Origin of the sequence: Bradyrhizobium sp. AUGA SZCCT0431, assembly GCF_018131065.1 — a bacterium.
Classification (GTDB): domain Bacteria; phylum Pseudomonadota; class Alphaproteobacteria; order Rhizobiales; family Xanthobacteraceae; genus Bradyrhizobium.
The window spans coordinates 1-53,853 of sequence record NZ_JAFCLR010000002.1 but is presented as its reverse complement, the minus strand read 5'-3'; the positions used below and the strand labels follow the sequence as shown (position 1 = coordinate 53,853).

62 protein-coding genes and 1 tRNA gene (1 of these 63 only partly in view) are annotated in these 53,853 nt (G+C 63.2%); 36 read left to right on the top strand and 27 right to left on the bottom strand.

All coding sequences use genetic code 11. The features are described 5' to 3' along the window. Positions 1-169, bottom strand: partial view of a porphobilinogen synthase gene (gene hemB, locus JQ567_RS01945; protein WP_212437237.1) — the start only. 893 nt of this gene lie to the left of the window's left edge; only the first 169 of its 1,062 coding nucleotides appear in the window; the start codon lies at positions 167-169; its stop codon lies off the left edge, out of view. A 184-nt stretch (positions 170-353) separates the two neighbouring features. Between hemB and JQ567_RS01940 the strand changes: the two genes are divergently transcribed. From JQ567_RS01940 to JQ567_RS01925, 4 genes are all read left to right on the top strand, one after another. After that, positions 354-836, top strand: a complete 483-nt coding sequence (locus JQ567_RS01940; protein WP_192733586.1) for a DUF6163 family protein — start codon at positions 354-356, stop codon at positions 834-836. Between the two features lie 404 nt (positions 837-1,240). Continuing rightward, positions 1,241-1,756: a transcriptional regulator LdtR gene (gene ldtR, locus JQ567_RS01935; protein WP_192733585.1), complete on the top strand. Its 516-nt coding sequence runs from the start codon at positions 1,241-1,243 to the stop codon at positions 1,754-1,756. A 374-nt stretch (positions 1,757-2,130) separates the two neighbouring features. Then, complete coding sequence (locus JQ567_RS01930; protein ID WP_212437236.1) at positions 2,131-2,358, top strand: hypothetical protein; 228 nt, start codon at positions 2,131-2,133, stop codon at positions 2,356-2,358. Positions 2,359-2,376: 18 nt separating this feature from the next. Then, positions 2,377-2,598, top strand: coding sequence for a hypothetical protein (locus JQ567_RS01925; RefSeq protein WP_212037750.1), 222 nt, complete (start codon positions 2,377-2,379; stop codon positions 2,596-2,598). Between the two features lie 6 nt (positions 2,599-2,604). Here the strand turns inward: JQ567_RS01925 and JQ567_RS01920 are convergent, their stop codons facing one another. The 3 genes from JQ567_RS01920 to JQ567_RS01910 form a co-directional block, all read right to left on the bottom strand. Then, the gene (locus JQ567_RS01920) at positions 2,605-3,393 is read right to left on the bottom strand and encodes an HpcH/HpaI aldolase/citrate lyase family protein (protein WP_212437235.1); all 789 of its coding nucleotides are present in this window, start codon (positions 3,391-3,393) and stop codon (positions 2,605-2,607) included. Between the two features lie 99 nt (positions 3,394-3,492). After that, a complete protein-coding gene (locus JQ567_RS01915) occupies positions 3,493-4,419 on the bottom strand; it encodes a ketopantoate reductase family protein (protein ID WP_212437234.1) in 927 nt (308 codons plus the stop codon). 145 nt (positions 4,420-4,564) lie between these two features. Then, positions 4,565-4,774 carry a hypothetical protein gene (locus JQ567_RS01910; RefSeq protein ID WP_192733579.1) on the bottom strand — a complete coding sequence of 70 codons (210 nt, stop codon included), beginning with the start codon at positions 4,772-4,774 and terminating at the stop codon, positions 4,565-4,567. A gap of 162 nt (positions 4,775-4,936) precedes the next feature. On the opposite strand from JQ567_RS01910, the gene JQ567_RS01905 reads away from it, so the two are divergent. The 10 genes from JQ567_RS01905 to JQ567_RS01860 all read left to right on the top strand — a co-directional run bounded on the left by JQ567_RS01905 (position 4,937) and on the right by JQ567_RS01860 (position 14,683). Continuing rightward, positions 4,937-5,563 (top strand): glutathione S-transferase family protein, encoded by a 627-nt coding sequence (locus tag JQ567_RS01905; RefSeq protein WP_212437233.1) that lies wholly within the window; start codon positions 4,937-4,939, stop codon positions 5,561-5,563. A gap of 336 nt (positions 5,564-5,899) precedes the next feature. Next, positions 5,900-7,201 carry a serine hydroxymethyltransferase gene (glyA, locus tag JQ567_RS01900; protein ID WP_212437232.1) on the top strand — a complete coding sequence of 434 codons (1,302 nt, stop codon included), beginning with the start codon at positions 5,900-5,902 and terminating at the stop codon, positions 7,199-7,201. A 25-nt stretch (positions 7,202-7,226) separates the two neighbouring features. Beyond that, entirely contained in the window at positions 7,227-7,709 is a 483-nt protein-coding gene (gene nrdR, locus JQ567_RS01895; protein WP_192733576.1) for a transcriptional regulator NrdR, read from the top strand. Further along, positions 7,706-8,857 (top strand): bifunctional diaminohydroxyphosphoribosylaminopyrimidine deaminase/5-amino-6-(5-phosphoribosylamino)uracil reductase RibD, encoded by a 1,152-nt coding sequence (gene ribD / locus JQ567_RS01890; RefSeq protein WP_212437231.1) that lies wholly within the window; start codon positions 7,706-7,708, stop codon positions 8,855-8,857. The genes nrdR and ribD overlap by 4 nt, the downstream gene beginning before the upstream one ends. Beyond that, on the top strand, positions 8,858-9,466 hold the full coding sequence (locus tag JQ567_RS01885; protein WP_212437230.1) for a riboflavin synthase: 609 nt from the start codon (positions 8,858-8,860) through the stop codon (positions 9,464-9,466). Positions 9,467-9,583: 117 nt separating this feature from the next. Beyond that, positions 9,584-10,075, top strand: a complete 492-nt coding sequence (ribH, locus tag JQ567_RS01880; RefSeq protein WP_212437229.1) for a 6,7-dimethyl-8-ribityllumazine synthase — start codon at positions 9,584-9,586, stop codon at positions 10,073-10,075. Between the two features lie 2 nt (positions 10,076-10,077). Beyond that, the gene (gene nusB, locus JQ567_RS01875) at positions 10,078-10,575 is read left to right on the top strand and encodes a transcription antitermination factor NusB (RefSeq protein ID WP_192733572.1); all 498 of its coding nucleotides are present in this window, start codon (positions 10,078-10,080) and stop codon (positions 10,573-10,575) included. 135 nt (positions 10,576-10,710) lie between these two features. After that, positions 10,711-11,709 carry a thiamine-phosphate kinase gene (gene thiL / locus JQ567_RS01870; protein ID WP_212437228.1) on the top strand — a complete coding sequence of 333 codons (999 nt, stop codon included), beginning with the start codon at positions 10,711-10,713 and terminating at the stop codon, positions 11,707-11,709. 203 nt (positions 11,710-11,912) lie between these two features. Beyond that, positions 11,913-12,122, top strand: a complete 210-nt coding sequence (locus JQ567_RS01865; protein WP_192733570.1) for a cold-shock protein — start codon at positions 11,913-11,915, stop codon at positions 12,120-12,122. A gap of 440 nt (positions 12,123-12,562) precedes the next feature. Next, positions 12,563-14,683 carry a sodium-translocating pyrophosphatase gene (locus tag JQ567_RS01860; RefSeq protein WP_212437227.1) on the top strand — a complete coding sequence of 707 codons (2,121 nt, stop codon included), beginning with the start codon at positions 12,563-12,565 and terminating at the stop codon, positions 14,681-14,683. A 160-nt stretch (positions 14,684-14,843) separates the two neighbouring features. On the opposite strand, the gene JQ567_RS01855 is transcribed toward JQ567_RS01860, so the two are convergent. Further along, a complete protein-coding gene (locus JQ567_RS01855; protein ID WP_212437226.1) occupies positions 14,844-15,848 on the bottom strand; it encodes a tripartite tricarboxylate transporter substrate binding protein in 1,005 nt (334 codons plus the stop codon). 112 nt (positions 15,849-15,960) lie between these two features. Further along, positions 15,961-16,446 (bottom strand): outer membrane protein assembly factor BamE, encoded by a 486-nt coding sequence (locus JQ567_RS01850; RefSeq protein ID WP_212437225.1) that lies wholly within the window; start codon positions 16,444-16,446, stop codon positions 15,961-15,963. A 152-nt stretch (positions 16,447-16,598) separates the two neighbouring features. Between JQ567_RS01850 and JQ567_RS01845 the strand changes: the two genes are divergently transcribed. The 8 genes from JQ567_RS01845 to JQ567_RS01810 all read left to right on the top strand — a co-directional run bounded on the left by JQ567_RS01845 (position 16,599) and on the right by JQ567_RS01810 (position 22,620). Further along, positions 16,599-17,150: a ubiquinol-cytochrome C chaperone family protein gene (locus JQ567_RS01845; RefSeq protein ID WP_212437224.1), complete on the top strand. Its 552-nt coding sequence runs from the start codon at positions 16,599-16,601 to the stop codon at positions 17,148-17,150. Between the two features lie 10 nt (positions 17,151-17,160). Then, complete coding sequence (locus JQ567_RS01840; RefSeq protein WP_212437223.1) at positions 17,161-17,748, top strand: DUF177 domain-containing protein; 588 nt, start codon at positions 17,161-17,163, stop codon at positions 17,746-17,748. 302 nt (positions 17,749-18,050) lie between these two features. After that, entirely contained in the window at positions 18,051-19,112 is a 1,062-nt protein-coding gene (gene plsX, locus JQ567_RS01835) for a phosphate acyltransferase PlsX (protein ID WP_212296221.1), read from the top strand. Next, complete coding sequence (locus tag JQ567_RS01830; protein WP_212437222.1) at positions 19,109-20,086, top strand: beta-ketoacyl-ACP synthase III; 978 nt, start codon at positions 19,109-19,111, stop codon at positions 20,084-20,086. Before plsX ends, JQ567_RS01830 begins: the two co-directional genes overlap by 4 nt. A gap of 130 nt (positions 20,087-20,216) precedes the next feature. After that, complete coding sequence (locus JQ567_RS01825; RefSeq protein WP_192734233.1) at positions 20,217-20,546, top strand: integration host factor subunit alpha; 330 nt, start codon at positions 20,217-20,219, stop codon at positions 20,544-20,546. Positions 20,547-20,657: 111 nt separating this feature from the next. Further along, entirely contained in the window at positions 20,658-21,227 is a 570-nt protein-coding gene (locus tag JQ567_RS01820) for a MerR family transcriptional regulator (RefSeq protein WP_212437221.1), read from the top strand. Between the two features lie 200 nt (positions 21,228-21,427). Further along, positions 21,428-21,505: transfer RNA gene (locus tag JQ567_RS01815), tRNA-Pro, on the top strand. Between the two features lie 152 nt (positions 21,506-21,657). Next, positions 21,658-22,620, top strand: a complete 963-nt coding sequence (locus tag JQ567_RS01810) for an ABC transporter substrate-binding protein (RefSeq protein ID WP_212437220.1) — start codon at positions 21,658-21,660, stop codon at positions 22,618-22,620. Positions 22,621-22,832: 212 nt separating this feature from the next. On the opposite strand, the gene JQ567_RS01805 is transcribed toward JQ567_RS01810, so the two are convergent. From JQ567_RS01805 to JQ567_RS01785, 5 genes are all read right to left on the bottom strand, one after another. After that, entirely contained in the window at positions 22,833-22,985 is a 153-nt protein-coding gene (locus tag JQ567_RS01805) for a hypothetical protein (RefSeq protein WP_212437219.1), read from the bottom strand. 162 nt (positions 22,986-23,147) lie between these two features. Next, positions 23,148-23,303, bottom strand: a complete 156-nt coding sequence (locus JQ567_RS01800; protein WP_192733559.1) for a hypothetical protein — start codon at positions 23,301-23,303, stop codon at positions 23,148-23,150. A 223-nt stretch (positions 23,304-23,526) separates the two neighbouring features. Continuing rightward, the gene (locus JQ567_RS01795) at positions 23,527-23,796 is read right to left on the bottom strand and encodes a hypothetical protein (RefSeq protein WP_212437218.1); all 270 of its coding nucleotides are present in this window, start codon (positions 23,794-23,796) and stop codon (positions 23,527-23,529) included. Positions 23,797-24,116: 320 nt separating this feature from the next. After that, entirely contained in the window at positions 24,117-24,371 is a 255-nt protein-coding gene (locus JQ567_RS01790) for a GlsB/YeaQ/YmgE family stress response membrane protein (RefSeq protein WP_192733557.1), read from the bottom strand. Positions 24,372-24,616: 245 nt separating this feature from the next. After that, positions 24,617-24,823, bottom strand: a complete 207-nt coding sequence (locus tag JQ567_RS01785) for a hypothetical protein (protein ID WP_212437217.1) — start codon at positions 24,821-24,823, stop codon at positions 24,617-24,619. Positions 24,824-24,940: 117 nt separating this feature from the next. Between JQ567_RS01785 and JQ567_RS01780 the strand changes: the two genes are divergently transcribed. After that, the gene (locus JQ567_RS01780; protein WP_212437216.1) at positions 24,941-25,105 is read left to right on the top strand and encodes a bacteriocin; all 165 of its coding nucleotides are present in this window, start codon (positions 24,941-24,943) and stop codon (positions 25,103-25,105) included. A 29-nt stretch (positions 25,106-25,134) separates the two neighbouring features. Here JQ567_RS01780 and JQ567_RS01775 read toward each other — a convergent pair whose 3' ends face one another. From JQ567_RS01775 to JQ567_RS01745, 7 genes are all read right to left on the bottom strand, one after another. Then, on the bottom strand, positions 25,135-26,214 hold the full coding sequence (locus JQ567_RS01775; RefSeq protein WP_212263604.1) for an ABC transporter ATP-binding protein: 1,080 nt from the start codon (positions 26,212-26,214) through the stop codon (positions 25,135-25,137). Next, the gene (locus JQ567_RS01770) at positions 26,211-27,188 is read right to left on the bottom strand and encodes an ABC transporter ATP-binding protein (protein ID WP_212437215.1); all 978 of its coding nucleotides are present in this window, start codon (positions 27,186-27,188) and stop codon (positions 26,211-26,213) included. The genes JQ567_RS01775 and JQ567_RS01770 overlap by 4 nt, the downstream gene beginning before the upstream one ends. Beyond that, complete coding sequence (locus JQ567_RS01765; protein ID WP_212437214.1) at positions 27,188-28,756, bottom strand: ABC transporter substrate-binding protein; 1,569 nt, start codon at positions 28,754-28,756, stop codon at positions 27,188-27,190. The genes JQ567_RS01770 and JQ567_RS01765 overlap by 1 nt, the downstream gene beginning before the upstream one ends. 24 nt (positions 28,757-28,780) lie before the next feature. After that, complete coding sequence (locus tag JQ567_RS01760) at positions 28,781-30,343, bottom strand: ABC transporter substrate-binding protein (protein WP_212437213.1); 1,563 nt, start codon at positions 30,341-30,343, stop codon at positions 28,781-28,783. Next, positions 30,340-31,227, bottom strand: a complete 888-nt coding sequence (locus tag JQ567_RS01755) for an ABC transporter permease (protein ID WP_212437212.1) — start codon at positions 31,225-31,227, stop codon at positions 30,340-30,342. Before JQ567_RS01755 ends, JQ567_RS01760 begins: the two co-directional genes overlap by 4 nt. Next, a complete protein-coding gene (locus JQ567_RS01750; protein WP_212437211.1) occupies positions 31,224-32,162 on the bottom strand; it encodes an ABC transporter permease in 939 nt (312 codons plus the stop codon). Before JQ567_RS01750 ends, JQ567_RS01755 begins: the two co-directional genes overlap by 4 nt. A 279-nt stretch (positions 32,163-32,441) precedes the next feature. After that, complete coding sequence (locus JQ567_RS01745; protein ID WP_212437210.1) at positions 32,442-32,654, bottom strand: hypothetical protein; 213 nt, start codon at positions 32,652-32,654, stop codon at positions 32,442-32,444. A gap of 299 nt (positions 32,655-32,953) precedes the next feature. On the opposite strand from JQ567_RS01745, the gene JQ567_RS01740 reads away from it, so the two are divergent. Beyond that, positions 32,954-33,544 (top strand): cysteine hydrolase family protein, encoded by a 591-nt coding sequence (locus JQ567_RS01740; protein WP_212437209.1) that lies wholly within the window; start codon positions 32,954-32,956, stop codon positions 33,542-33,544. Between the two features lie 47 nt (positions 33,545-33,591). Here JQ567_RS01740 and JQ567_RS01735 read toward each other — a convergent pair whose 3' ends face one another. After that, the gene (locus JQ567_RS01735; protein ID WP_212437208.1) at positions 33,592-33,798 is read right to left on the bottom strand and encodes a hypothetical protein; all 207 of its coding nucleotides are present in this window, start codon (positions 33,796-33,798) and stop codon (positions 33,592-33,594) included. Positions 33,799-34,038: 240 nt separating this feature from the next. Between JQ567_RS01735 and JQ567_RS01730 the strand changes: the two genes are divergently transcribed. From JQ567_RS01730 to JQ567_RS01705, 6 genes are all read left to right on the top strand, one after another. Then, entirely contained in the window at positions 34,039-34,176 is a 138-nt protein-coding gene (locus JQ567_RS01730; RefSeq protein WP_212437207.1) for a hypothetical protein, read from the top strand. Positions 34,177-34,410: 234 nt separating this feature from the next. Beyond that, positions 34,411-35,316: a dihydrodipicolinate synthase family protein gene (locus tag JQ567_RS01725; protein WP_212437206.1), complete on the top strand. Its 906-nt coding sequence runs from the start codon at positions 34,411-34,413 to the stop codon at positions 35,314-35,316. A gap of 170 nt (positions 35,317-35,486) precedes the next feature. Next, the gene (locus JQ567_RS01720; RefSeq protein ID WP_212437205.1) at positions 35,487-35,900 is read left to right on the top strand and encodes a hypothetical protein; all 414 of its coding nucleotides are present in this window, start codon (positions 35,487-35,489) and stop codon (positions 35,898-35,900) included. Between the two features lie 151 nt (positions 35,901-36,051). Continuing rightward, on the top strand, positions 36,052-37,020 hold the full coding sequence (locus JQ567_RS01715) for an SDR family oxidoreductase (RefSeq protein WP_212437204.1): 969 nt from the start codon (positions 36,052-36,054) through the stop codon (positions 37,018-37,020). Positions 37,021-37,238: 218 nt separating this feature from the next. Next, positions 37,239-37,985: an SDR family oxidoreductase gene (locus JQ567_RS01710; protein ID WP_212437203.1), complete on the top strand. Its 747-nt coding sequence runs from the start codon at positions 37,239-37,241 to the stop codon at positions 37,983-37,985. Positions 37,986-38,097: 112 nt separating this feature from the next. Continuing rightward, complete coding sequence (locus tag JQ567_RS01705) at positions 38,098-38,415, top strand: cupin domain-containing protein (RefSeq protein WP_312017330.1); 318 nt, start codon at positions 38,098-38,100, stop codon at positions 38,413-38,415. A gap of 69 nt (positions 38,416-38,484) precedes the next feature. Here JQ567_RS01705 and JQ567_RS01700 read toward each other — a convergent pair whose 3' ends face one another. Beyond that, positions 38,485-38,955 carry a GcrA family cell cycle regulator gene (locus tag JQ567_RS01700; RefSeq protein ID WP_212437201.1) on the bottom strand — a complete coding sequence of 157 codons (471 nt, stop codon included), beginning with the start codon at positions 38,953-38,955 and terminating at the stop codon, positions 38,485-38,487. A gap of 94 nt (positions 38,956-39,049) precedes the next feature. Next, positions 39,050-39,247, bottom strand: coding sequence for a hypothetical protein (locus JQ567_RS01695; protein WP_212037720.1), 198 nt, complete (start codon positions 39,245-39,247; stop codon positions 39,050-39,052). A 294-nt stretch (positions 39,248-39,541) separates the two neighbouring features. On the opposite strand from JQ567_RS01695, the gene JQ567_RS01690 reads away from it, so the two are divergent. Further along, on the top strand, positions 39,542-39,889 hold the full coding sequence (locus JQ567_RS01690; protein WP_249165173.1) for a GrlR family regulatory protein: 348 nt from the start codon (positions 39,542-39,544) through the stop codon (positions 39,887-39,889). Between the two features lie 18 nt (positions 39,890-39,907). Here JQ567_RS01690 and JQ567_RS01685 read toward each other — a convergent pair whose 3' ends face one another. Then, positions 39,908-40,849, bottom strand: a complete 942-nt coding sequence (locus tag JQ567_RS01685) for an acetamidase/formamidase family protein (protein WP_212437199.1) — start codon at positions 40,847-40,849, stop codon at positions 39,908-39,910. A gap of 164 nt (positions 40,850-41,013) precedes the next feature. Between JQ567_RS01685 and JQ567_RS01680 the strand changes: the two genes are divergently transcribed. From JQ567_RS01680 to JQ567_RS01670, 3 genes are all read left to right on the top strand, one after another. After that, on the top strand, positions 41,014-41,820 hold the full coding sequence (locus tag JQ567_RS01680; RefSeq protein ID WP_212437423.1) for a YdcF family protein: 807 nt from the start codon (positions 41,014-41,016) through the stop codon (positions 41,818-41,820). A gap of 119 nt (positions 41,821-41,939) precedes the next feature. Next, positions 41,940-42,725, top strand: a complete 786-nt coding sequence (locus tag JQ567_RS01675) for a DUF169 domain-containing protein (RefSeq protein WP_212437198.1) — start codon at positions 41,940-41,942, stop codon at positions 42,723-42,725. A 120-nt stretch (positions 42,726-42,845) separates the two neighbouring features. Next, a complete protein-coding gene (locus JQ567_RS01670) occupies positions 42,846-44,024 on the top strand; it encodes a trans-acting enoyl reductase family protein (RefSeq protein WP_212437197.1) in 1,179 nt (392 codons plus the stop codon). A gap of 127 nt (positions 44,025-44,151) precedes the next feature. Here the strand turns inward: JQ567_RS01670 and JQ567_RS01665 are convergent, their stop codons facing one another. Next, entirely contained in the window at positions 44,152-45,345 is a 1,194-nt protein-coding gene (locus tag JQ567_RS01665) for an NAD(P)/FAD-dependent oxidoreductase (RefSeq protein WP_212437196.1), read from the bottom strand. An 82-nt stretch (positions 45,346-45,427) separates the two neighbouring features. Here JQ567_RS01665 and JQ567_RS01660 point away from each other — a divergent pair, with 82 nt between their 5' ends. Then, entirely contained in the window at positions 45,428-45,958 is a 531-nt protein-coding gene (locus JQ567_RS01660) for a MarR family winged helix-turn-helix transcriptional regulator (RefSeq protein ID WP_249165172.1), read from the top strand. Here the strand turns inward: JQ567_RS01660 and JQ567_RS01655 are convergent. The 4 genes from JQ567_RS01655 to JQ567_RS01640 form a co-directional block, all read right to left on the bottom strand. Beyond that, positions 45,930-47,204, bottom strand: coding sequence for an O-antigen ligase (locus tag JQ567_RS01655; protein ID WP_212437195.1), 1,275 nt, complete (start codon positions 47,202-47,204; stop codon positions 45,930-45,932). The two genes, JQ567_RS01660 and JQ567_RS01655, sit on opposite strands and share 29 nt — an antisense overlap. Before the next feature lie 145 nt (positions 47,205-47,349). After that, positions 47,350-48,879 carry an undecaprenyl-phosphate glucose phosphotransferase gene (locus JQ567_RS01650; RefSeq protein ID WP_212437194.1) on the bottom strand — a complete coding sequence of 510 codons (1,530 nt, stop codon included), beginning with the start codon at positions 48,877-48,879 and terminating at the stop codon, positions 47,350-47,352. A gap of 151 nt (positions 48,880-49,030) precedes the next feature. Further along, complete coding sequence (locus JQ567_RS01645) at positions 49,031-50,164, bottom strand: glycosyltransferase family 4 protein (RefSeq protein ID WP_212437193.1); 1,134 nt, start codon at positions 50,162-50,164, stop codon at positions 49,031-49,033. A gap of 2 nt (positions 50,165-50,166) precedes the next feature. Continuing rightward, the gene (locus JQ567_RS01640) at positions 50,167-50,778 is read right to left on the bottom strand and encodes a polysaccharide biosynthesis/export family protein (protein ID WP_212437192.1); all 612 of its coding nucleotides are present in this window, start codon (positions 50,776-50,778) and stop codon (positions 50,167-50,169) included. A gap of 217 nt (positions 50,779-50,995) precedes the next feature. Between JQ567_RS01640 and JQ567_RS01635 the strand changes: the two genes are divergently transcribed. Beyond that, the gene (locus tag JQ567_RS01635; protein ID WP_212437191.1) at positions 50,996-53,290 is read left to right on the top strand and encodes an exopolysaccharide transport family protein; all 2,295 of its coding nucleotides are present in this window, start codon (positions 50,996-50,998) and stop codon (positions 53,288-53,290) included. Positions 53,291-53,853 lie beyond the last annotated feature (563 nt).

Genomic DNA, 53,853 nt, shown 5'->3' with positions numbered 1-53,853 from the left:
AGATCAGATCGTCGGTCGTCAGCACGTTTTCCCGCACCATCCGCCGCGCCCATTCGGCCTTGCGGTTGCGCCGGGGGCGGATCGCGAGGTCGAGCGGGGCCGAGGTGAGGGCGGTCCGGTGCCGCGGCGCGTCGCGCATTTCGATCGGACGCCCGAATTTGATCGCCATATGATGGTACTCCCCGGCGGAAGGCTGATTTGGCCCGATTTGGACCTGGTCTAATTCTAGCATTCCGGAACGGCCGCGTCACCGCAGCTTGCTTGATTTGCGCCAGCGGCAATTGATTTTGCCGACCCGGCGGGCCAAGACTCCGCCTATAAGGACCCGTTTTCGCCTGTGAGCACCGATTCTCATGTCTGACACCTCCGCGCGCGACCCGTCGCGGGATAACAGGGACAATGCCCGGGACAATGCGATGTCGGTGGCGGCGATCTCGTCCGAGCGGATCGAGCCTGATGACAACGCGTGGACCCGGCGGCTGGTGCTGTTCCTGCGCATCATGGCGGTCATCTCGATCGCCAAGGGCCTTTACCATTGGGCGCAGGTGACCGGTTTCATCGGCGGCGAGGAAGAGGCGTTCGAAAACCAGTCGATGGCCTGGCAGACCGCAACGATCTATTTCGCCGTGATTGAACTCGTCGCCGCCGTGGGTCTGTGGCTTGCAACGCCCTGGGGCGCAGTGGTGTGGCTCACGACAGTGGTGTCGATGGCGGTGATCGAGCTGATGTTTCCGGGCATCTACGGCGGCAGCCTGACGGTGGTCGGTGTCGAAGCCGTGATGCTGGCGGCCTACCTCGCACTCGCCTGGATGGCCGCGCGCGAACGGCCGCCATAGCAAGCCGCGCGCTTGTCTTAACGACCGCATCCAGATTTGATGCAGCGCGTGCCAGAACGCGCCATGTATTTCCGTAAGATTTTCGGAGATTTTCGCGGTAACTTTTCAGTCACCGTAAAGGGTTCCCTCACACCCCTTACCCAGGCGTTTCGAATTCGAACGAACCTGTTTTGGAATGCGACAGGGCCTGCAGACGAAGCGTGAACAGGGGCCTGCCACCGTCAATGAAATCTTGCGAAAAGCCCTTTATCCATGGGCTTAATCCGCGATTCACTGTCTTAAATTCATGATCTCTTTATTGTCTTATTTAAGCGGATCTTCAAACGGCCCCCTTAAGTTGAAGCTATCAGGCGGGACAAAAGTTTCGTCGAATAAGTCGATAAAAACGACAACAGGGGAATGTCATGATGAAAGCCGTTGCAACGGCGGTGGAAACCGCTGAACGCTCTGCCGGTCAAGCTCCGGTGCAGCCGCTCTATCTTGAAGCATTGACTTTGGTGGAGCGGCTGCATCGCCGGCTGCTTGACGTGATCAAGGATGAATTCGATCGCCGCGGCCGCGCCGATATCAACTCGGTGCAGGCGCTGCTGCTCTACAACATCGGCGACAAGGAACTGACCGCAGGCGAGCTGCGCACGCGCGGCTACTACCTCGGCTCCAACGTCTCCTACAATCTGAAGAAGCTCGTCGAGCTCGGCTTCCTCGATCATCAGCGTTCGCGCGTTGATCGCCGCTCGGTCCGCATCCGTCTGACCTCGCAGGGCCAGGAAATCCGCAAGATCGTCGACGCGCTCTACCAGAAGCACGTCAAGACCGTGGAGCAGGTCGGCGGCATCTCGAACGAGGAGTTCGCGACGCTGAACAAGTCGCTGCACCGGCTCGAGCGGTTCTGGACCGACCAGATCCTGTATCGGCTTTGAGATTTTCGAATCCGCGGCCAAGCCGGCCACTCAAAAGACCGGCAGCCAACAGCGGATCATGAACTGGCAAGGCAGTAAGCCCTGCCCAAGGCGCATCGGCTCCGGTTTACCGGGTCCGGTGCGTTTTGTTTTTGGGCCTGAGTATTGAGTGCAGCGGCTTCATCCTTCGACGCGCGCAAGAGCCGCCTCGGGCATAGCCGCTTCGAGTGATAGCGGTCACAGTTTCACCTGATAAAGCGCATCAAAACAACAAGCTGCACCTCGATTCTAAGGTCACGCGGGCATTGGCGCGCGCCCAGCAAACAGCCGGTTTCCCGGAGTGGAACTTTTGCCGGGCTCGCGCATTATCGCTCCTGACACGGGGACCGAAGAACATGCTCGTCGAGCGCGGATTGCGGGTGATGAATGTCGAGGTGGTGGGCGACGCTTACGCCATTGCTTCGAACTATCTCCGCAGGACCGGCCCCATCCCGGATACCTTCGCCACCGACGACCGGCTGCTCGAAATCATCGTGCAGATGTTTCAGCGCGGCGAATTGAACAAGATCCGCCTCGCCAACAAGGCGATCGCCAGATTCGAAGCCGAAACCTACATCGCCTGACCCCTACCGGAGAACTTCATGGAAGCCGCCATCGACCGCATCATGCACACCTACGACCTGCTGGTGAACCGCAGCTCTGCCGCGAACGATGAAGCGCGCGAGAAGGTGACGGACTATGTGAAGACGCTGTTCGAGGCCGGCGAAAAGGACACCCACCGCCTGACCGTGTGCGGCCTGACCTATCTGCGCCAGCTCGACGGCTCCACCGACCCGGTGAAGGCAGGCTATACGGGGATGTGAGTTCGCTCAGCCCGCTTCGAGCGTCCGCAACGAGGCCGACTTGAGACTGGCGCCGGCCAGCATGTAAGCGTGATCCGATCCCGTCAGGATGAACTGCGCGCCGAGGTCGGCGTAATGCTTCATGGCGTCCGGTTCGTAGACGCCGCCCATGCCGAGGAATTTGCCTGCCTTGCGGCACGCCGCGCCAACGCTGCGGTAGGCTTCCTCGACGCGCGGATGCAGGATTTGACCGGAAATACCCATCTCCGCGGTCAGGTCGGAGGTTCCGATCAGCAATCCGTCGATCCCATCGACCCCGGCAATCCCGGCGGCATTGGCCACGCCTTCAGGGCTCTCGACCATCGCGACGACAAGAGTTTCCTGGTTGATGGCGGCCTGGGCCTCGGCGGCGCCGGGCGGCTTGTAACCGAACAGGGCGGATGGTCCGCCCCAGCTCCGCGACCCCAAAGGCGGATAGCGAAAGGCTGAGGCGATGCGCCGGGCCTGATCGAGCGTATCGACATGCGGTACGATGACGCCGGCGGCGCCGTTGTCGAGCGCCCGCGTGCCTTCATCAATCGCGCCTGCGCAAATTCGGACGATCGGGGTGATGCCGGTCGGCAATGCGGCGATACAGATCTGCGCGACGTCATCCTGCGAAAATGCACCGTGCTCGAGGTCGATGAAGAGCCAGTCGTGCCCGGTCGCCGCGGCGATCATGCCCGCGGCCGCGGTGCGCAAATGGTGCACGCCGAAGCCGAGGGCGAGCCGGCCCGCCCGCAATTTCCTGATCGTGGCGTTCTCGACAAGCGGCATATGCTTCTCCGTGATGTCGCGCAGCGGCGCGTCGCAAAGTGGTGGCTACACTGCCGACCTGTCCGGCGATGTAAAGGACATGGCGCCTCGCGCGCTCCGTCAACCCGCTGGCTTCCCCATGACATACGGCTTCAGCATCGCGTACATCAGGCTGTGCGTCGGCGTCGGCACGCCGAGCTTCTTGCCGAGTTCGACCACCTTGCCGCCGAGCCAGGGCAGCTCCAGCCGGTTGCCACGATCGAGGTCGAGCGCCATCGACGGCTTTTGATGTGCGGGCAGGCTGTCGGAATATCCTGATATTGTCTCCACCGCGTTGTCCGGCAGCGCCACGCCGCGGGCGCGGCCGACATCCATCACTTCGCGGTAGGCCGACAGCAGCAGGGGGCGAATATCAGAATCGTCGCGCAACGCACCGATCGGCTGGCGCGCCAGCGCCACCGCGCTGGCGTTGGCGGCGAGCAGGATGAACTTCATCCATAGTTCGGTGAGGATCGCGTCGCTCAGCTTGGCATCGAAGCCGGCCTTCTGGCACAGCGCGAGAAATGCTTCGCCGCGCCGGCTGCTCCTGCCGTCGAGTTCGCCGAACACCATGCGCATGAAGGTGCCGACCTGCTGGATCACGCCGGGCGCAACGATGTTCGCGCTGATTTGCGCCACGCCGCCCATCACGGCGTTTTCGCCCAGGATCGGGATCAGCCTTTCTGCGGCATCGACGCCGTTCTGCAGCGGGATGACAGCCGTATCGGGGCCGATCAGCGGCTTGATGCTGATCCCGGCGCTTTCGACGTCCCACAGCTTGACGCAGAACAGCACGAAATCGACCTTGCCGATCTCGGCGGGATTGTCGGTCGCCTGTGTCGGCACCAGATGGATGTCGCCGCGCGGGCTTTGAACCTTCAATCCGTCGCGCTTCATGGCCGCCAGATGCGCGCCGCGCGCGATGAAGGTGACATCCGCCCCGGCCTTCGCCAGCGCCGCCCCATAACCGGCGCCTACGCCGCCGGTGCCGACAATCGCAATTCGCATCGTTCTCTCCTCGCTCGCCGAAAGCCTAGCATCGCAGGCGGACGGTGGGCGAGGATAAAACTTTGGGCATGCATCAACAAACAGCAGGAAGAACCGGACTCACGAAATCCGGCTATTCCTCAAAGCTTTTGGCGACGGCGAATGCTTATTTGGGGCAGTAAGCGATGGCTGTGCCGCCAAGCCAGCCACCGATGCAGCCCGCGCCGACAAAGATGCCGCCGACACCTTTGATTCCGATCGCGAGAATGCCGTCTTCATAGGTGATCGGGCCGATCGTGAGGCCGCCTGCGGCGGCATCGAGTTGATCGAGCGACAACTCGCCGTTGATTTCGTGCGCAGTATTGCCTTCGCTCATAGCCGTTCTCCACTGTTTGCGATTGGCTCGAACAGGCCAATCGGGATGGAGCGTAGTTGCGGTGAGGCGAGAGCTCAGTGATTGCGATCACGCAATCATGACGATGCTCGAAACCTCTGCTAACGTGCGCCTCCAAACAAGAAACCCCTTGAGGAAACTGCCATGCTCACGGTTCATCATCTCAACGACTCCCGCTCGCAGCGGATCCTGTGGCTGCTCGAAGAGCTCGGCACGCCCTATGAGATGAAGCGCTATCAGCGCGATGCCACGACGCGGCTGGCGCCGCCGGAACTGACGGCGATCCATCCGCTCGGCAAGTCGCCCGTCATCACCGATGGCGGCACCACGATCGCGGAGTCCGGTGCGATCGTCGACTACATCATCCGCAAATACGGAAAGGGCGCGATGATGCCGGCGCCCGGCAGCGCCGACTATGAGGCGTACAATGAGTGGCTGCATTATTCGGAAGGGTCCGCGATGCTGCCGCTGATGCTGAACCTCTATGTCAGCAGGCTGAAAGAGGCGGGCGCGCCGCTGCATCCGCGCATCGACAGCGAGTTGGCCAACCATCTCGGCTATGTCGATCGCGCGCTGAAGGATCGCGAGTTCTTCGTCGGCCCGTCATTGTCGGGTGCCGATATCCAGATGAGCTTTGTCGGCGAAATGGCAAAGGTGTTCGAAAAGCTCGCCCCGTATCCGAACCTGGCGGCCTGGCTTACGCGGATGCACGCCCGCCCGGCGTTCCAGCGCTCGATCGAGAAGGGCGGGGCGTACCGGTTCGCGAAATAGGCTTTGTCGCCCCCGGCCTTGAGCTCAGATGCGCAATTGCGCATCGGGGGGCCCATACCCGCGGCGCTCGTGAGAGGCTCTCTGGCAGACGCCTTCCTTCGCCAATTGGCTTCGGTGGCTATGGGCCCCGGCTCAAGGCCGGGGCGACAGCGGGGGGAGTGGCGAGGGACTGGCATCCCCGCCATCCCCACCATATCTTGCATTAATATCAAACGGATACCGCAAGTGCTTGGCCGGCGCGGGCCGATGTGGTATCTCGCAAGCGCTTCTTTCGACCGCCACACGTAACCGACCGTTTTGCCCCTAAGGGCTTGCGGCGGTGGAGATATTCGGCCCATGACCTCCAGCAGCAAGACCGCCTCCGCGCCCGACTCGTTCTTCACGGCAACCCTCGCGGAGGCCGATCCGGAAATCGCCGCCGCCATCAAGGGTGAACTCGGCCGGCAGCGCCACGAGATCGAGCTGATCGCCTCGGAAAACATCGTCAGCCGCGCGGTGCTGGAAGCGCAGGGCTCGGTGATGACCAACAAATACGCCGAAGGTTATCCGGGCGCGCGCTATTATGGCGGTTGCGAATGGGTCGACGTCGCCGAGACATTGGCGATCGAGCGCGCCAAGAAACTGTTCGGCGCTGCCTTTGCGAACGTCCAGCCCAACTCCGGCAGCCAGATGAACCAGGCGGTGTTCCTGGCGCTGCTGCAGCCCGGCGACACCTTCATGGGCCTTGATCTTGCCGCCGGCGGCCATCTCACCCACGGCGCGCCCGTCAATATGTCCGGCAAATGGTTCAAGGTGCAGCACTACACCGTGCGCCGCGACGACCAGATCATCGACATGGACGAGGTGGCGCGCCGCGCCGAGGAAGTGAAGCCGAAGCTGATCATCGCCGGCGGCTCGGCCTATTCGCGCGCCTGGGACTTCAAGCGTTTCCGCGAAATCGCCGACAGCGTCGGCGCCTATCTGATGGTGGACATGGCGCATTTCGCCGGCCTCGTCGCCGGTGGCGTCCATGCCTCGCCGGTGCCGCATGCCCATGTCACCACCACGACCACGCACAAATCGCTGCGCGGCCCGCGCGGCGGGTTGATGCTGTGGAACGACGAGACGCTGACCAAGAAATTGAACTCGGCGATCTTCCCGGGCCTGCAGGGCGGTCCCTTGATGCACATCATCGCCGCGAAGGCGGTGGCATTTTCCGAAGCGCTGCGTCCGGACTTCAAGATCTACGCGAAGAACGTCGTCGAGAACGCCAAGGCGCTGGCGGAGGCGCTGCGCGCGCAGGGCCTCGACATCGTCTCAGGGGGTACCGACAACCATCTGATGCTGGTCGATCTTCGCCCCAAGGGCCTGAAAGGCAACGTCTCGGAAAAGGCGCTGGTTCGCGCCGCGATCACCTGCAACAAGAACGGCATTCCGTTCGATCCCGAAACGCCGTTCGTCACCTCCGGCCTGCGTCTGGGCACGCCGGCGGCGACCACGCGCGGTTTTGGCGTCGCCGAATTCCAGCAGGTGGCCTCCATGATCGCCGAAGTGCTCAACGCGCTGGCGCAATCGCCCGACGGCAAGGCGCCGCTGGTGGAAGCCGCGATCAAGGAACGCGTCAAGGCACTCACCGACCGCTTCCCGATCTATCAGTAAAGGCCACTAGCAAGGGATTCTTGGGATGCGCTGCCCCAGCTGCAACAGTCTCGATACGCAGGTGAAGGATTCGCGCCCCACCGAGGATTCCGCCGTGATCCGGCGGCGGCGGGTCTGTATCGCCTGCAATTTCCGCTTCACCACCTTCGAGCGGGTGCAGCTCCGCGAACTGACCGTGATCAAGCGCAACGGCCGGCGTGTGCCGTTCGACCGCGACAAGCTGGTGCGCTCGCTGCAGATCTCCTTGCGCAAGCGCCCGGTCGATCCGGAGCGCGTCGAGAAGATGGTCTCCGCCATCGTGCGCGAGCTCGAAAGCGGCGGCGAGGCGGAGGTTTCCTCGGAAGCGATCGGCGAGATCGTGATGGAGCATCTGCGCCAGCTCGATGACGTCGCCTATGTGCGTTTTGCCTCGGTCTATCGCAACTTTCGCGAGGCCAAGGACTTTGAAGCCGTGCTCGGCGAGCTCTCCGGCGAGGAAGACGCACGGGTCACCGCGTTGCGCAAATGATCTTCCGCATTCTGGAAGACCAGTACGCGCAGAAATCCAGAGAGTCCAAAGCCGCAGACGCGCGCTTCATGCAGCTCGCGCTTGCGCTCGGCCGGCGCGGGCAGGGGCGCACCTGGCCGAACCCCGCCGTCGGTGCCGTCATCGTCAAGGACGGCGTCATTGTCGGGCGTGGCTGGACCCAGCCCGGTGGCCGGCCGCATGCCGAGCCGGACGCGCTCAAGCGCGCCGGTGAAGCCGCGCGCGGCGCCACGCTCTATGTGACGCTGGAGCCGTGCTCGCATTTCGGCAAATCGCCGCCTTGCGTCGACGCCGTGATCGCGTCGGGCATTGCCCGCGTGGTGTCGGCGATCGAGGATCCCAATCCGGAAGTCGCCGGGCAGGGCCACGCCAGATTGCGCGCCGCCGGGATTATCGTCGATGTCGGCCTGAATGCCGCGGAAGCAGCATACGACCATGCCGGGCATTTCCGCCGCATCCGCGACAAACGCCCGCATGTGATCCTCAAGCTGGCGGTCTCCGCCGACGACAAGATCGGCGCCGCCGGCCACAAGCCGGTCGCCATCACGGGCGAGGCCGCAAGGACGCGCGTGCATCTGCTGCGCGCGCAATGCGACGCCATTCTGGTCGGAATCGGCACCGTGCTGGCCGATGATCCGGTGCTGACCTGCCGGCTGCCGGGAATGGAGCATTTATCGCCGGTACGGGTGGTGCTGGACCGGAGCTTGCGGATTCCCGGCACCGGCCGTCTGGTGCAGACCGCGCGCGAGACGCCGCTCTGGGTCATGACGTCGGATCTCGCCGAAGCGCCGGCCGCCATGAAGCTCGGCGCTGCCGGAGCGCAGGTGATCCGCGTTGCCGCCGCCAGCACGCCGCCGGGGCTGGATCTGCGGGCGGTGCTGCGGGCGCTGTCCGACAAGGGCATTTCGCGGCTGATGGTCGAGGGTGGGGCGCGCGTCGCGTCGTCTTTTGTATCGGCGGGGCTGGTCGACGAGGTCTGGCTGCTGCGCGGACCCGAGGCGGTAGGCGCGGGCGGCGTTCCCGCGCTGGACGCATTGCCGCTGTCGGCTCTCACCGGGTCGCCCGCGCTGAAAGTCCGTGCTAGCGAAAGCCTCGGCCAAGATACTCTCACGATCTACGAGCGCGCTTAAATGTTCACCGGAATAGTCACCGATATCGGCGAAATCGTCAGCCTGACGCCGACGGCGCAGGGGCAGTTGCATCGCTTGCGCATCGCCTGCCGCTACGATCGCGCCACCATCGCCGATGGCGCCTCGATCGCCTGCAACGGCGTCTGCCTCACCGTGGTCGCCTCCGGCGTCGAGGGCGGCAAGACCTGGTTTGACGTCGATGCCGCGGCCGAGACGCTCGGCATGACCACGGCCAAGCATTGGCTCAAAGGCACAAAACTCAATCTCGAGCGCGCGCTGAAGATCGGCGACGAACTCGGCGGTCACATCGTGGCCGGCCATGCCGACGGCATCGCCAGCATCGTCAAGCGCGACGATCTGCCCGATATGATCAGGTTCGAACTGCGCACGACGCGGGAACTGGCGCGCTTCATCGCCGTCAAGGGCTCGATCACGCTGGATGGCGTGTCGCTGACGGTGAATACGGTCGAAGACGTGGTGTTTTCGGTGCTGATCATTCCCCATACGCTCGGCGTCACGACACTGGGCGGCTGGAATGCGGGCAGCGAGGTCAATATCGAGGTCGATCTGATGGCCCGCTATGCGGCGCGGCTGTCGGAAATGAAATAGCAACAGCAACAATTGTGTCATACGCGGGCTTGACCCGCGTATCCATCCTCTTAACAGGATGGATTCCTGATAGGATGGATTGCCGGGTCGAGCCCGGCAATGACAAGAAGGTAGATAATGGCAGACGCACGACGCGCCCCCCTGAAGGATCAGACCGATATTGCCGGCGCGCGCGCGCTGATCGTCGAGGCACGCTTCTACGACGACATCCAGGATGCGCTGCTGGAAGGCGCCGTCACCGAACTGAAGGCTGCCGGTGTCACGCATGACGTCGTCACCGTGCCCGGCGCGCTGGAAATCCCCGCCGCGATCGCGATCGCGATCGACGCCGCCGAGAACAACGGAAAGCCCTACGACGCCGCGATCGCGCTCGGCTGCGTGGTGCGGGGCGACACCATTCATTTCGAGATCGTCTCGATGGAATCCTCGCGCGCGCTGATGGACCTTGCGGTGGCCAGAAAGTTCCCGCTTGGCAACGGCATCATTACCGTCAACACCGAGGCGCAGGCCTGGGCGAGGGCGCGCGCCAGCGAACTCAACAAGGGCGGCGACGCCGCACGCGCGGCGCTCGCGATGCTGCGGATCAAACGCCGGCTGGCAAAGGCCTGACGATGGCAGACAGCAAGAAGCCCGCTCCGAAAAGTCCGGACAAGAAAGCCAACCGGCGCGGTGCGGCGCGGCTCGCCGCCGTGCAGGCGCTGTACCAGATGGACATTGGCGGCGCCGGGATCAACGACATCTTCGCCGAGTTCGAGAGCCACTGGCTCGGCAACGAGGTCGAGGGCGACAAATATCTGCCGGCCGAAGCCGCGTTTTTCCGCGACGTCGTCTCGGGCGTGGTGCGGGATCAAGCCAAACTCGATCCCCTGATCGATGATGCGCTGTCGAAGGGCTGGCCCTTGAAGCGGATCGACGCGATTTTGCGCGCGGTGCTGCGGGCAGGGTCTTATGAACTGGAGCATCGCAAGGACGTGCCCGGCCGCGTGGTCGTGTCCGAATATGTCGATGTCGCGCACGCCTTTGTCGAAAAGGACGAGACCGGCATGGTGAATGCGGTGCTCGACCAGATCGCGCGGCAATTCCGCGCCGACGAGTTCGCGCGTGGGTAGCCACACCCTCCGCTGTCATCACCCGCGAAGGCGGGTGATCCAGTACGCCGGGAAAGTAGTGGTTCATCACAGCCGCCGCGGAGTACTGGATCGCCCGGTCAAGCCGGGCGACGACAGCTGTGGGGATGGCGCCTCATGACTAACCGTCACGAGAATGCGTCCGGAGAAGACTCCCTCATCGCGCGCTATTTCAGGCCGATCGCGACCGACCCTGGCGCCTTCAATCTCGACGACGACGCCGCGGCCCTGAAGCCGACCGGCGACGACATCGTGGTGACGACGGACGCCATCGTCGAAGGCGTGCATTTCCTCCCCGACGATCCGCCCGACACGGTTGCGCGCAAGGCGTTGCGGGTGAACCTCTCGGATCTCGCCGCCAAGGGCGCGGTGCCGGCCGGTTTTGTGCTGACGCTGGCGCTCCGCGATACCGACGAAGCCTGGCTCAAACCGTTCGCGGCCGCGCTCGGCGAGGACGCCAAGCATTACGGCTGTCCGCTGCTGGGCGGCGATACGGTGTCGACACCCGGGCCGCTGATGGTCTCGGTCACCGCGTTCGGGCGCGTGCCATCAGGCAAAATGGTTCATCGCAGCGGCGCCAGGCCGGGCGACCGGGTGCTGGTGACCGGCACGATCGGTGATGCCGCGCTCGGGCTTGCCGTGCTCGGCGGCGGAAAGGTCCATGCAGCGGTGAGCGATGCAGCGGCGCGCGATCTGCTGATTGGACGTTATCGCGTACCGCAGCCGCGCGTGGTGCTCGCGGAAATCGTTCGCGACCATGCCGGAGCGGCGATGGACGTGTCCGATGGGCTCGCCGGCGATCTCACCAAGCTGTGCGGCGTGTCCGGTGTTTCCGCTGCGATCGATCTGGAATCGATTCCGCGGTCGGATACCGCGCGCGATTTGCTGTCGCGTGGCATCGTCGGAATCGAAACATTGATCGCCGGTGGCGACGATTACGAAATCCTGTGCACCGTGGCGGAAGACCGCGTCGATGCGTTCGTGCAAGCCGCGCAGGGCGCCGGCGTGGCGGTAAGTTCCATCGGAACCGTGATCGCTGGAAATGGTGCGCCAAAATTCCTCGACGGGCAGGGCGGCGAAATCGTGCTCAAACGGCGCTCTTACAGCCATTTTTGAGCGTCGCAGCGCCGCCTGCGGGCCTTTATTTGCTGCCGGCCATTGCAATTTCCCGGAAAATCTATAGTTGTGCGCGCATTCGATTGCCGCCGTGCCTTTTTGAACGCGCCTGTTAGGGCATCTTCCAGAGACATCGTCGATTGGATTTGAATCCGTGCGATCGCCGTGCGGAATGAAAGCCTACGTGCTTTGGAGAATAGAAAATGGCTACGGGAACTGTGAAGTGGTTCAACGGTCAAAAGGGTTTTGGTTTCATTCAGCCGACCGACGGCAGCAAGGATGTGTTCGTTCACATCAGCGCCGTTGAGCGCGCCGGCCTGACCGGTCTGGCCGAAGGCCAGAAGGTCGAGTTCGAACTCAAGACCGACAAGATGCGGGGCAAGGTAAGCGCAGAGAACCTGTCGCTGGCCTAAGGCCTCGAAACGGTCGTTTCACGGATGTACTGAAATGGATCTCGGGCCCGCTCAATCCCTTTAGAGGATTGGGCGGGCCCATGTGTTTTTAGGTCATGTGTTTTTAGGTCCAGTATTTTTAGTCGCTGTTTTGGGGTTGTTGCACCCCACAGGATCGCTGTCGGCCGACGATTCGAAGGTCCGCCCCGCGGGCGCCTGACAGGCCTCGGATTTTCCGCCGGACGGTCCAGCCGCCAGCCAGGCCTCGGCGCCGGCCGTCGTTCCCGGGGATTCCTTTCAAAAATAGACGGTTTCTGCTCTCCGCGGCGTTGCGCCGGGGAAACGATTTTGGCAAGGTCCCGGCGATTTGAGGCCACCCTTTTGGGCAGGGAAGGCCTCCTTTTTATGCGCCTGCCGCGCTCGCGGTGGGGCGGGGGAAATCAAGGTCTGAGGCAAATTCAATGACAGCATTATGGGTGATTGTGCTCTGCGGAGCGCTCTCGATTGTTTACGCGATCTGGGCGACGGCTTCCGTGATGAAGGCGGACGCCGGCAATCCGCGCATGCAGGAGATCGCAGCCGCGGTGGCCGAAGGTGCGCAGGCCTATCTGAAGCGCCAGTACATGACGATCGGCATGGTCGGCGTCGTGATCTTCGGGTCGCTGGCTTATCTCCTCGGCATGCTGGTTGCGATCGGCTTCCTGATCGGCGCAGTGCTGTCGGGCGCTGCCGGCTTCATCGGCATGAACGTTTCGGTTCGCGCCAACGTGCGCACCGCGCAGGCGGCGACCACCTCGCTGGCCGGCGGACTTGAACTCGCCTTCAAGGCCGGTGCGATCACCGGCATGCTGGTGGCCGGTCTGGCGCTGCTCGGCGTCACCATCTACTTCGCCTATCTGACCCAGATGCTGGGCCTGAAGGCCAACGACCGCGTCGTGGTCGACGCGCTGGTCGCGCTCGGCTTCGGCGCTTCGCTGATCTCGATCTTCGCCCGTCTCGGCGGCGGCATCTTCACCAAGGGTGCAGACGTCGGCGGCGATCTCGTCGGCAAGGTGGAAGCCGGCATTCCCGAGGATGATCCGCGCAACCCGGCCACGATCGCCGACAACGTCGGCGACAACGTCGGTGACTGCGCCGGCATGGCCGCCGACCTGTTCGAGACCTATGCGGTGACCGCGGTCGCCACCATGGTGCTCGCAGCGATCTTCTTCGCGACCTCGCCGCTGCTGGTGAACATGATGACGCTGCCGCTCGCGATCGGCGGCATCTGCATCCTCACCTCGATCGCCGGTACCTTCTTCGTCAAGCTCGGCGCCAGCCAGTCGATCATGGGTGCGCTCTACAAGGGCCTGATTGCGACCGGTGTCCTGTCGCTCGTCGGTGTTGCCGGCGTCATCTACTGGCTGATCGGCTTCGGTCCGCTGGCAGGCGTGAAGTATACCGGCATGGCGCTGTTCCAGTGCGGCGTCGTCGGCCTGGTCGTTACCGGGCTGATCATCGTGATCACCGAATACTACACCGGCACCGACTATCGCCCGGTCAAGTCGATCGCTGCGTCGTCGGTCACCGGTCACGGCACCAACGTGATCCAGGGCCTCGCGATCTCGATGGAGTCCACCGCCGGTCCGGCGCTGGTCATCATTGCCGGCATTCTCGTCACCTACAGCCTTGCCGGCCTGTTCGGCATCGCGATTGCGACCACCACCATGCTGGCGCTGGCCGGCATGATCGTGGCGCTCGACGCCTTCGGCCCGGTCACCGACAACGCCGGCGGCATCGCCGAGATGGCGGGTCTGCCGAAGGAAGTCCGCAAGTCGACCGACGCGCTCGACGCGGTCGGCAACACCACCAAGGCGGTCACCAAGGGCTACGCGATCGGCTCGGCCGGTCTGGGCGCGCTGGTGCTGTTCGCGGCCTACAATGAAGACCTCAAATTCTTCATCGCCAACGCCGCGAAGTATCCGTACTTCCAGGGCGTGCTGCCCGACTTCTCGCTCAACAATCCCTACGTCGTGGTCGGCCTGCTGTTCGGCGGCCTGCTGCCGTATCTGTTCGGCGCGATGGGCATGACCGCGGTGGGCCGTGCGGCCAGCGCGATCGTCGAAGAAGTGCGGCGTCAGTTCCGCGAAAAGCCGGGCATCATGCAGGGCACCGACAAGCCGGATTACGGCCGCGCGGTCGACCTTCTGACCAAGGCGGCGATCAAGGAAATGATCGTTCCGTCGCTGCTGCCGGTGCTGTCGCCGATCTTCGTCTACTTCGTGATCTTCGCAATCGCGGGCGGCGGTGCGGCCGGCAAGTCGGCGGCGTTCTCGGCGGTGGGCGCGATGCTGCTCGGCGTGATCGTGACCGGTCTGTTCGTCGCGATCTCGATGACCTCGGGCGGCGGCGCCTGGGACAACGCCAAGAAGTACATCGAGGACGGCCATTACGGCGGCAAGGGCTCCGACGCGCACAAGGCGGCGGTGACCGGCGACACCGTCGGCGATCCCTACAAGGATACGGCCGGCCCCGCCGTCAACCCGATGATCAAGATCACCAACATCGTGGCGCTGCTGCTGCTGGCGATCCTGGCGCACTGAGCGGCGAGAAGCCCGATCAAACAAAAAAACCCCGCGGTGCGAGCCGCGGGGTTTTTCTTTAGGTGTTCGTAGCCCGGATGAGCGCAAGCGAAATCCGGGACCCCTGACGCGATACCCCGGATGTCGCTTGCGCTCATCCGGGCTACGGGAGTTACCTCCCTCAGCCCGCGTCCATCTGCAGGCCTTCCTGCTTGATGATGGCGCCGAACTTGTCCGTCTCCGCCTGGATGAAGTCGGAAAACTGCTGCGGTGTGCCGTAATCGGTGCGCGCTCCGATCTTGGCCATGTTTTCCTTGATGTCCTCGCGCTCCAGGAACACCTTGATTTCCTTGTTGAGGGCATCGAGGACGGGGGCGGGAGCGGCCTTCGGCAGGAAAATGCCGAACCAGGACGAGACGTCGAACTTGGCGAGCTCCGGTGCGCTCTCGCGCATGGTCGGTATGCTGGGCGCCAGCGCGCTGCGCTCCGTCGTGGTCACCGCCAGCGCGTTGAGCTTGCCATCCTGCACCTGCGGCAGCGTCGGATAGAGATTGTCGAACAAGACCTGGATGTCGCCGGCAAGCGCGGCCTGCAGCGCCGGCCCGGCGCCGCGGAACGGCACATGCACCATCTTCAATTTCGTCAATTGCAGGAACCAGGCGCCGGTGAGGTGAGGGCTCTGCCCGATGCCCGAGGAGCCGTAGGTCAGCTTGTCCGGATTGGCCTTGATGTAGGCAATCAGGTCGCCGATCGACTTGATCGGCACCGAGGGGTGCGCCGAGACGATGTTGGGAATCCGGATCAGGTTGGAGACCGGCTGCAACTGGTCGGCCTTGTAGGTCATATTCCGGAAGATGCTGTAGGCGATGGCGTTGGGGCCGGGATTGCCGACCAGGATGGTGTGCCCGTCGCCCTTGCTGCGTACGGCTTCGGCGGTGCCGATGGTGCCGCCGCCGCCGGAGCGGTTTTCCACCACCGCGGACTGGCCCCACGCCTTCTGCAAATGAGCCGCCAGCAAGCGTCCCATCACGTCCGTGGTGCCGCCCGGCGCGGCCGGCACGATCAGGCGGACGGTTTCGCTGGGCCGCCAGTCGGCGCCCAGGCTGCTGCGCGGCAGAATGGCCGCAGTGGAGAGCGCGGCGGCTCCGGTCAGAATATGGCGGCGGGAAAAAAATCGGCTGGTCACTAGGTCACTCCCTGCGGGGCTGTTATTTTGCAGGCGACCGTAGGCAGCGCGCACGCTCAGGGCAAGCGGGCGACTTGGCGCAGGGCGCTGGAAAGGCCCGCGTTCTCGGGGCTTAGTTAAAGCTGAGCAGCTTGAACAGCGGCGTCAGGTAGCTGAGCTCCTGGCCTGAGGTCGGCGTGGTGCGGCTGATGAAGTCGAAGATCTTGCCGTCCTGCAGCCCGTAATTGGCGAGCCGCTGCACCTGGCGATTCTTGTCGAAATAGATCGCGATCACCCGCTGGTCGACGACCTGCTGGTTCATGAAGGCGACCTTGCGCTCGGAGCGCTGCGAAATGTAGTAGAACACCTCGCCGTTCAGGGTCGCGACCGTGGAGGGCGTGCCCATCACGATCAGCACCTGGTCCTGGCTGGCGCCGATCGGGATTTGTTCGAGCGCGCCGGGGGGCAGGATATAGCCCTTCTGGAATTGCTCGCCGGTGCAGCCGCCGAGCGCGGCGCAGAGCAATGCCACGGCCGCAAAGCCGCGAAAACCGCGCCAGCGCGCGGTCAGGCGGCGCGGCGAGGGCGCGCATGAGCTTGAGTGGCCCGTCTCGGTCATTCCGGAATCGATCCCGTCCCCTTGCATCGCGCGAGGCGTTGACGTACCGGGCAGCACGCAGGATTGCAACATGCGCGGGCGCCCGAAGCTGAAACCCTGAAGGCTGAAACCTTCATGGCGGAAACCTTTGGGGCTCGCATGCGGAACCCACAATGCTTTGGCCGTTCAATCACTTCAGGAAACCCCGGTCCGCCCCGCGCGGCACCATTGAAGCCATCTATGGCATGATCGTGACGCAGGCGCGAGAACCGTTGTTTTATCGGGACTTGGGGGTCCCGGACACGGTTAACGGCCGTTTTGACCTGCTTCTGATGCATTTGTGGCTGGTATTGCGGCGGCTCAAATCGGTCCAGGCGGGCAACGGCCTGTCGCAGGCGCTGTTCGACCATTTTTGCAATGATATGGACGATAATCTGCGCGAACTGGGCGTCAGCGACCTCAAAGTGCCGAAAAAGATGCAGGCCTTCGGCGAGGCCTTCTATGGCCGCACCGCGGCCTATGATCTGGCGCTGACCGAGGGCCGCGAGGCCCTGGCGCAGGCGCTGTGCAAGAACGTCCTCAACGGTGAGAACATCGAAAAGGCGCGCCAGCTCGCAGCCTATGCCGAGGCTGTCATGGCGGCGCTCGACCGGCAGGACGAGGCGGCGCTGGCCGGCGGCACTTTCAAGTTTCCTTCGCCGGAGCAAGCCGGCGCACAAGCATGAGCAAACGGCGATGACCAAGAGTGCCATGATCGAGAAGCCGGACCCGTGGCGCGTTCCCGTCGCGGTGGAGAAAATCCCGGACACGGGTCTGCATCGCGACCTCGAGGCCGATCAGGCCACGCGTGTTGCGGTGGCGGATATGGGAAGCCTGCGCGAGGTGCTTATGCTGCAGGCCTCGTTCGATGTGACGCCCAAAAGCGGCGGCCGCTTTCAAGTCGAGGGGCGCGTGCGGGCCCGGATCGGGCAGACCTGCGTGGTGACGCTGGAGGAGATGGAGAGCGATATCGACGAGCCGATCGATCTGATCTTCGCGCCGCCGGACCAGATTCCGCAGATGGCCGCGCTGGTCGACGAGGCAGAAGAGAGCGACGAGGACACGCCCGATCCGCCGGAGCCGATCGACAACGGCGTCATCGATCTCGGCCGGCTTGCGACGGACGCGCTGTATCTCGCGGTCGATCCTTATCCGCGCAAACCGGACGCGGTTTTTGAACCGTTGGTCGAAGCCCCTGATCCCGAGGATCACCCATTTGCGGCGCTCAAGGCCCTAAAGGTCACGCCAAAAAAGTCGGGCGCGAAGAAGCCCAAAGACAAGTAACCGACACTTAAAGTGGCCGGTGAAGCAGGATTTCACTTGATGTGGCTGTGATGCCTCATCAGAAATCTTGCATAAGATGCTGAATTTGCTAATATTACGCTGTATTCCCGATTGCGGGCGGTGCTGGGTCCCATTCCCCAAAGACCGTGGTCAAGAGGTTGTGTCAGAACGGGGACACGCTATTGTCGCGGCCCGGCGGGGGCGATAGCGATGCGCTCCGCCGAGCACCGCTATCGGCGGATGCTTTCAGCGCGCGGCCGGGCTCTAACAGGGCTGCAAGAGATCAGGTTTCCGGGACGTTCATGCCTCAAAAGGTTCGAATCGCGCTTGACGCCATGGGTGGCGATGTCGGCGCATCGGTCGTCATTCCCGGCGCTGCAAGGGCATTGGCCCGGCATCCCGATATCGAGTTTCTGCTGTACGGCGACAGCGCGCTGATCGAGGCGGAGCTCGCCAAACATCCGGCCATGAAGAAGGCGTCGCGTGTGACTCATACCGACGTTACCGTCAGCATGCACGATAAGCCGAGCCAGGCCCTGCGCCGCGGCCGCAAGAAGTCGTCGATGTGGTTTGCGATCGACGCTGTGAAGGAAGGCAAGGCCGACGTCGCGGTGTCTGCCGGCAATACCGGCGCGCTGATGGCGATGGCGCGCTTTCATTTGCACACCATGCCGGGGATCGATCGGCCGGCCATTGCCGGCGTGTGGCCGACGATGCGCGGCGATTCCGTCGTGCTCGACCTTGGCGCCAGCATCGGCGGCGACCATCATCATCTGGTGGCGCTGGCGGTGATGGGCGGCGCGATGGCGAGCGTGCTGTTCGGCAAGCCGCGCCCGACCGTCGGCCTGCTCAATATCGGGACCGAGGAAGTGAAGGGCGGCGAGGAAATCCGCGCCGCCTCCGAACAGCTGCGTGCGATGAACTTGCCGGAGCTGGACTATATCGGCTTCGTCGAGGGCGACGGGATCGGCAAGGGCGCCGCCGACGTGATCGTGACCGAAGGCTTTTCCGGCAACATCGCGCTGAAGGCCGCCGAGGGAACCGCGCGCCAGATGTCGGAGTTCCTGCGCAGCGCCATGGCGTCGAGCTGGCGGTCCCGTATCGGCTATTTGTTCGCCCGCAACGCCTTCACGGCCCTGCGGCACAAGCTCGACCCCAACAAATCCAACGGCGGCGTGCTGCTCGGCCTCAAGGGCGTGGTGGTCAAAAGCCATGGTGGAACCAACGCCGAAGGCTTTGCTTACGCGGTCGATGTTGGCTATGAGATGGTCCGCTGCGATCTCCTCACCAAGATCAATCAGATGCTTAATCGCGACGGCAGTGCGCTGGCTCAAGCGCAAACCGCGCAGGAGGCTGTCTCGTGACTGCTAAACGTTCGGTCGTGCTAGGCTGCGGCTCCTATCTGCCGCGGAAGGTCCTGACCAATGCCGAACTGGCGGGCCGGATCGATACTTCGGACGAGTGGATCGTGCAGCGCACCGGTATCCGGCAGCGCCACATCGCCGCAGACGGCGAATTCACCTCGCACCTGGCGATCAACGCCGCGCGCGCCGCCCTTGATCATGCCGGCATCGACGCGCAGCAAATCGATCTGATCGTGCTGGCGACCTCGACGCCGGACAACACCTTTCCGGCGACCGCGGTCGCGGTCCAGCACGCGTTGGGCATCAATCATGGCGTCGCCTTCGACCTGCAGGCGGTCTGCTCCGGCTTCGTCTTTGCGCTGGCGACCGCCGACAATTTCCTGCGCTCCGGCTCGCACAAGCGGGCGCTGGTGATCGGTGCGGAGACGTTCTCGCGCATTCTCGACTGGAGCGACCGCGGTACCTGCGTGCTGTTCGGCGACGGCGCCGGCGCCGTCGTGCTCGAGGCCCAGGACCAGCCCGGCAAGCCGACCGACCGTGGTATACTGACGACGCATCTGCGTTCCGACGGACGGCATAAGTCAAAGCTATTTGTCGATGGCGGGCCGTCCTCGACCCAGACCGTCGGCTACCTCCGCATGGAGGGCCGCGAAGTCTTCAAGCACGCGGTCGGCATGATCACCGATGTGATCGTCGATGCGTTCAACGCCACCGGGGCTTCCGCCGAGGAGATCGACTGGTTCGTCCCGCATCAGGCCAACAAGCGAATCATCGATGCTTCAGCGCATAAGCTGCATATTGCGCCGCAGAAGGTGGTTCTGACCGTCGATCTGCACGGCAATACGTCGGCGGCGTCGATCCCGCTGGCGCTCAACGTCGCGGTCAAGGACGGACGCGTCAAGAAGGGCGATCTGGTGCTGCTGGAAGCGATGGGTGGCGGCTTCACCTGGGGTTCCGCGCTCGTCCGCTGGTGAGGTATAAGTAAAATACCGGGCAAATTGGTTGCGCCCTTTCATGCGTGTGCATGATGGTCGCTGTTGACCATTGCGTGCTAACCTCATAATTTCAGGGAATAAATTGTTCGCCGAGAGTGCGGGGCAGGCGATGACCGGGACCGGAAAAACAGTCACACGCGTTGATTTGTGCGAGGCAGTCTACCAGAAGGTGGGCTTGTCGCGAACGGAGTCGTCTGCGTTCGTCGAACTCGTTTTGAAAGAGATCACCGATTGTCTTGAGAAGGGCGAGACGGTGAAGCTGTCGTCGTTCGGCTCGTTCATGGTGCGCAAGAAGGGTCAACGGATCGGACGTAACCCGAAGACCGGCACCGAAGTACCGATCTCTCCGCGACGCGTGATGGTGTTCAAGCCGTCGGCCATTCTCAAGCAGCGCATCAATGGTCACGCGGTGACGAACGGCGACGCCAAGGACGATTGAAGCGTTTGTGAGTGAAGCCGATACCGGTTCGCGTCAACAAAACGCGTGAAGATAGTCAGGTTAAGCGTTTAGAGTTTCTCTTCATTCTCTTGAGCTGAGAGGAGCGAGCATTTGGACAAGGCGCCGGATGCGTTCCGTACCATCAGCGAGGTCGCGGACGATCTCGACATTCCCCAGCACGTGTTGCGATTTTGGGAAACGCGATTCACCCAGATCAAGCCGATGAAACGAAGCGGCGGGCGGCGCTATTACCGCCCCGACGACGTCGACCTGCTCAAGGGCATCCGCCGCCTGCTGTACGGCGAGGGCTACACCATCCGCGGCGTGCAGCGGATCCTGAAAGAACACGGCATCAAATCGGTGCAGGGTCTGAGCGACCAGAACTCCGCCGTCTCGTTCGGCGCGGTCGAGGAGGCGATCGGCCTCAGCCTGCAGGAGCCGGAAGAGGGCGCAGGCACGCTCGCCGGATCCGATGACGATGATTACGAGGGAGAAGCCACGGAAATCGACTACCGCTTCGTCGATACCGATGAGGACGGTATCCTCGCCCCCTTTGGCAAGGGCAAGTCGGCTGCCGTGCCTAGCCCGGTAGGCGGCCCCGACCGCGAACGCCTCGAACGCGTGCTGCAGGACCTGGTGGCCTGCCGGCAATTGCTGGATAACGCGCTGAAGGACGGCTGAGGGCAGGGCCGGAACCGACGCCAGAGCGTTGTCGAGCGAAAGCCCGTCATGCCCTTGATGCGGGATGGACTCCGGTTCGCGTGAAGAAAACGCGTCAAAATAAGAGCCCAGGCGGGTGGTTTCGGGGCCGATTTCAGCCCGTTTGCGGATCGGATCGCGCGCCTTGCGCAGGGCGCCGATCGCAGCTAATGGAACGGCATCGGAGCGTGGCGCAGCCCGGTTAGCGCACTAGTCTGGGAGACTAGGGGTCGGAGGTTCAAATCCTCTCGCTCCGACCATTAAAGCCCCCAACATGGAGCTTTTTTGCTACCTGAAACCACCGGAGAGCTCCCAACCCCTCTGTGGGTGGTATGATTTTGTAGGCACCAAGAATTTATTTCTCTTTGGCGTATCTGGGCTAGTCTGATCCATCAACGTGGAGCGCAGGCTCATGCGTCGACCGATTGCCCGCCGCCGAATGCTGACGGCTTGTCTTGGTCTCTTAGTGGCCGGAGCGGCGAAGGCGGATCGTTCGCGGCAGTGGCGCGTGGCCTACGTCGGCTCTGGCAGAACCACAGTAGCCGTACCGATCTTAAGGGAAGCGCTTCGGCAGCTGGGCTATGAAGAGGGTAAAAACCTCATCCTCGATGTCCGCGCCGCGAATGGGCACTACGCCATTTTACCTGATCTCCTCAAAGAGGTGGTTGGCCTAAGGCCAGATGTCATCGTTGCAGAGGCCACACCAGCCGTCGCGGCCGCACAGAAGGCGACGTCGACTATTCCGATTGTGATGTCCCCGGCGAGCGATCCAGTTGGCTCCGGATTCGTCGAGAGCTTTGCTCGGCCGGGCGGAAACATCACTGGCGTGGCAAACATGTTCGGCGATGCCACGACGAAGACGCTGGACATAATCCGCCTGGTTCTTCCGAACATAAAAATGATCGGAGTCTTGATCTCGAATAATCCAACCCATCCGCGCCTGTTGGAGGTCGCCAAACAGGCCGCCACCTCAATGGCCATTTTCGCGGAAGGCTTTGTCGCGCCAAATCCTGACGACCTTGAAAGGGCATTTGCGGAAATGAAGTCCGCTAACTGCGACGCTGTGTATGTTCTGGCGGACCCGGTGCGTCCGGCCATTCCTAGTATAGCCCTGAAATCCGGATTGCCGACCATTTATCAGGTGAACACCTACGTGACGGATGGCGGCCTGATGAGTTACGGCCCTGATGTCCCAGGTTTTTTCAGTTTAGCCGCCCGATACGTCGACCGTATTCTCAAGGGCGGGAAGCCAGCCGAGATACCCGTCGAGCAGCCCACAAAATTTCTGTTCGTCGTGAACCTCCGCACAGCCAAAGGGCTTGGATTGACCATTCCGGAGTCGGTGCTGCTCATGGCGGACAAGGTGATCGAGTAGCGGATTAATCAATATGAGGCCGCTCGGGCCGAGGCGGAATGCGGAAGTAACATCTGTGCATACGCGGACTTGGCAATGTCTGGACTGCATCACCTAAACAGCCCATGTCCGGTCCGGGTGATTCGCGTCGACTTGAGCCGCCGATGACTTCCGATTTCGGTGTTGGGCTTATTCTTACGGCCGGTCCACGGATGAGGGCCGCGTCCTCCGCCTCACTCGTCGTTGAAGGCAAGAAGCGGAACGTCCACGTCGAACACCAATTCGAGCACCAATGCGACCGCGCAAACGACCACGGCCAGTTCGACGATCACAAAAGTGAAAATCGTGGTCAGTCCGACGACTGCGTTCTTGCGTCCGTTGATCATGATCCCTTCCTTAAGAAATCATTTAGCATCTGGCTATTCGGCGTGGGCGATGATGTGATTTTAACGTAAACGGGGAACCGGCGCGCGGTCTCGGATAAGAGGGCATGGCCTGCGCCGAGGTTCTGAAAAGCGTCAGAGGCTGCCGGGTCAGAAGGCCGAATCTCAGCCCGACTTGTTCATCTTCTTCACTTTTGCGTCGGTGGCTTCGATCGATGCCGCCAATTCCAGGATCGCCTTTGCCAGAAGGTCTGCGGCTTCCTTGGCGTCCTGACAGCGTTCGGCGCGCAGCGCATAATTCTTGGCTGATGATAGTGACATTGGTGGCGGCCTTCCCACGGAAAAACCCACCGGGTTGAGGCGGTGGGTTTCCCTACGCGTTTACGTCTCGCGGGGGCTGGGAGCCGTCCGCGATTGCCCGAACCATAGCGCGCGCTGGTTAATGAATTTTCTGGCCGCTAAGGCCCGCCAGCCGATGAAGAATCCCAGCGCATGGCCCTGGTCGATTTGTCTTGATCCGGCAACGCCGGTGAGCCCGCTGCTGCTAAAGAAATTCGCGCAGCCGCACCAGCTCGGCGACGTGCTCGGCGGACAGGATCTCGGGGATCATTGGCGGCTGCGGCGCTGTCAGAATCTCGTACAGGTGCCGGGTCGATTCAGGCTTGGCCATGAATTCCCTCATGCACTCATCGAGCGTGCCCTCGAACACCATATAGGGGCCGGAGCTGTCGAGGCGGCGGGCGTTGTGGAGCGACGGCCATTTGCGGATGACGGCAGGAACATGAAAACTCACTGGTACTTCGGCACCATCCATTCGTCGTCGAGCTCCTGGTCACAGGAAAACGGCCCCCAGCCGCAAGATGATGGGCATCCCACCACGCAGCTCATAATCCGCTACGTCGCCGTTGGTTCCAGGCCGATGCCCCGAAATTTTTGTCGCCGCGTCGGTTGGGAACAAATTATGGCCGGGGAGCTTAGTCGGGCACGCCCGGACGCGAACCAGCCCCGTCGCGTTCGGCAAAAGGCGGCCTCAGCTCTCCCCCCGTGCTGGGGCCGCCTCTTTCAACCGCGTCGCCGCGGCGCACGAGATCGCGCCGCATCGTTGCGAACGGCCGAAGCTGGTTCTTGAACGGACTACTTCTTGAAGAAGCCGACAATGATCAGGAGGATCACCGCGCCAATGACGGCGTTGACGATCGCGGCCAGATAGCCCCCGACCAGGACAAACCCGATCATCGGCAACAGCCAGCCGGCGATCACGGCGCCGACGATGCCGACCACGATGTTGCCGACCAGGCCGAGGCCATAGCCCTTGACGATCTGCCCGGCCAGCCAGCCTGCGATCGCGCCGATGATCAGCCAGACGATGAGAGATTCAATCACGACCATCCTCCCCATTGCTGAGCGCCGCGGTATCCCGCGGTCGCTGCCCTCGAAGCCGACACGTTCAGGAAGCAAGACGCTTAGGAAGCAAGACGCTTTGGAAGCAACACGGTTTGGGAGCCGGGCCGCTTGGCATTGCGCCAGCGCTGCCGTTCGCCGTTGATCGATCTCAGGTAGTATTACGATCCGCCCTCGTTGCCTTGTCAACCAGCAGCTGGCTCCGGTTCGGTCAATCGCACCGCAACAACTTCTTACCGAATGTTCTCGGCGATGGATTTGAGCGTCTCGTTCTGCGCTTTGAAAATATTGCTCAGGACTTCAAACCAGGACGTGCCGCCAATCACCGCGTCCAGTTCGGTCGCGCAAAGTTCGGCGGTCGCGGCGGCCCGTCGGTCGACGCTCGGCTGTTTCTGAAATGCGGTCATGATGCGCTCCGGTTGCTGGATGATGCCAACCATCCTGACCCCGGTGAAAGGTTAGTGACTGTGATGGATGTCACAGCGACGGAGACGGCCGGGCGGCTAAATCCCCTTCATCAGCAATGATCCGATCTCGATCGAAAGGGAGCCGTCACCATGAGCACCATCATCAATCGCGCCGAATCATCTGAGCGGGACCGTCAGACCGACACGCTGTCTGATCGCGAACTCGCCAATGTCAGCGGCGGTAAGGGCAAACCCACGCCCAGCCCGTTCGTGTTTATCAAGCATTACGACAAGGCAAGCCCCGTCCTGGCCTGAATTCCGAACCTGCCCGCCATGGATTGCCGTCAGGCCGGCGTTCGCGCGTGCTTGGCCGCCTCAAAGGCGGCCAGCCGTTCGGCGAACTTTCCGTTCGCAGCACCGGCGCGCGCGACGATGACAGGGGCCTGGATCGTCTCGAAGAAATGACAGGCGACGCGATGGCCGGGCGCGGCCTCGCGCAGCTTCGGCTCCTCGGCCGAGCAGCGCGGCTGGGCGTGCAGGCAGCGGGTATGGAAGCGGCAGCCGGACGGCGGGTTGAACGGGCTCGGCACGTCGCCCTGCAGCATGACGCGTTTGGTGCGCAGGCTCGGGTCGGGCTTCGGGATCGCTGACAGCAGCGCGTGGGTATAGGGGTGCAGCGGCTTTGCGTAGATCGTCTTCTTGTCCGCGATCTCGACCAGCTTGCCGAGATACATCACCGCGACGCGATCGCTGATGTGTTTTACGACCGCCAGATCATGGGCGATGAATAGATAGGAGAGACCAAAACGCTGCTGCAAGTTCTGCAGCAGGTTGACGATCTGCGCCTGGATCGAGACGTCGAGCGCCGATACCGGCTCGTCGCAGATGATCAGATCGGGATTGACGGCCAGCGCCCGCGCGATCCCGATGCGCTGGCGTTGCCCGCCGGAAAATTGATGCGGATAGCGCCGTGCATGTTCGGGCAGCAGGCCGACGATATCGAGGAGTTCGCTCACCCGCGTCTCGCGCGAGGCGGGATCGCCGATGTCATGCACCCGCAGCGGTTCGGCCAGGATCTCGCCCACGGTCATGCGCGGATTGAGCGAGGCGTAGGGGTCCTGGAAGATGATCTGCATGTGCCGGCGCAGCCGCCGCAGTTCATCCTTGCCGAGATTGGCGATTTCCTCGCCCTTGAAGCGGACCGAGCCCGCCGTCGGGTCCATCAGGCGCAGCACCAGGCGTCCGGTCGTCGACTTGCCGCAGCCGGACTCGCCGACCAGCGCCAGCGTCTCGCCGCGGCCGATCTCGAAGCTGACGTCCTCGACGGCGCGCACAAGGCCCACTTGTCTGCGCAGGATGATGCCGCGGCTGAGCTGAAAATGCTTCACCAGGCCATCGACCTGCAGCACCGGGACCGCGCTCATGACGCCACCTCGACCGGGGCCTTCCAGCAGGCGACCAGGTGACCCGGCGCGAGTTCGCGCAGCGGCGGCGGCGCCTCGCGGCAGCGCCGGTCGGCGAACGGGCAGCGCGGCGCGAAGCGGCAGCCCTTTGGCTGGTTGTTGGGGCTCGGCACCGTGCCTTCGATGGTGGCGAGTCTGATACGGTCGACGTCGAGGCGCGGGATCGAGCCGAGCAGACCGATCGTGTAGGGGTGCTGCGGATCGGCAAACAGATCGGCGACATCAGCGCTTTCGACGATCTGTCCGGCGTACATCACCAGCACCTGGTCGGCGACCTCGGCGATCACGCCGAGATCGTGGGTGATGATCAGGATCGCCATGCCGAGCCGGCGCTGCAATTCGCCAAGCAGATCGAGGATCTGGGCCTGGATGGTGACGTCGAGCGCGGTGGTCGGCTCGTCGGCGATCAGAAGCGCCGGCTCGCAGGACAGCGCCATCGCGATCATGACGCGCTGGCGCATGCCGCCCGACAAATGGTGTGGAAAGTCGTCGATGCGCTGCTTCGCCGAGGGTATTCGCACCAGTTCGAGCATCTCGATGGCGCGCGCTTTGGCAGCCTGCGGCGACAGCTGGGTATGGGCGAGTATAGCTTCGACGATCTGCTGGCCGATGGTGTGCACCGGGTTCAGCGAGGTCATCGGCTCCTGGAAGATCATCGACATCTTGCCGCCGCGCAGCCGGCGGCGCTCGTCGGCCGACAGTTTCAGCACGTCGCGATTGCCGAACAAAACGGCCTCGGCCTCGACCTTGCCCGGGCTCGCCACCAGGCCCATCACCGAGAGCGACGTCACGCTCTTGCCGCAACCGGATTCGCCGACCAGACCGACGGTACGGCCGCGCGGTACGCTGAAGCTGATGCCGTCGACCGCGCGAAACAGGCCGCGGTCGGTGGCAAAATGGGTCTTCAGGCCGCGGACCTCGAGCAGGTTTTCCATCAGAACGAGTAATCCAGGCCTTTGTAGAACGTGTTCTGGTAGAGCATGTGCGGCCGCACGCCCTTCAGTTTCTTCTGGCTCGTCGTGTACATCGCGATGTTCATCACCGGCATCCACAGATGCTCCTCGGTGACCCGCTGCTGGGCCAACGCGTAATATTTGGTGCGATCGGCGTCGGTCAGCGACGCGCGGCCCATCTTCAGATACTCGTCGGTCTTGGGGTCGTTCCAGTTCATCCGGTTCGGCGCCGGCATGTTCTTCGAATCGAAGTAGAAGTTCAGGAGGTCGCCTGCCGATATGTAGGGGAACGTCACCGTCCACAATTCGTAGTCCTGCTTGGCCATCTCGGCCGGCGCGATCGTGGAGTCGAAGCCGACGATCTTCCAGTCGATGCCGATCTTGCGCATGTAGCCCTGGATCGCCTCGGAGACGCGGCCGAAATAGGCGACCTGCGTGAACAGCACCTTCGGCGCGAGCTTGACGCCGTCCTTCTCGCGGATGCCGTCGGCGCCGACCTTCCAGCCGGCTTCGTCCAGCAGCTTTTTGGCGCGTTCGACGTCCTCCTTGATGATGCCCTTGGTGGACGCGGCGAAGTCGAGCGCCTTGTCGTCGATGAAGGTGTAGGCCGGTTCGGCATTGCCGAGCATGATGCCCTTGACGATGTCGGCGCGGTTGATCGCGATGTTCATCGCCTCGCGCACCCGCTTGTCGGCCACCATCGGCCGCGTGGTCTTGTAGCCGTAATACATCAGCTGGAAGTTCGGCTGCGCCTCCTGCACGTTGAGGGTGGGCGCGGCCTTGACCTGCTGGATGAACTGCAGCGGGATTTGGTGGCTGACGTCGAATTGTCCGCCCAGCATCGCGGCGACGCGGCTGGAATCCTCCGGCACGATCTTGATGCTGAGTTTTTCGAATTTCACCGGGCCCTTGTTCTGGTACATCGACGGGCCCCATTTGTAGGCGTCGTGGCGCTTGAGCACGATTTCGGTGCGCGGCTGCCAGTTCTCGAAGCACCACGGCCCGGTGCCGTCGATCGCCTTGATGCCGTAATCCTTGCCGAGCGCCTCGACGCTCTCCTGGTTGTGGATCGCGGTGGTAAACATCGTGAGCTGGAGCAGGAGGTCGGCGAACGGCTCGTTCAGTTCGTATTCGACAGTGTAGGGATCGGGCGCGCGCAACTCCTTGATGTTGCCGGCGCGCCAGGCCAGCGGCGCTTTCAACTCAGTGCTGGTCAGGCGCTTGAAGGAATAGATCACGTCGGCGGCGGTGAATTTCTTGCCGCTGCAGAATTGCACGTCATCGCGCAGCTTGAACACGTAGGTCTTGCCATCCTCGCTGATCGTCCACGACTTGGCGAGATAGGGGATCGGCGTCTTGCCGTCCCAGTCCATCGCGACCAGCGTATCCTGAATCATGTTGACGATGTCGGAGGAGGGCGACCAGGTGGTGCGCTGGCCGTCATAATGCGGCGCGTCGAGCGACTTCATCATCTTCAGGGTCTGCGCCTCCAGCGGAGACGCTCCCGCCAGTCCGAGCAGCACCGCAGCCGTCGTGAACAATCCGCGCATCGTTTGCTCCTTGTTGTTACTTGCCTAAAGCGACGCGTCCAACCCCTTGTAGAACGTGTTCTGGTAGATCATGTGCGGCCGCGCGCCCTTGATCTTCTTGTTGGCGACCTGGTCCATGTTGATGTTGAGGACCGGAATCCACAGATGCTCCTGCATGACCTTCTGCTGCACCATCGCGTAGTATTTGGCGCGATCGGGCTCGGTCAGCGCGGAGCGGCCGAGTTTCAGCCACTCGTCGGTCTCGGCGTCCTTCCAGTTCATCCGGTTGGGGGTCGGGATGTTGCGTGAATCGAAGTAGATGTTCATGAGGTCGCCGGCCGACAGATACGGCACCGTCACCGACCAGATTTCATAATCCTGCTCGGCCATCTTGGCCGCCGCGATGGTCGAGTCCTGCGGGTTGAGCCGCCAGTCGACGCCGATCTTGCGCAAATATCCCTGCATCGCGTCGGCGACCTTGGCCGAGTTGGCGTTGGCGGTGTAATAGACTTTGGGCGCCAGCTTGGTGCCGTCCTTTTCGCGCACGCCGTCGGCGCCGACTTTCCACCCCGCGTCGTCGAGCAGCTTCTTGGCGCGTTCGAGGTCTTCCTTGACGATTCCGGTCGTCTTCGGATCGTGGTCGAGCGCATCCTTGTCGACGATGGTGAAGGCCGGAGTGGCGTTGCCGAGCAGGATGCCCTTGGCGATCTCGGCGCGGTTGATGGCGATGCTCATGGCCTCGCGCACGCGCTTGTCGGCGACCATCGGCCGCGTGGTCTTGAAACCGAAATAGAGCAGCTGGAAATTGGGCTTCGCCTCGCTCACGTTGAGCATCGGGGCGGCCCTGGCCTGGGTGATGAACTGGTGCGGAAACTGGTGGGTGATGTCGAACTGGCCGGCCATCATCGCCGCAACCCGGCTGGATTCCTCGGGCACGATCTTGACCACCAGCTTCTCGAATTTCACCGGGCCCTTGTTCTGGTACATCGACGGGCCCCATTTGTAGGCGGCGTGGCGCTTGAGCACGATTTCGGTGCGCGGCTGCCATGAATCGAAACACCACGGGCCGGTGCCGTCGGCGCCCTTGATGCCGTAATCCTTGCCCAGCGCCTCGACGCTTTCCTTGTTGTGGATCACGTTGGTGAACATGGTGAGCTGCAGCAGCAGTTCGGAATAGGGCTCCTCGAGCTCGTATTCGACCGTATGGGGATCGGGTGCGCGCAATTCCTTGATGTTGCCGGCGCGCCAGGCGTACGGCCCCTTGATCGTGGGATCCTTCAGCCGCTTGAAGCTGTAGACCACGTCCTCGGCGGTGAATTTCTTGCCGCTGCAGAACGAGACGTCGTCGCGCAGCTTGAACGTGTAGGTCCGGCCGTCCTCACTGATGATCCAGGACTTGGCGAGATAGGGGATCGGCGTGCGGCCGTCCCAGTCGAGTGCCACCAGCGTGTCCTGGAACATGTTGACGATGTCTGAGGTCGGACCCCAGGTGGTGCGCTGCGCGTCGTAATGCGGCGCGTCGATGCCCTTCATCAACGTCAGCGTCTGGGCCGATGCGGCCCCCGCGACACCTATTGCCAATGCTACACCCAGAACGGTTCTGATCATGTCTGCAGCCTCGGATCGAGGACGTCGCGGAACGCGTCGCCCAGAAGGTTGGCCGCCAGCACGATCACGAAGATCGCGCAGCTTGGGATCGTCGCGATGTGCGGCGCCATGAACAGGAAGTCGCGCCCCTGAGCCGCCATCATGCCGAGTTCGGCGGTCGGGGGTTGCGCGCCCATGCCGAGGAAGCCGAGCGCCGAGCCGATCAGGATGATCTGGCCAAAGCGCAAGGTGAGGAACACGAAGATCGTCGAGATGCAGTTGAGCGTGAGGTAGCGCCAGATCAGTGCGCCGTCGGTGACGCCGACCGCGCGGCCGGCTTCCATGAATTCCTGGCCCATGACGCCGACCGCGGCCCCGCGCGCCACCCGCGCCACGTCGGGCACGGTGGCGACCACCAGCGCGATGACCACGGCGGTGAGACCGGCGCCGAAGATTGCGGCGACCGCGAGCCCGATCAGGATGGCGGGGAACGCCAGCATCACGTCGACCAGCCGCATGATCCAGCCGTCGAGCCGCTTGTAATAGGCGGCGAGAATGCCGAGCACGCCGCCGAACAGGCCGCCGATGATGACGCCGACCAGCCCGAGCATCAACGTGGCGCGAGTGCCGAAGATGACGCGGCTCAATACGTCGCGGCCGGTGTTGTCGGTGCCGAACCAGTGCTCGGCGCCCGGCGGCTGCATGACCTTGGTGAGGTCGGTGAAGTAGGGGTCGTAGGGCGCGATCCAGGGCGCGAACACCGCCGCGGCGACGATGGTGGTGAGCGTCAACGCCGCGCCGGCCGCGACGCGGTCGCGCGCCAGCCGGCGCAGCACGCCGGCACGGGCGAATGCGCCGGTTTCGGGCTCGGCGACAAAGACGGGTTCGATGGCCTGAACGCTCATCGGCGCGCCACCCTGGGATCGAGATAGACGTAGAGCACGTCGACGATGAGGTTGATCGACAGGAACGCGACGGCGAGGATCATGATCGCGCCCTGCGCGGTCGGGAAATCGCTGGAGACGATGGCGCCGACTGCAAGCCGGCCGACGCCGGGCCAGGAGAACATCGTTTCGGTGACCACCGCGCCGCCGAGCAGGAAGGCCGCCTGCAGCCCGATCAGGGTGACGACGGGGATCATGGCGTTGCGCAGCGCGTGATGGACGATCACCACCGTCTCGCGCAGCCCCTTGGCGCGCGCCGTGCGCACGAAATCGGCGCCCAGCACTTCGAGTACGGCGGTGCGCGTCAGCCGCGCGATCGGTCCGATCAGCACGAGGCCGAGCGTGGTCGCGGGCAGGATCAGGCTCGGCAATCCGCCGTCCCAGATTGGCCCGGTGCGGCCGGTGAACGGCAGCAGCGCCCATTTGAAGCCGACATACTGGATCAGGATCAGGCCGATGAAGAACACCGGCATCGAAACACCGGCCACCGAGCAGGCCATGATGATGCGGTCGGCGAGGCGGCCGCGATTGACGGCGGCCAAGGTTCCGAACGCAAGTCCGCTCGGCACCGCGATCAGCATCGCGCCGAGCATCAGTTCGACCGTTGGACCTATCGTCATCGCGAGTTCCTCGCTCACCATCCGGTTCGAGATGATCGAGCGGCCGAGATCGCCGCGCAGAACCCGCATGATGTATTCGAAGAACTGCACCGGGATCGAGCGGTCGAGGCCAAGCTCGAGCCTGATCGCCGCGATGGTCTCGGCCTTGGCGTCGGGACCGGCGATGATCATCGCAGGATCAGCCGGCACCACCTGCAACAGACAAAAACAGAGGAAGAGAACCCCGAGCAAAGCGGGGAACGAAATCAGCAGACGATGGACAATCTGTTGTCCCATGCGACGCCAACGGACCGTTAGGCCAACGAACGGCGCGTCCGCTTACGCCGACGCTTGCAGCGCGTCCGCTTGCGCGAACGCTTTGCAGTCCCCTCCCTGGCAGCGGCGCTTCGTCCGACGTGCGCGCGCTTTGATTATTTGCCGATACTGGCATGCACCGCGCGCGCCGTCACGCCCATTTTGCCGAACCGTTTCCGCCTGCGCTCCCTTGTCGCGTACGGGCGTAATGCCTTGTCGCGGAATATGCGCGCGGCGATCGCTATGCGGAAGTTGCCACAATCAGCGCGCGGTCTCACCGTCGTCGCGCTGATCGGCGGGTTTTTCATGATTGATCGCGACGAAGGGCAGCTGTCGCGTTGCCCTTGAGGGCCGCCCAATCCGCGCATCGTAGCTTTCTGCGAGCGCCAGCAGTCGTTTTTTCGTGAAGGGATCGGCCTTGTCCGCAATCGCGCGGACGCGCCGGGACTGCTCCTTGAAATACGCGTCGTTCATAAGGCACCAAAAATTAATAAATCCAATAGGCGCAAACATACTACGGGCGCGCCGGCGCCGTCGCCCCGAGTTTTCGTATGGTTAAGCGCCCAGGGCGTCGTCGTCGCATAGCACGAACGTGTCATCGATCTGGTGACGGCATTCATGCTGCTCTTCACGGAGCGGCACGGGGTGAACCGTTGTCATTCCGCCAACAGCTCTTCGGAGGCACGGATGGGTCCATCGCTGATCCCGCAGGAACTTTTCCACAGAGCCTCGGTTGCCGCCTCAGTGAGAGACAAGGCGGAGGCCGCTTCGCGATGATCCCGTTGAAGGACGCGGTGCATCTTTGCGTCGACATGCAACGCATTTTCAGCAAGGGCGGCGTCTGGGAGACGCCGTGGATGGAGCGGGTGTTGCCGGTCGTGACCGGAATCGCGGCGCGGTACAGCGAGCGCACGATCTTTACCCGCTTCATCACGCCGCAAAGCTGGGAGCAGCGGCCGGGACAATGGCAACGCTATTATCAGCGCTGGAAGGCCGCAACGCGGGAGCATCTGCAGCCCGATCAGCTGGAACTTGTCCCCGAACTCGCACGCTTCGTGCCGCCGGCGCATGTCGTCGACAAGCGGGCCTATTCGGCGTTTTACCTTTCAGGGCTGGATGTCTTTCTGCAAGAGAAGGGCGTGCGGTGCGTGATCGTCACCGGAGCCGAGACCGACGTGTGCGTTCTTTCCACGGTGCTCGCCGCCGTCGACCGCGGCTTTCGGGTGGTGATTGTCGAGGACGCGCTCTGTAGCTCCTCCGACACCGGCCACGAGGCGCTGATGACGATGTACCGCACCCGCATGCAGGAGCAGATCGAGCTCATCAACTCGAGCGAGCTTGCGGCCGTTTGGAGCGATCACTAGTTCACGCGTTGCGCTTGGCCGTGTCCGAGCCGGCTTCTCGCCGCGAGCTAGCCTGCGTTCGCCGCGCCGGTCGCCGTTTCGGTGCCCGGCGCCGATACGTGGACCTCGTGACCCTGTCGCAGCGCCAGCGACGCAGCGGCCACGGCGGCCTCGAAAGCCGACTCTTTGGTCTCGTAGACGTTCTTGGCCTGTCCGTCATGCCGCACCCGCCATTCGCCGGCTGTACCGATGATTTCGTAGTTCGCTAATCCCATGGAAGCCTCCTTTGCAAAGACAATGTTGGGCTTCAAATCCGGTTCCTCATGAGGGCGATCGTCGGCAAGGCCCGGTCAGTTCATCGGGCCTTGCGAAAGTTCCTGGCGGCCCGCTGCAAATCAAGCGGTGAGCATTGTGGTCTGGCTGTCACCTGGGGAACAGCGCGGCCGTCGCCGATCCGTCATTGTCCCGGTCATACCGAGGCAATGTTGCACCGGGACAGCAGCAGGAGACGCACCATGGAACGCAGGACTGACAAGCCGGTCGAACTGACGACGCAGCAGCTGGATATCGTGACCGGCGGCAGGCTGGGCACCGGCCCCACGCACCTTCCGCCCCGTAACCCCTTTGGTCCGCCGAAGCCGCCGGCCCGTTAAGCGAGCGAATAGCCCCGGCATGACTTGCCGGGGTTTTTTCGTGCAAAAATTCAAGCATTTTGGATCACGAGTGGAGGAGCTCCGCCTCCGCCCGTTATGACGCCGCCACGACCCAGCCCACCGATGTCTCAACTGGATTGCCCATCCGGCAGCGGTTAGGCTTCACCCGCCGATCGAGAATATCCGCCAAAGAGCGGGATCGGATTTGGGAAACGGAAACGCAAGGGGTCGCTGATGAAAATACGCCCGACAGGCGTGATACCGCCGATGACAACGCCGTTTCGCAGGGACGGCGAGATTGATTTCAAGCAGGTCGCACCGCAGGTCGACTGGCTGATCGGCGCCGGCAGCCATGGCATGGCGGCGGGCGGTTCGACCGGCGAGGGGCATACGCTCGATCATGAAGAGTATCGCGACCTGGTGGCGGCGACGGTGGAAGCCGCCAAGGGCGCGCCCGTGATCGCGGGCATCATCGTCGACTCCACGCGCGACGCGATCCGGCGCGGCAAATTGGTGCGCGACATGGATGTCGCGGCGCTGCAGGTGACGCCGGTGCATTATCTGTTCAAGCCGGACGATCAGGCGATGGTCGATCACTTCCGCCGCATGGCCGACGAGACCGGCATGCCGATCATCATCTACAACGTGGTGCCGTGGTCGTATCTGTCGCCCGCGCTGCTGACGCGGATCATGAACGAGGTGCCGTTGGTGGTCGGCGTCAAGCAGAGCGCCGGCGACCTAAAACTGTTCGCCGATCTCATGATGATGGCGCCGGACAAATTGATCTACAGCGCGGTCGACGCGCTGATGTATCCGTCCTACGCGCTCGGCGCGCATGGCTCGATCGCCGCGATCCTCTCGGCCGCGCCGCATGCCTCGGTCGAGCTGTGGGATGCAGTCAAGGCCGGCGATCACGTCCGCGCGCTCGACCTGCACAAGAAACTGCTGACGCTGTGGAACGCGATCGTCTCAGACAATCTGCCGGCCTGCACACGCTATTCGCAGTCGCAGCAGGGACTGCCGAAGACGTTTTCGCGCGCGCCGATGCCGGAAGCATCGCCTGCGCAACAGGCCGCGATCAAGAAGGCGCTGGAAGGGTTGGGGGCATCGGCCGGCCAGCGCGTCGAGGCGGCGGAGTAGGGCAGATACTCAACGGATCGTCATGCCCGGGCTTGTCCCGGGCATCCACGTCTTTACAGTCTAACAGCAAGGAAGACGTGGATGGCCGGGGATAGGCGAGCGGAAGCGACGCCGTCCTTGACGGCTACGCCCGGCCATGACGGTACAGGCCCGTAGCCAATGGTTTGCCGATGACGAAGGTGGCGCAGATATATGAGCATCGGTTTCCTAACACCGATTTGCCTATCATGCGATTTCAAGTGGGAGTTTTTGAAATTGCGCAGCCGCTTGGCTTTCGAGTTGAAAATTGGATGGAAGAAGGATTGGGGCAAGCTCACGGAATGTTTCTCAGGTTACCCTCTGGACGGGTAATCTTGTTCCGTGAGCTCCAGCATTTGATCGAACATCATCACGCAAAGGGTCCGACCGTCTATGTTGACGCCGGTTCGGTCGCAGAATTCGGTGTTGAGCCTTTGATAGGCGAAGTTTTGACGGCTCTCGATGCGTCGCCGCAGGCGGTTGATTGGGTCGCGTCAAGTGAGAGTCGGGAAATTGCTATCGATCTAGTAAAGCGGGTGGCGGCATACAATAGACAGAATGAATGACGGGCGTCGCGGTTTTTCCGCGTCGCGGACATCGTCGCTGATCGCACCATCACGGCACGAGCTTTACCGGCGAAGCGTAGCTGCTACACTTCGCGAAAGGCCCCGTGCGGTGTTCATGAAGGCCAGCAAAAGAAAATAGAGGAACGCTCCCATGAAGGAATTCGCCGGAAAGATCGCCGTCATCACCGGAGGCGGCACGGGCATGGGCCGCGAGCTGGCGCGCCAGCTCGTCGCCGAGGGCTGCAATGTCGCGATGTGCGACGTCTCCGCCGAGGCGATGGCCGAGACCAAGCAGCTGTGCGAAGCCGAGAAGCTGCCGCAGGGCCTGCGCGTCACCACGCATATCGCCGACGTCGCGATCGAGGATCAGCTCAAGCGGTTTCGCGATGAGCTGATCGAGCAACAGGCGACCGACAAGATCCATCTATTGTTCAACAATGCCGGTATCGGCGGTGGCGGCAGCCTGTTCACCAACACGCGCGAGCAATGGGAGCGTACCTTCAACATCTGCTGGGGCGGCGTCTATCTCGGGGTCCGCACTTTCATGCCGCTGCTGCTGAAAGCCGACGAGGGCCACATCATCAATACGTCCAGCGTCAATGGCTTCTGGGCGTCCGTCGGCCCCGGCGTGTCGCACACCGCCTATGCCGCCGCCAAGTTCGCGGTGAAGGGATTTTCCGAAGCACTGATGACGGATCTGCGGCTCAACGCGCCGCACATCAAATGCTCGGTCGTGATGCCCGGCCATATCGGCACCTCGATCGTGGCCAACTCGCGCAAGATCCAGAGCGGCAGCGAGTCCGAGCGCCTGACCGATGTTGAAATCGGCGTGACCCGGGAGCGGCTGAAGGGCATGGGCGTCGACACTGCGCCGATGTCGGACGAGGATATCCAGCAGCTCGCGCTCGACCGCGCGCGATCGTTTCGCGACGAGGCCCCGACCACGGCGGCGGCCGCCGCGAAAATCATCCTCGACGGCGTCAAGGCCGGTTCCTGGCGCATCCTGGTCGGCGACGATGCCCACAAGCTCGACGAGCGCGTTCGCAAGACGCCGGAGGAGGCGTATACGCTCGACTTCTACCAGAGCTATCGGGACGAGGTCGGCTGGAAGCTGGCCTGAGAGGCTGACCGGAAAAGCGACCAGAGCTTGAACTCAATAAGAGTCGTTGGCTCACCTAAGCGTGCCACGCTGACGGGAAAACGGCGCGTGGCGGTATCGTAGGGTCTACCGGGTCTCGCTGGTTCAGCGGGGTCGTCCGACCTGTACCTTGGGATAGTATTCTGCGGGTTCTAAGCGGAACTAAGCTGAGCTCATCTAACGACCACGGAGCATCAACCATGAAGATCGTCGTGATCGGAGGCACCGGCCTGATCGGCTCGAAGACCGTCGCCATTCTGCGTCAGGGCGGCCACGAAGTCGTCGCCGCCTCGCCCAAAAGCGGCGTTAACGCGATCACCGGTGAGGGACTCAAGGAGGTCATGGCGGGCACACAGGTGGTGATCGACCTGGCCAATTCGCCCTCATTTGAAGACAAGGCGGTGCTCGAATTCTTCGAGACTTCCGGCCGCAACCTGCTCGCCGCCGAGGCCGCAGCGAACGTCCGGCATCATGTCGTACTGTCGATCGTCGCGATCGACCGGACCGATAATGGCTATTTCCGCGCCAAGGTCGCCCAGGAGAAACTGATCGAAGCCTCCGGCATTCCATACACCATCGTTCGCGCGACCCAGTTCCTGGAATTCGTTCGCGGTATCGCCGATTCAAGTGCGGATGGAAACACAGTGAGGCTCCCGCCTATCCTGTTCCAGCCCATCGCGGCGGACGACGTTGCTGCCATCGTTGCCGATCTGGCACTCGCGGCGCCGCGAAGCGGTATCGTGGAGATCGCCGGACCGGAACGAGCGCCGCTCAATGACATCATCGCCCGCTATCTGAAGGCGGTGGGCGACCCGCGCGAAGTCGTGAGCGATCCCGAGGCCCGATACTGGGGCGGTCGGGTTGACGAGCACTCGCTCGTTCCATTGGGCGAGGCGCGCCTCGGCCGCATCGGTCTCGACGAATGGCTTCGCCGCGCAAAGCCCTGATCCCGCATCAGGTCCTGGGCAAAGAACGAAAGAGGCGATTATGGCAAACAAACTCGTTGCGCTGGTTCTTCTGTGCTTGATGACCGGAACGGCGGTTGCTCAGGAGCCCAAGGTGACGCCGCTGATGTCCAAGGATCTTCCGGATAATCCCGGCAAGGAAGCTTTGATGATCACGGTCGAGCATGCGCCCGGCGGGTCGAGTGCTGTCCACCGACACAACGCACATGCGTTTGTTTATGTGCTGGAGGGCTCCGTCGTGATGCAGCTGAAGGGTGGACAACCGGTGACACTGACAGCAGGACAAAGTTTCTATGAAGGCCCCGATGATATTCATGTCGTCGACCGGAACGCAAGCAGCACCCAGCCGGCGAAATTCCTGGTGCTCTTGATCAAGGACAAGGGAGCGCAGGCGCTCGTGCCCGCGCAGTGACTGCTACAGCCGTGGAATGGCCGTGCCCGATGTTTGCTGCGCTCTAAGCAGAGCGTGCGTCAGACAATGTCAGGCGCGGGCCACGCGCTGGCGCGAGCCGGGCTTGTAGGCGAGGCGGGTGTGGCCGGCGCAGTAGGGCATACCCTTGAGCGGCGTGTTGCCGCAAAAGCAGAAGTCCTCCGCGCCGGGCGTGCTGATCGGCCAGCGGCAGCGCTCATGGCTGAGTTCGAGCAGTGAGCAGGGCCGCTCGCTGGCGATCGGGGCGTCGGGGGCCGGTTGCCCGTTCTGGTAGACCACTTGCAGCATCCGGTACTGCGCGCGGGGAACGGATTTCGGGCTGCGTTCCTTCGTGGTCCCTTGCAAATGCTGTTCGATATTGGTCGGCCCGCGGGTCAAACCGAGCCGTGTCAATTTGCCGATCACGGCGTTGCGGCTGACGCCGATGTGAGCGGCAATCTCGCGGCAGGAGAGGCCGGATTCGAAATGTTGCTTGAGGAGTTCGACGCGCTCGGTGGTCCAGGTCGGTATGTTTGCGAACATGCTGCGGTTCCAAATTCGAGGAACCGCCGCACTCCCGCCTCCCGTCAGCAAGTCTCCTTCGTCAGGCAAATCTTCCGCTCAAGACAGGTGCCCGTTAAGGCCTGCCATTGTCACGGATCGACAGCAGCCCGTCCTTGATGGCGAGCCGGATGCCTTCCTCGATCAGGGTCTTCGCAACGCCGGGAACGCTAGTGCCATGGGTGCCCTGTCTCACCAGTTTTTCGAGATAGCTGATGGTCGAGAGCGCCAAGGTCACGGGAATGCGGTCGGTTTCGGCTTTTTCTGTAGCCATGCAAGAACGCTAACTTTTAAACGCTGTACTGAAAAGTATCTATTTAGACTCTATTAAGTTTCATGGGGATAAGTCAATTGCCGTCTGAGTCGCAGTCTATCTCCTTGTAACGGCATCGAAAAAGTCGACCGCCTGCCAGGCAGGGTCTGATGTTGGACACCGCTGCGCGACCAGCGAGCGGGGTCGACGGCGCCAACGCAGCCGCGGCGAAACGATCCAGCGCCTCGCTCATTTCCCGATTGCCTCAGGCCGTATGCACAGTCGATGCTGCTGCGGACGAGGGACAATTCTGCGATGACGATCACCAACGGTCTCTACTCGATCCTGACCGAAATGATGGAGGGCGGGCGTGGCCACGCCAGCGGCGTCATCGTGTTGCTGGATGGCAGGATCGTCGGCGGCGACTCGCATTTCTATTATACGGGCTCCTACACCGCCGATCGCGGCAAATGGCGCGGCGAACTGACCACCACCCAGCACACCAAATCGGCTGGCTTGCTGCCGCTGTTTGGCGGGCGCGAGGTCACCACTGGCTTCAGCGGCACCTATGCCGCCGATAACGCGGAAGTGCAGGGGGCGGCGCTGGTTGGAAAGACCAGCGTCAGGATTCGTTCCAGGTTGGAGCTGCTTTCGCCGCTGTGACGGCGCACCGCGCTGAAATCAGCCGTGCACCACGCTCTTTGCGATCATGCAGTGGATGCCCTTGGAGCCGTTGACCGTCTGCGTCACCCGCAGATCGGCGGCAAGGCTGCACAGCGTGTAGGCGTCCTCGCGCGACAGATTGCGCTTCTCGCCAAGCAGCACGATCATGTCGCGCAGCGCGCGCACCACGCATTGGTCGAGGTCGGGGTCCATCGCCATCGTCATGTAATGATCAGGCGTTTCCGCGCGCGGATAATCCAGCCGCAGATCCTTGCGCAGCGTCAGGCGGAAGCGGCCCTGCAGCGCGGTTTCGATCGCGGTGACGCAGACTTCGCCGTCGCCTTGCACGCCGTGGCCATCACCGCAGGAAAACAGTGCGCCGGGCACGAACACCGGCAGATAGAGTTTGGCGCCGGCCCCTAACTCCTTATTGTCGAGATTGCCGCCCATCGCGCGCGGGATCAGCGAGGTGATGCGGCCCCAGGCCGGCGGCGGCGCTACGCCCATCACGCCGAAGAACGGTTTGAGCGGCAGGTCTAATCCCCACGGCATCCGGCCCACCATCCGCTCGCGGTCGAGCGGAATGTTCAGAAGCCGCGTGTCGGGGAAATCGTCGGGCAGGGTGCCCGACAGCGGCTTGATCAGATTGTAGCCCCAGTCCTGCCGGAGCTGGACGTCGAGAATGTCGACCTCGAGCACGTCACCGGGCGCGGCGCCTTCAACCGCGATCGGGCCGGTCAGGATATGGCCCGGCACCATCCGCTCGTTCTGGGCGTGGACGTCGGCAAGCTCCGGCGGAACGTGAAATTTGCTGCGGTCCGGCACCACGTCGGGACCGCCGGTGATGGTATCGACCGTGACCTCATCGCCGCTGGCGATGGTCAGGACCGGCTTCAATTTCGCTTCGAAAAAGCCCCAGTGGCAGGTTTTGGGGCTGGAATGCAGGTGATGATGGGTCATGGGGGATCTTCTTGTCGGTGTTGTCTTGTCCTGTTTGGCTCCTATTTGTCATTGCCGGGCTTGACCCGGCAATCCATCATTTTCGCATAACGCTTTTTGCGAAGAAGATGGATACGCGGGTCAAGCCCGCGTATGACGGACTGGAAATTCCAAGAGGCTTCTCCTTGTTCTTCGTTCTCTCCAAGACGCTCGGCTACATGCTGATGCCGACGAATTTCCTGATCGGCGTCGGTTTCATTGGCGCCATCCTGCTGCTGACGCGTTTTGCATCGCTCGGCCGCAAGCTCGTGATGGCAGCGGTGCTGCTGCTGGTGATCTGCGGATTGTCGCCGCTCGGAAACCTGTTGCTCTATCCGCTGGAGCAGCGCTTTCCGCGATGGGAGGCCGGCGCCGGCGCGCCGCCGGACGGCATCGTCGTCCTCGGCGCATCGATCGAGGCTGATATTTCGGCAGCCCATGGCACGCCGGTGGTACGCAGCGCGCCTGACCGCATCATCGCGGCGGCGGCGTTGGCGCATCGCTATCCGGATGCACGCATTCTGTTCACCGGCGGCAGTGCCAATCTGATTTCGAACGACGCGCGCGAGGCCGATTTCGCCGGCGCGATTTTCGAGAGTCTTGGCATCGCAAAATCGCGGCTGATCATGGAGCGGGCATCACGGAATACGCTGGAGAATGCCCAATTCTCGAAAGCGCTGGTGGCGCCGAAGGATGGCGAGCGCTGGCTGCTGGTGACCTCGGCCTTTCACATGCCGCGATCGGTCGGCCTGTTCCGAAAGGCAGGATTTGCGGTCGAAGCCTATCCGGTCGATTGGAGGGTCGGCGGCCGCGGCGATTTCACGAAGTTCTCGAACTCCATTCTTGATGGGCTCGGACGGACAGAAACCGCGGCGCGCGAATGGATGGGACTGGTTGCGTACCGGGCCACCGGCAAGATCGACGATTTGCTGCCGGGACCGGCGCCGAAGTAGAGGTCGCAACAGCCGACCGGCCGGGCTAGAATTGACGCCAACAAGCGCAGCAGGTGACACCAACAGGTGCACCGGGGTGACGCCAAGGGGCGCACCAGCAATTTGGGGGAGTTTACGCCATGCAACAGCAAACGCCGCCGGAAGCGTTCGATTTGAACGGCATGGCTGCCGACCTGATCAGCCTGTTGCGGCTCCGGACCACCGTGATCGGCATCAAGATGTTCGCGACCGTCGAGGAGATGGCGGCGATCCCGAAGATCCGACGCCCCAGCGCGGTCCATACCACCGACCAGATCGTCAGCATGGCCTCGCGGCTCGGCTGGACCGTCGGCATCACCGGCGAAGACCTCGTCGGCGCGCAATGCCGCGCTGTGATTGGCCTCGCACCGCAGGACGAAAAATTTCTCGAAGGCAAAAACTACGTCGGCGTCTGGCACGGCACCGAAGAGGACGCGCGCAAGCGCCAGGAAGCGCTCGACGTCGTGCCGTACGGCCAGTACCAGGCGATGGCGGTGAGCCCGCTCACGAGCGGCCGGCTCAATCCGCCTGATATCTGTCTGGTGTATGCGACGCCGGGCCAGATGATCATCCTGATCAACGGGCTGCAATATACCGGCTACAAGAAGTTCGAATGGGGCGTGGTCGGCGAGACCGCCTGCGCCGATTCCTGGGGGCGGGCGCTCAAGACCGGCGAGCCGAGCCTGTCGCTGCCGTGCTTTGCCGAACGGCGCTATGGCGGGGTGCCTGACGAAGAGATGTTGATGGCGCTGCAGCCGGCGCATCTCGCCAAGGCCATTGTCGGCATGAAGCAACTGGCGAAAAACGGCCTGCGCTATCCGATCGCGCCCTATGGCATCCAGGCCGACGTCCGCGCCGGCATGGGCGTTTCGTATGCCAAGAAATAGGTACCGTCATTGCGAGGTGCGTAGCGACGAAGCAATCCATTGTTTTTTCCGAGTGAGATGGATTGCTTCGCTTCGCTCGCAATGACAGAAGAACCAGTAGTCACTTCAGGGAACCACAATATGTCTTCGTCGAAATTCGACATCGTTGTTTACGGCGCCACCGGTTTCACCGGCCAACTCGTCGCCGAATATCTCGCCGCGCATTACAAGGGCGACAGCAGCCTGAAATGGGCGATGGCCGGACGCAGCAAGGACAAGCTCGCCACCGTGCGCGACGCGATCGGCGCGCCATCCGATACGCCGCTGATCGTGGCGGACGCGGCAGATCTGGCGTCGCTGAAGGCGATGGTGGGGCAGACGAAATCCGTGATCACCACCGTCGGCCCGTATCAGTTTTATGGCAACGAGCTGCTTGCGGCCTGTGTGGAGTCGGGTACCGACTATTTCGATCTCTGCGGCGAGCCGCTGTGGATGCGCGAGATGATCGACAAGCATGAGGCCGCGGCGAAGGCGAGCGGCGCGCGCATCGTGTTTTCGTGCGGGTTCGACTCGGTGCCGTTTGAACTCGGCGCCTTCTTCGTGCAGGAGGAAGCCAAGCGGGCATTTGGCGCGCCGGCCTCCCGCGTCAAAGGCCGCGTGCGCGACATGCGCGGCACCTTGTCCGGCGGCACCGCCGCCAGCGCCAAGGCGACCTTCGAAGCCGTTGCCAAGGATCTCAGCCTCGTTGCGACCCTCAAGGATCCGTTCGCGCTGACGCCGGGATTCAAGGGGCCGAAACAGCCGCCGGGCAGCAAGCCGTCCTATGAGGAAGACCTGAAGTCCTGGATTGCGCCCTTCATGATGGCGCTCATCAACACCCGCAACGTCCATCGCTCGAACATGCTGATGGGCTTTCCGTACGGGAAGGAGTTCGTCTACGACGAAATGGTGTTGACGGGTGCCGGCGAGAAGGGCGAGGCCAACGCCAAGCTCGTGATGGCTGCAAACACCGAAAAGACCGGCCCCGGCGCCCCCAAGCCGGGCGAAGGACCGTCGAAAGAAGAGCGCGAGAACGGCCTCTATGACCTGCTCTATGTCGCGATCGCCCCCGATGGCCGCCAGGTCCGTGCGGCGGTGAAGGGGGACCGCGATCCCGGCTACGGCTCGACGTCAAAGATGATCTCCGAATGCGCGATCTGCCTGCTGCGCGATGCGCCGGATGTACCGGCGGGCATCTGGACGCCGGGGGCGGCGATGCAGCACAGACTGATCAAGCGGCTTGAGGATCATGCCGGCCTGACGTTCGACGTGGAGAAGTAGCCGCAACTCGTAGGGTGGGCAAAGCGCAGCGTGCCCACCACCTTAGCCATCATGAGGCGGTGGTGGGCACGGCGCTTGCGCGCCTTTGCCACCCTACGGGTCTCCTCTACGCCGCGCGACGCGACCGCTACGCCGCGCGGGGATCGTATCTGTACATCCAGTCCATGCCCTTGGACGTGACCGGCAGCAGCAGTTTCAGCATGCGGTCGCGGATCCAGGCGCCGGTCGGGCTGAACTCGCGCTTGCTGTTGCCATTGCGGCGCGCCAGCGCCACGATCTTTTCGGCGCGCGGACGGCGCTCGGCCTCGAAATTCTGGAACGTCAACGCGAGCTCCTGACGGTTCTGCATCAAGCGGCCAAGCCGCAGCGCATCCTCCAGCGCCAGCGAGGCGCCCTGGCCGGCATGCGGGCTGGTGGCGTGGGCGGCGTCGCCAATCAGCAGCGTCCGCCGGCGCGACCAGGTCGGCAGGGTCGCAACATCGAGCGTGTCCGTCACCACGATGTTCCCGGCGGCATCGATGATTTGCAGAATCGGATCGTGCCAGCCGGCGTGGAAATTCCGTAAGTGCCGCCGCAGCTGATCCTGGCGCATGGCGCGGTAGGTCGCGGCACTGGCGCCGTGCGCGGGCTGCGTACTCCACCACATCAGGCCGTCGTCGGGATCGGAGCTGCAGAAGCCGTAGCCGAAGAACCCGCTTTGCCCGAACGTCGTCACCACGCGCTGGCCGATCGGCGAATTCTCGATCACCGCGCGTGGGACAAAACCGCCGAAACCGATCAGGCCGGTGTCGAACGGCTTTGGTCCGTCCGGAATGACGTGGCCGCGGACGGCCGAGTGCACGCCGTCGGCGCCGATGACAAAATCGCCCTCGGCAAAGCTGCCGTCGGCGAAATGCGCCACGACAGGCTGGTCGGCGCGATCTTCGATTCCCACCAGCCGCTTCTCGAACCTGAGCTCGACATTTGCGCACCACGCCTTGTTGACCAGCAGTTCATTGAGCGTGGCGCGGCACATGTTGACCGCGGGCTGGCCGAAGCGTTCCTTCATATTGCGATTGAGCGAGCCGAGGCGGTCGCCTCCTTGCGAATAGAAATCGAAGGATTCGGCGACCGAGCCGCGCGCGATGATGTCGGAGGCCAAGCCGATCTCGGCCAGCACATGCATGCCGTTCGGCGCGATCTGCAGGCCGCCGCCGATCCCGGCCGAGTAGGGCCAGGCCTCGAACACCTCGGCATCGATGCCGGCCTGCTTCAGGAAGATTCCCGTCACGGGACCTGCGATGCCACCGCCGATGATCAGGGCCTTGGGTCGTTTGGTCATGCCTTGCTCCGTGCGTCCGTGAGATGGTAGGAAATATCAGCTGCTAATTATCTTAGTAGCTAAGATAATGATGGACTAAGATATGAAGTCGACCGTGTCAAGGCCGAAGGCGCGGGCTGCGCTGATGCAGGAACTGGAAGAGGCGATGCGGCGGTCGACCGCGCAGGGCGTGCTGTTCGGCCAAACCGTTGCCAACGTGGCGGGAATTTCCGGTTCCGACCTCGAATGCCTGGATTTTCTCAATCTGGAGGGCCGCGTCACCGCCGGCCGCCTCGCCGAGGTCACGGGGCTGACCACCGGCGCCATCACCGGCGTGGTCGACCGGCTGGAGAAGGCCGGGTTCGTGCGCCGCGAGCGCGACGAGACCGACCGCCGCAAGGTCTTTATCGCGACCGTGCCTGAGAACGTCGCGCAAATCGGGCGGTTCTACGTGCCGATGCAGGCGGCGATGCACAAGGTATGGAGCAGCTATTCGGAGGCGGAGCTGCAATTGCTGCTGCGCTTTGCGACCGACGGTTACAAGGCGGTGCTGGAGGCGACTGAGGCGCTGAGGGCATTGATCGACGCGCCGAAGGAGCAGGCGCCTAAGAAGCTGGGACGGCCGCGCCGTTGAATGCCTGGCCGGCGCGGGCCTTGTAATGTTCCGCCGCGACAAACATGCCCCACATCAGCCCCAGCATCATCCAGAAATGCCGCCAATGGTCGGTGTCGATGATAAAACTCTCGCCGACGGTGCCGAGATAGGCGGCGAAGACGGCCAGATAGGCGCGCTGCCAGGGCGCGCGGACGAAGATGTAGCGGAATCCGTTCAGCGCCGTGACGAACACCAGCGCGGGATAGCAGACGCCGGAGAGCCAGCCGCCTGACATGAACGCGTTCAAATAGGAATTGTGGGTGTCCTCGGGAAAGTAGCGGGTGAACTGCAGCGGACCTATTCCGAACGGCAGATCGAGCGCCATGTTGGCGCCGAGGATGTAGCGCCCGAACCGGCCGAAGCGGCCAGAGTCATAGCTTTGATCGAAACTGGCGCGCTGCTTGAACATTTGCGCGATCGAGTCGAACGACAGCAGCACCGCCACCAGCGCCGCCGCGAGGATCGCAGCGACAAGCGCGATCATGATGATGCGTGAACGCTGCGCCTGCGACCGGCTCGTCAGCACCATCAGCGCCAGCATGAACATCGAGGTCAGGATCAGCCCGCCCCAGGCCGCGCGTGAAAACGCCAGCAGGATCGCCAGCGACATGATGCCGAAGGCGATGGTGTTGCGCAGCGATTTTCCGAGTTTGTCCGAAACCACGCTTTGCAGACAAAACAGCGCCGGCAGGATCAGGAACGCGCCGAGCACGTTGGGGTCCTTGAAGGTGCCGCGGGCGCGATCGTACAGCGTCAGGAGGTCGCGTCCGCCCGGGACGAGGTTGAAATAACCGGCGATGCCGAGGGTCGCCGCGATCATCGCGCCGACGACGAGGCCGCGCCGCAGCATGTCGAGCCGTGCTGCGGTGTCTTCGGCGACCACCATCGCGAACAGCATCACGGTGACAGCCATGTACCATGAGGTCGCGATCCACATGCTGACATTGGGCCGGTCGATCACGGCAATGGCGCTGATCGTGTAACCGGTATTGAGCAGGAACAGCGCCAGCAGCAGCGGAATGAACACCAGCCGCATCCGCAAGCCGCCGGTGGCAAAGAAGATCAGCGACGCCAGCAGCGTTGCGATCTCATAGGGGCTTGGCTCGATGAAGACGATGGCCCCGGACGCGCCGACCAGCCATACCATCGCGCGCTGCACCGCGAGCACGCCCGGCGCGGCCGTCAACGATGGAAGGGATCCCTCGGCTGTCGCCGCATACGCCATTCGATACTCACGCAACTCACTAAGCGCAACAATACGCCACAACCGCTTATGTCGTCATTGCGAGCGAAGCGAAGCAATCCATCGTGCAACGAAGGAAGTGTGGATTGCTTCGTCGCTTGCGCTCCTCGCAATGACGTCAGAAACTCTAATACGCGTTCTCGTTCTTCGTCATCAGCGCCAACGGCGTCCTGAGCAGAATGAAGAGGTCGAACAGCACCGACCAGTTCTCGATGTAATAGAGGTCGAACTCGACGCGCTTCTGGATCTTCTCGTCGGTGTCGACTTCGCCGCGCCAGCCGTTGATCTGCGCCCAGCCGGTGATCCCGGGCTTGACGCGGTGGCGCGCGAAATAGCCGTCGACGGCCTCGTCGAACAGCCGGCTCTGCAATTTGCCCAGCACGGCGTGCGGGCGCGGGCCGACCAGCGACAGGTTGCTCTTGAACACGACGTTGAACAGCTGCGGCAGTTCATCGAGGCTGGTCTTGCGGATGAAGCGGCCGACGCGGGTGACGCGGGCATCGTTCTTGGTCACGACCTTGGAGGCGGTGGGATCGGCAAGATGGTGGTACATCGAGCGGAACTTGAAGACGTCGATGCGCTCATTGTTGAAGCCGAACCGCTTCTGGCGGAAGATCACCGGCCCCGGGCTGTCCAGCTTGATCGCGAGCGCGACCAGTCCCATGACGGGCAGCGCCAGCATCAGGATCAGGAAGCCGACGACGTGGTCGAACAGCCACTTCATCACCAGATCCCAGTCGGTGATCGGCGCCTCGAACACGTCGAGCGTCGGCACCTCGCCGAGATAGGAATAGGAGCGGGGACGGAAGCGCAGCTTGTTGGTGTGTGCCGACAGGCGGATGTCGACCGGCAGCACCCACAGCTTCTTCAGCATTTCCAGGATGCGCGTCTCGGCCGAGATCGGCAGCGCGAACAGCACGAGGTCGACGCGGGTGCGGCGGGCGAATTCGACGATGTCGTCGACCTTGCCGAGCTTCGGGCTGCCGGCGCAGGTTTCCAGCGCGCGGCTGTCGTTGCGGTCGTCGAACACGCCGAGCACGTCAATATCCGAATCGTCCTGGGTCTTGAGCGCCTCGACCAGCTGTTCGCCGTTCTGGTCCGAGCCCACCACGATGGTGCGGCGGTCGAGCCGGCCCTGCCGCGCCCAGCTGCGCACCAGCGTGCGCAGGAAGGCGCGTTCGATCAGCAGGGCCGCAAGGCCGACGAAGAAGAACGATGCGAGCCAGATCCGTGAAATCTCGCTGCCGAGCTTGACGAGGAAAGAGGCGCCGATGAACAGCAGGAACACGAAGGCCCAGGACGAAATCATCCTGGTCATCTGCCGCAGCTGGCCGCGGAACACCTGGACTTGGTAGATGTCGGCGGCCTGGAAGCAGATCACGGCGGTCGCCGTCATGCCGACGATCGCCGCGACATATTCCCAATGGAAACCCTTGAGGCGCACGACATAGGCGAAATAGAGCGCAAGGCCGATCAGGCTGAGCATGACGAAATCGACCAGGCGGACCGCACCCGCGATCACGATCGGCGAATAGGCGCGGCTGACTTTCTGGTTGGTGACGGCAAGGGCTGCCGGCGACAACCGGCGGCGCCGTTCGATCGGCGGGCGTTCACCGGTAGCGGTCGCCGTGGCCGTTGCTGCGGCGGCGTCTAACATCGAGCGAGCGTTAAGCGGTTCCACTGGTCCAAGTCCGATCGTTGATTCCGTTCTTAGGCCGGCACATAGGGATGCGCCTGCCGATGCGGAATTCCCTGCCATCCGGCTTAAGGGACAAATCGGAAGAAACAGTTACGTTGGTAAAGAACGGTTAACGATTGGCAAACGCGTCGCGATAGCCGGTCAGTACGCCCTCGACCATCGCCTTCTGCGAGAAGTGCTGGAAGATCCGCTCGCGCAGGGATTTGGCCCGCTCCAGCGTCGCCGCCGGATTCTCCAGCGCAATCTCGATCGCATCCGCCATCGCGGCGGCGATGCTGGGGGCGAACAACGCCTCGGTATGAGCGCCGAAAATCTCCGGAATGCCGCCGACATTGGCGGCCACCATCGGAATTCCCGCCGCCGCGGCCTCGATCACGACATAGGGCATGGAATCGCCGCGCGAGGGAACCACCAGCAGCGAGCCCTTGGAGAAGCCGTAGCGCGCCTTGACGTGGCCGATGAAGCGGATGGCCTCGCCGAGGCCGAGCCGCTGCACCTGTGCCTTCAAACTCGCGCTTTCCTCGCCGTCGCCGGCGAGCGTCAGCGTCACGGGTCGGCCGTCGGCGCGCAGCCGGGCCACCGCGTCGATCAGCAGGTCGGCGCCCTTGATGTGCCGGAACTCGCCGACATAGAGCACGTCGGTGGCGTCCTCGGCCTTGACGACCGGGTCGAACTCATTGGCGGTGACACCGTTGAACACGCAGCGTACCAGCCCTTTCGGGGTGCCGATGGTGCGCTGATAGGTGTTGCGCGCAAACGCGCTTTCGAACAGGAACAGGTCCGTAGAGTCCATCAGCGCGCGCTCGAGGCGGGCATAGAAGTTGCCCTTGAGCGTCGACAGCGGGTAATGCAGCGACCCGCCATGCGGCGTATAGACCCGGATCGTATTCCTGGCGGCGGTCCTGGAGCGTATGAACACACCGGCCTTGGCGCCATGGCCGTGCAGTACATCCGGCTTCAACCGCCGGACCAGGCGCAGGAAGCGCAGCCATGCCAAGGTGTCGCTGGGGCGCGGTTCGCGGTGGATGGCGACGCGATGAACGCCAAGCTTGAGGCGGGGCGCGATACCCGCCAGCGCCTGCTCGGCGCGCTCGCCGCCGGTGAGGCTGTCGGCGATGATGCCGACGTGATGGCCTTTATCGGCCTGGCCGTTGGCGAGATCCAGGATATGGCGAAAAATGCCGCCCACCGGGGCGCGCGTCGCGTGCAGGATACGAAGGGGCTGACCGTCGACGACAGGCATAATCAGAACCAGCGTTCGCCAACGAGCACCGTATCGCCCGGGCTGATGGACGTTCCCGGCGGCACCACGTAGCGCGCCGTTCCGGATCCGTCGGTGTGCGTGACTGTCACCCGGTCGCGTAGCGCGCGCGGCGAGAAGCCGCCAGCGATGGCAACGGCGCTTTCAACGGTCATGTTCGGTACATAAGGATATTGTCCGGGCGCCGCTACTTCGCCGAGGATGAAGAACGGCCGATAGGCCTCGACTTCGACGGCGACCGAGGGCTCGCGGATGAAACCGCGGCGCAGCCTGGCGCCGATGTCGGCGGCCAGCCCCGCGGGCGTGCTGCCGCGCGCCGGGACCGAACCGATCAGAGGCATCGTGATCGAGCCGCTGGCATCGATGGCATAGGTGTTGGTGAGGCCTTCCTGGCCGTAGACCACGACGCGGAGCTTGTCGCCAGTATCCAGATGATAGGCCGCGTCAAAGCGCGGCGGCGCCGGTTCGGCATAGGCCACCGCTGTTGGGGCAGGGCCAGCATAGGGCGCCACGGCAACCGGCGTGGTCCGGCCCATGCAGCCCGCAAGCGCCAGCGCAGCAACCAGACATGGGATCGTGGCGAGCGCGCCTCGCATGGGGGAGAATCCTGAAAAAGTATCCGCCCGATTAAGGGCGTTCATGGTTAACAAAACATGACCGCAGCCCTGCGGGGCGGTCATTGCAGCCCGCAAATCGCGCGGATTAACCCAGCGGCAACCTTAATGGAGTGTAATCGCCGAGGTTGAGGTAGGGTCGTGGCGTTTTCGAGCGAAAACGCGTCGCGATTTTAAGTGGCGTCCGCGGGAGTGTGCGATGCGTTTTGCGTTTTGGCGTACGGGCAGGGTCAAGGCCGTGTTGGAGCGGGCGCTTCCAAAGCCCGCACCGGCCGTCACCAAGCCCATCGCCACAGAGCCCGCCGTCGCCAAATCTGCCGTCACCAGGCAGGTTGCGCCCGAATCCGGCGATCTCGACCTCCACGCGCTCGGTCAGGCCCTGATCCGCAAGCGCGCCTGGATCATCGTCCCGACGGTGCTGGCGCTGGTGCTGTCGATCGCCGCCGTCAACATGGTCACCCCGCGCTATAAATCCGAAGCGCGCATCCTGGTCGATGGCCGCGAGAACGTGTTCCTGCGGCCGAACGGCGAGCGCAATGAAGAGCGCAACACGGTCGACGCCGAGGCGGTGACGAGCCAGGTGCAACTGCTGTTGTCGCGCGATCTGGCGCGCGAGATCATCAAGAAGAACAAATTGGCCGAGCGTCCGGAATTCGATCCGGTGCTGCAGGGCTTTTCGCCGCTGAAGTCGCTGCTGGCGCTGTTCGGAATCGGACGCGATCCGTTGTCGCTGACGCCGGAAGAACGCGTGCTGGACGCCTATTTCGAGCGCTTCACGGCGTATGCGGTGGACAAGTCGCGCGTCATCGTCATCGAGTTCCAGTCGCGCGATCCGGAGCTGGCTGCGCGCGTCGCCAATTCGATCGCGGAAGGGTATCTGGCGTTGCAGCAGGGCGCGCGCCAGGACCAGGCGAAATCCGCCAGCGGCTGGCTGTCGGGCGGTATAGAGGATCTGCGCAAGAAGGTTTCGGAGGCCGAGTCGCGCGCGGAAGATTTCCGCTCGAAGTCGAGCCTGTTCATCGGCACCAACAACACCTCGCTGTCCAACCAGCAGATGGGCGAGATCAACACCCAGCTCAACAACGCCCGCGCGCTGAAATCGGACGCCGAGTCCAAGGCGCGCATGATCAAGGACATGCTTCAGAGCGGCAAGCCGATCGAGGCTTCCGAAGTGCTCAATTCCGAATTGATCCGCCGGCTGTCCGAACAACGGGTGACGCTGCGCGCGCAGCTCGCCGAACAGTCGTCGACGCTGCTCGACGGTCACCCCCGCATCAAGGAATTGAAGGCGCAGCTCGGCGATCTCGATCGCCAGTTGCGCGAGGAGGCGAGCAAGATCTCGCGCTCGCTCGAGAATGACGCGCGCCTCGCCAGCGGCCGGGTCGATAGCCTGAGAAACGAACTTGATCTGGTCAAGAAGCAGGCCTCCGCGTCCAACGGCCAGGACGTGCAGCTGCGCGCGCTGGAGCGCGAAGCCAAGGCGCAGCGCGATTTGCTGGAGTCCTATCTGGCGAAATACCGCGAAGCCGCTGCCCGCGAAAACATCGAGGCCGCGCCGGCCGATGGCCGCATCATCTCGCGCGCCACCGTTTCCAATACGCCGGCCTATCCGAAGAAGCTCCCGATCGTGCTGATCGCGACGCTGGCGACCTTGCTGCTGACCTCAGGCGCGATCGCGACCGGCGAACTGCTGCGCATGACCGCGCCGCGCGCATCCGCTGCTGCTCCTCCCAGCGCCATAACTCCGACCGCGGAACAGGGTCGCGTCTCCGCGCCTCCGACTGCACCGTATTTCGAGCCTCATGATGATTTCGGACCGGAACCTGAACATCCCGTGACGGACGACTCAAAGCCTGCCTTCAGCGCACCCCGCGCCGAACTCGCGGCAGGGATCGACGAGATCGAGCAACTGGCCGATCGGCTCGGCCAGGCGGGCGGGGCGGCGCGCAAGGTGACGGTCCTCGGCACCGCGTCGAGCGAAGGGATCACGCTGACCGCCTTGACGCTGGCGCGCCTGATGGCGCGGCAGGCCAAGATCGTGGTGGTCGATCTCGCCGCATCCTCGCCGACGATGACCGCGGTCTCGGTCGATCCGGCGGCCCCCGGGCTCGCCGAACTGATGCAGGGCGAAGCAACCTTTGCTCAGATCATCACCAGGGACCGGCTGTCGCGCGTTCATCTCGTCAGCGCCGGACGTCCGGGTTTCGATCGCTCGCAACTGCAGTCGCCGCGGCTGACGCTGGCGATCGACGCGCTGCTGCGGGTCTACGACCATGTGTTGCTCGATGCCGGCTCGGCCTCCGACCTGCCGGCGGAACTGTTGACCGCGCATGCCCGCGCGGTCGTGGTCCCCGAAGCATCGATGGATTCGGACGCCCGCAGCATCATGTGCGATCAGCTCAGGGCCGTCGGCTTCTCCGACGTCACGATGCTGCGCAAGCCGTGCCAGCCCTCGGACGCCGCCGAACGCGCTCCGCGCGTGGTGGCGGCGTAAGCGAGCCGGCAACCACCGTCATTGCGAGGAGCACTTGCGACGAAGCAATCCATACTTGCTTTGCGGGGCGATGGATTGCTTCGCTACGCTCGCAATGACGGGGAGAGCGTATGTGGATGGGTTTCGCGGCGTTCTTCCTATACGAACGCGGGCTGCGTCGCCTCGCGCGCAAGCGTAATCTTGCGATCCGGGTGCGACAAATCAACCCGTCGGGTAAATCAATTCTGATTTACAGAATTCATGTCAAGCCCTGAAATAAAAAATATTTCGCTTTTCCAGAAGGAAAATCAGGTGCATATCTTTGGCCATCCCGTCCCACTCAGAGGGCGTCGGCCGTCGTCACGGACGTTGGACGGGTTGCGGTGGACGCTGAAGTGCTGGCGACGAACGGCGCTGAAGCGTACGGCGAAGTCGTGTGGTCCTGGCGCCCCGTTGCTGGCGTCAAGTTCCTGAGAAGCCAAAAGCTGATCAGGGATGATGGTGGCAAGAAAGCCCGTTCACCAGGGAGAGCACGATATAAGCCGTAAAGCCATTGCGCAGGGAAGGCCGGGTGTTCTCCGCTG

Coding starts and splice junctions, on each gene's coding strand:
- JQ567_RS01940 (WP_192733586.1), top strand. CDS start 354: ATGTCTGACACCTCCGCGCGCGACCCGTCGCGGGATAACAGGGACAAT.
- ldtR (WP_192733585.1), top strand. CDS start 1,241: ATGATGAAAGCCGTTGCAACGGCGGTGGAAACCGCTGAACGCTCTGCC.
- JQ567_RS01930 (WP_212437236.1), top strand. CDS start 2,131: ATGCTCGTCGAGCGCGGATTGCGGGTGATGAATGTCGAGGTGGTGGGC.
- JQ567_RS01925 (WP_212037750.1), top strand. CDS start 2,377: ATGGAAGCCGCCATCGACCGCATCATGCACACCTACGACCTGCTGGTG.
- JQ567_RS01920 (WP_212437235.1), bottom strand. CDS start 3,393: ATGCCGCTTGTCGAGAACGCCACGATCAGGAAATTGCGGGCGGGCCGG.
- JQ567_RS01915 (WP_212437234.1), bottom strand. CDS start 4,419: ATGCGAATTGCGATTGTCGGCACCGGCGGCGTAGGCGCCGGTTATGGG.
- JQ567_RS01910 (WP_192733579.1), bottom strand. CDS start 4,774: ATGAGCGAAGGCAATACTGCGCACGAAATCAACGGCGAGTTGTCGCTC.
- JQ567_RS01905 (WP_212437233.1), top strand. CDS start 4,937: ATGCTCACGGTTCATCATCTCAACGACTCCCGCTCGCAGCGGATCCTG.
- glyA (WP_212437232.1), top strand. CDS start 5,900: ATGACCTCCAGCAGCAAGACCGCCTCCGCGCCCGACTCGTTCTTCACG.
- nrdR (WP_192733576.1), top strand. CDS start 7,227: ATGCGCTGCCCCAGCTGCAACAGTCTCGATACGCAGGTGAAGGATTCG.
- ribD (WP_212437231.1), top strand. CDS start 7,706: ATGATCTTCCGCATTCTGGAAGACCAGTACGCGCAGAAATCCAGAGAG.
- JQ567_RS01885 (WP_212437230.1), top strand. CDS start 8,858: ATGTTCACCGGAATAGTCACCGATATCGGCGAAATCGTCAGCCTGACG.
- ribH (WP_212437229.1), top strand. CDS start 9,584: ATGGCAGACGCACGACGCGCCCCCCTGAAGGATCAGACCGATATTGCC.
- nusB (WP_192733572.1), top strand. CDS start 10,078: ATGGCAGACAGCAAGAAGCCCGCTCCGAAAAGTCCGGACAAGAAAGCC.
- thiL (WP_212437228.1), top strand. CDS start 10,711: ATGACTAACCGTCACGAGAATGCGTCCGGAGAAGACTCCCTCATCGCG.
- JQ567_RS01865 (WP_192733570.1), top strand. CDS start 11,913: ATGGCTACGGGAACTGTGAAGTGGTTCAACGGTCAAAAGGGTTTTGGT.
- JQ567_RS01860 (WP_212437227.1), top strand. CDS start 12,563: ATGACAGCATTATGGGTGATTGTGCTCTGCGGAGCGCTCTCGATTGTT.
- JQ567_RS01850 (WP_212437225.1), bottom strand. CDS start 16,446: ATGACCGAGACGGGCCACTCAAGCTCATGCGCGCCCTCGCCGCGCCGC.
- JQ567_RS01845 (WP_212437224.1), top strand. CDS start 16,599: ATGCTTTGGCCGTTCAATCACTTCAGGAAACCCCGGTCCGCCCCGCGC.
- JQ567_RS01840 (WP_212437223.1), top strand. CDS start 17,161: ATGACCAAGAGTGCCATGATCGAGAAGCCGGACCCGTGGCGCGTTCCC.
- plsX (WP_212296221.1), top strand. CDS start 18,051: ATGCCTCAAAAGGTTCGAATCGCGCTTGACGCCATGGGTGGCGATGTC.
- JQ567_RS01825 (WP_192734233.1), top strand. CDS start 20,217: ATGACCGGGACCGGAAAAACAGTCACACGCGTTGATTTGTGCGAGGCA.
- JQ567_RS01810 (WP_212437220.1), top strand. CDS start 21,658: ATGCGTCGACCGATTGCCCGCCGCCGAATGCTGACGGCTTGTCTTGGT.
- JQ567_RS01805 (WP_212437219.1), bottom strand. CDS start 22,985: ATGATCAACGGACGCAAGAACGCAGTCGTCGGACTGACCACGATTTTC.
- JQ567_RS01800 (WP_192733559.1), bottom strand. CDS start 23,303: ATGTCACTATCATCAGCCAAGAATTATGCGCTGCGCGCCGAACGCTGT.
- JQ567_RS01795 (WP_212437218.1), bottom strand. CDS start 23,796: ATGGATGGTGCCGAAGTACCAGTGAGTTTTCATGTTCCTGCCGTCATC.
- JQ567_RS01790 (WP_192733557.1), bottom strand. CDS start 24,371: ATGGTCGTGATTGAATCTCTCATCGTCTGGCTGATCATCGGCGCGATC.
- JQ567_RS01785 (WP_212437217.1), bottom strand. CDS start 24,823: ATGGTTGGCATCATCCAGCAACCGGAGCGCATCATGACCGCATTTCAG.
- JQ567_RS01780 (WP_212437216.1), top strand. CDS start 24,941: ATGAGCACCATCATCAATCGCGCCGAATCATCTGAGCGGGACCGTCAG.
- JQ567_RS01775 (WP_212263604.1), bottom strand. CDS start 26,214: ATGAGCGCGGTCCCGGTGCTGCAGGTCGATGGCCTGGTGAAGCATTTT.
- JQ567_RS01770 (WP_212437215.1), bottom strand. CDS start 27,188: ATGGAAAACCTGCTCGAGGTCCGCGGCCTGAAGACCCATTTTGCCACC.
- JQ567_RS01765 (WP_212437214.1), bottom strand. CDS start 28,756: ATGCGCGGATTGTTCACGACGGCTGCGGTGCTGCTCGGACTGGCGGGA.
- JQ567_RS01760 (WP_212437213.1), bottom strand. CDS start 30,343: ATGATCAGAACCGTTCTGGGTGTAGCATTGGCAATAGGTGTCGCGGGG.
- JQ567_RS01755 (WP_212437212.1), bottom strand. CDS start 31,227: ATGAGCGTTCAGGCCATCGAACCCGTCTTTGTCGCCGAGCCCGAAACC.
- JQ567_RS01750 (WP_212437211.1), bottom strand. CDS start 32,162: ATGGGACAACAGATTGTCCATCGTCTGCTGATTTCGTTCCCCGCTTTG.
- JQ567_RS01745 (WP_212437210.1), bottom strand. CDS start 32,654: ATGAACGACGCGTATTTCAAGGAGCAGTCCCGGCGCGTCCGCGCGATT.
- JQ567_RS01740 (WP_212437209.1), top strand. CDS start 32,954: ATGATCCCGTTGAAGGACGCGGTGCATCTTTGCGTCGACATGCAACGC.
- JQ567_RS01735 (WP_212437208.1), bottom strand. CDS start 33,798: ATGGGATTAGCGAACTACGAAATCATCGGTACAGCCGGCGAATGGCGG.
- JQ567_RS01730 (WP_212437207.1), top strand. CDS start 34,039: ATGGAACGCAGGACTGACAAGCCGGTCGAACTGACGACGCAGCAGCTG.
- JQ567_RS01725 (WP_212437206.1), top strand. CDS start 34,411: ATGAAAATACGCCCGACAGGCGTGATACCGCCGATGACAACGCCGTTT.
- JQ567_RS01720 (WP_212437205.1), top strand. CDS start 35,487: ATGACGAAGGTGGCGCAGATATATGAGCATCGGTTTCCTAACACCGAT.
- JQ567_RS01715 (WP_212437204.1), top strand. CDS start 36,052: ATGAAGGAATTCGCCGGAAAGATCGCCGTCATCACCGGAGGCGGCACG.
- JQ567_RS01710 (WP_212437203.1), top strand. CDS start 37,239: ATGAAGATCGTCGTGATCGGAGGCACCGGCCTGATCGGCTCGAAGACC.
- JQ567_RS01700 (WP_212437201.1), bottom strand. CDS start 38,955: ATGTTCGCAAACATACCGACCTGGACCACCGAGCGCGTCGAACTCCTC.
- JQ567_RS01695 (WP_212037720.1), bottom strand. CDS start 39,247: ATGGCTACAGAAAAAGCCGAAACCGACCGCATTCCCGTGACCTTGGCG.
- JQ567_RS01690 (WP_249165173.1), top strand. CDS start 39,542: ATGACGATCACCAACGGTCTCTACTCGATCCTGACCGAAATGATGGAG.
- JQ567_RS01685 (WP_212437199.1), bottom strand. CDS start 40,849: ATGACCCATCATCACCTGCATTCCAGCCCCAAAACCTGCCACTGGGGC.
- JQ567_RS01675 (WP_212437198.1), top strand. CDS start 41,940: ATGCAACAGCAAACGCCGCCGGAAGCGTTCGATTTGAACGGCATGGCT.
- JQ567_RS01670 (WP_212437197.1), top strand. CDS start 42,846: ATGTCTTCGTCGAAATTCGACATCGTTGTTTACGGCGCCACCGGTTTC.
- JQ567_RS01665 (WP_212437196.1), bottom strand. CDS start 45,345: ATGACCAAACGACCCAAGGCCCTGATCATCGGCGGTGGCATCGCAGGT.
- JQ567_RS01660 (WP_249165172.1), top strand. CDS start 45,428: ATGAAGTCGACCGTGTCAAGGCCGAAGGCGCGGGCTGCGCTGATGCAG.
- JQ567_RS01655 (WP_212437195.1), bottom strand. CDS start 47,204: ATGGCGTATGCGGCGACAGCCGAGGGATCCCTTCCATCGTTGACGGCC.
- JQ567_RS01650 (WP_212437194.1), bottom strand. CDS start 48,879: ATGTTAGACGCCGCCGCAGCAACGGCCACGGCGACCGCTACCGGTGAA.
- JQ567_RS01645 (WP_212437193.1), bottom strand. CDS start 50,164: ATGCCTGTCGTCGACGGTCAGCCCCTTCGTATCCTGCACGCGACGCGC.
- JQ567_RS01640 (WP_212437192.1), bottom strand. CDS start 50,778: ATGCGAGGCGCGCTCGCCACGATCCCATGTCTGGTTGCTGCGCTGGCG.
- JQ567_RS01635 (WP_212437191.1), top strand. CDS start 50,996: ATGCGTTTTGCGTTTTGGCGTACGGGCAGGGTCAAGGCCGTGTTGGAG.